Source organism: Pseudomonas sp. Irchel 3A5 (assembly GCF_900187575.1).
Classification (GTDB): domain Bacteria; phylum Pseudomonadota; class Gammaproteobacteria; order Pseudomonadales; family Pseudomonadaceae; genus Aquipseudomonas; species Aquipseudomonas folii.
On sequence record NZ_FYDU01000015.1, the window covers coordinates 115343 to 172828 of the forward strand.

The following is a 57486-nucleotide window of genomic DNA, read 5'->3' on the forward strand; positions in this document are numbered from 1 at the left end:
GAGCCTTGTCCAGCAGCACCGAATGCACTTCGCCAGTCTGAAACAGGTGCTGCTCTCCCCACTGCCGCATCGAGACGACGATGGGAAAGACCGCACGCCCGCGTTCAGTGAGAACGTATTCCTTGTAGGCGCTGCCATCTGAGGCGGGGTGGATTTCGAGGATTTGCAGTTCGACGAGGGTTTTCAGGCGGGCGGCCAGGATGTTTTTGGCCATGCCGAGGTTTTTCTGAAACTCGCCGAACCGTCGAACGTTGTCGAAAGCGTCGCGGATGATGAGCAGCGACCAGCGATCGCCGATGGCTTCCAGGGTTCTTGCCACTGGGCATTCGTCGCCGTAGCCAGATGAATGATTCGTCATTTTGGGTACCCGGTCAGGCATCAGAGGAGGTCTCGCCAGCACCAACGCAGCGAAAACTGGTTGCAGATTAAAACCGGACTTGGTAGAAATCAATCAAGTGGTTTTCAATTGAAACCAGAATCAATACCAAGGACGAACCAGTGGGCTTAGACATCAACGCAGCAAACGAGGTTGAATCTTCTGAAATCTCCTCCAGCGAAGCTCACCCGGAGACCACTCCCCACTTATCCCCAGCATTGACGTTACTGTTGTCGATCACCTGCGCACTGGCAGTTGCCAACGTCTATTTCGCCCAGCCGTTGCTCGACGCCATGGCTCAGAGCCTCGGTGTCGACCCAGGCATGATCGGTATCGTGGTCACCGCCACTCAAGTTGGCTACGGCGTGGGTTTGATTTTCATCGTGCCGCTGGGCGATCTGCTCAATCGCAAGACTTTGATCCTGACTCAAGTGCTGCTTTCGGCTGTTGCGTTGACGGTGGTCGGGGCTGCCCAGCAATGGTCGGCTTTACTAGGGGCGATGATTTTGGTTGGTGTGATGGCGGTGGTTGTTCAAGTGGTGGTGGCTTATGTCGCCGCGATGACAACGCCCTCCCGACGCGGACAGGCGGTTGGCACGGTAACGAGCGGCATTGTGTTGGGCATCCTGCTTGCGCGCTTTACCTCAGGGCTTATCGCTGATCTGGCCGGGTGGCGGGCGGTGTATTTTGTTTCGGCGGGGTTGATGCTGGTCCTGGCCGTTGTGCTGTGGAGGGCGATTCCTGGCAAAAGCTTGCCGCGTGTTGAAAGCTCGTATCTGAAGCTTCTGCTGTCGACGCTCACACTTTTCGTCACCGAGCCTCTGCTACGCGTCAGGGGTATTTTTGCGCTGCTGATCTTTGCTGCTTTCAGTGTGTTATGGACGGCGATGGTGTTGCCTCTGAGTGCCCCGCCTTTGAGTCTTTCCCGTACGCAGATTGGCTTATTCGGTCTCGCGGGGATAGCGGGCGCATTGGCGGCATCAAGGGCCGGGCGCTGGGCTGACCGAGGCTTGGGGCAGCGAACTACGGGGATTGCTTTGGCGTTGCTGGCGCTGTCCTGGGTGCCTATTGCGTTCGCGGAAACATCGTTGCTCGCGCTGATCATCGGAGTGATCGTTCTGGATTTCGCGGTGCAGGCCGTGCATGTCACGAATCAAAGTCTGATTTTTGCGGCAAGGCCCGATGCGCAAAGTCGGCTGGTCGGCGCTTACATGTGTTTTTATTCGCTTGGTAGTGCGCTGGGGGCAGTCGCGGCCACCCAGGTTTATGCATGTTGGGGCTGGGTGGCAGTGTGTTTCTTAGGGGCCTCGACTAGTCTTGTGGCGTTGGGGTTCTGGATGTGGACGCTCATCGCGGGCAAGCCTCGCTCCAACAGAGACCGAGCGGCCCAGTAGGACCGGCTTTAGCCGGGAGGGCTTCGGGACACGTGATAAATATCTTTCGCCTGAAATGCCGTCTTCCCGGCTAAAGCCGGTCCCACGTCAGACGCCCTCCATCTCCGCCGAAGCCTCAATCTCTGCCGCCTGATACTGAAGCAGCGGGATATCCACCAACGCTACTTGCGACGGCGAGAAGTGGTTTTCTTCTTCCGAGTCTCGTGTGCTCAAGCTGATACCCAACGGCATGCCCGCGTAGGCGTCCAGCACGAGGTTGTAGATGTCGGCGTTGGCGGCGCGAATACTGGCGGTTGAGCCGCTTGCGAGATGGACGTGGGTATTGCTGATCAAGTGCATGACTTTCGCGCTGGTCAGGTCATGTTGGGCAATCATCGTATGGATCACCTGTTGGGCTACGGGTGAGTTGTTGGTGTCGAATGCCAGTTCGTCGGTGAAGTATTCGCCAAGCGCACGATAGAGCTCCGGCGTCAGGCCTTCTTCGCTGTCCCAGCCGAGTTGCCAGGCGTCGTCTTCGGGGCGGTCTGCGGCGTCATCGAGCAGGCGGATGCGTCGGATCAAAGCGGGATTGATCAGCAGTTTTCGGTTGTTCAGGGTGCTGACCACCAGCCACTGGGGCTCTGCGTGCTCGATGCTCAGCGAATCCGCCACCTGGGAATATTCCGTGAAGGTGATGGGATACCAACTGCAGCTGGTTTCACCGGGAAGCAGCAACCCCATACGCCCCCAGAAGCCGTCAAAGATGGCATCGTCGCCTGGCACCCAATGTTGAGAGGTGATTCTTCGGCCGCTGGTGGCGAAGTCCATCATGTCATCAACGTTGGTGCCCAACAGCGTGGCGATGTCTCTCAAGGCCGGAACACCGGGCTCTGCCTCGCCGCTTTCCCACTGCCCGACAACCTGTTCAGACACGCCAAGTGCCTTGGCAAAATCGGCCATCGGCACGCCTAAGGTGGTGCGTAATTCTTGTATGCGCTGCATGGCTTACTCCAACCGTTAGTTCCAGAAGCAGATGCCGAGCCAGCAGGTGACCGGTACGTCAGCATCTATCGGAGGGAGAAATTAGCTGGAGTGAGCAGGCGCGTTCGGGGAGAGGGTTTATGGGAGGCGTAGTGGATTACGTAAAGGGCTGACGGATGTTTCTTACAGGATGGAGCGGCAGCTTGAATATCGCCTGTCAAAACGACACCTGTCTGCCTGAATGGTGAAGTTTTTCTGTGGGAGCGGTGCTTGCCCGCGATAAGGCTGGATGCGATCTCAGGTGAATCGTGTCCAGCCTTATCGCGGGCAAGCACCGCTCCCACAAGAGGTTTTAGTGTTCACCTTGAGATTGCGGTATCAGCTCAGGCTAAATCCCCGCCTTCCCCTCTTTCACCGCCTCGCCATTCATCACCACCGTCAACCACGGCAGTTGATAGATCCGCACGGGTTGGGTGCGCGACAGCACGTTGAGCATGCCGGGTACGTCGTCGAGGTTGAATACGCCGCTGACGGCGGTGTCGGGCAGGTTGCTGGCGACGACCAGTGAGCCGGGCATGTAGCGTTCGATGTCGGCGAAGACTTCAGTGAGTGGGCGACTGTTGAAGATGAGTTTGCCGCGCTGCCAGGCAGCCGCGGTATTGATGTCCAGCGGGCTGGAGGTGGACGGTGGGGAACCGTTTTCGAACTCGAGCTGCTGAGCTACTTTCAGAGGAACATCATGGCCGCCTGAAGAGACTTTGACTTCGCCTTCAGTGACGCCAACGCGGACTCGCTGGCTCTGGCGGTCGACGTCGAAGCGGGTGCCGACAGCTTGCACGCTGCCGCCAGACGCTTGGACGACGAAGGGCCGACTGGCGTCTTTGCTGACTTGAAACAGCGCTTCGCCTTTGAGCAGGCTGATGTCGCGACGGTTGGCCGAGTAATGCACTGACAACGCTGTGGCACTGTTCATCCAGACCTGGCTGCCATCTTCGAGGGTGAGCATTTTGCGCTCACCGATCGCTGTCGTGTGGTCGGCGAAGTACACCTGAACGGGCTCTGTAAAACTGGTCAGCGCCAACGCGCCCAACCCGGCAGCCAACGCGACCCAGCGCAAGAGTCGGCGCTGTGGCGGGGCTGGGGGCACGAAGACTTCAGCGGTCCGGGTCTTCGGGATGGCCTGCCACATCTGTTCGGCCAGCCTGGCTGCGGCTTCATGCGCAGGGCTTTGCTGACGCCAGCGGGCGAACGCGGCGTGCTCCGATTCGCTGGCGCCGCCTGAAGTCAGACGCACCCATTGTTCAATGGCCTGATCTTCCAGCTCAACGTTGGGCATTGCGTGGTTCATAGGCTCGGTCATGGTGATGGGCTCGAAGAAGCCGCCAGTTGAGAGTGCATCGCGCTCATTCTAAATGCACTCCGACTGGCGTAGCCAATCCCGACAATGGCGCATGGCCTGGACAATGTATTTGCCCACCGAGCTTTCCGATACCCCCAGACGCGTAGCGATCTGCGCGTGGGTCATGCCTTCGAGGCGATTAAGCAGCAACGCCAGCCGCGCATTGCTCGGCAAGAGATGCAGCGCCTTGTCGAGCTGCTCGACGGCTTCGGTCGCCAGAAACAAGCGTTCCGGCGATGCCATCGGGTCGCAGTAATCTTCATCCAGCTCATCGGCCTGCAATGCGGAGCGCCTTTGCTCCTGACGCAAACGGTCAATGGCCAGATTGCCCGCCACCCGAAATACAAAGGCCCGCGGCTCCAGAATCTGCGCCGTGTCGGACAGCCCTGCCAGCCGCAAGTAAGTGTCCTGGGCCACATCGGCGGCCTTTTCCACATTCCCCAGACGACGTGCGAGAAAGGCCAACAGGTCGCCGTAATGCTCCTGAAAGACTGTCAGCAAGTGATTTGAGTTGGGTGAAACAGACATTCGGACTGCCCCGGCTGGTAAGGCATGCATCCTATCTCAACTGAGAACAGTTATCATCAATATCTCCCCGCCAAGCCGGTTTTGATCTATCGGCGTCACGCGAATAAAAATTATTTCAATTATCGACGGCAAGGTTGGTGGAGATGATTCGTCGTTGGGGTGGGCGCGAATAATTCTCATGTCGTGTCACCACCTATATTCAAAACGGACGATTGAAATGCAGGCACCTTCCAAGTTCTTTGCTCCGGTCAGCGGTCGCACGTTGACCCTGACGCTGATGTTGACCATGGCCGGCAGCCTGCCGATAGCGCCGCTCACTGCGCTGGCCGCTGACACATCGACCAGTATTGATCTGAAGTTGCCGGAACAATCCCTGGATCAAGCGTTGACCCAGCTTGCGGATCAGGCCAACGTCCGTCTTATTTTCAACTCCAGCGATGTAGGCACGCTGCGCACCAAGGCGTTGCAAGGCAAGTACACACTGGGCCAGGCCATGGACACGCTGCTCAAGGGCAGCGGTTTCACCTGGCGCTTGCTGGACGAACGCACCGTGGTGCTGGAGAAGCTGCCGGTTTCGGGTGATTCCGCCATGGTGCTGGGTGCCACCAATGTGAACGCTGCGGGCCAACTCGGGACGACCACCGATGGAACAGGTTCCTACACCACCGGTGGCAACAGCACCGCCTCGAAGCTGAACCTGAGTCTGCGGGAAACGCCCCAGACCGTCAGCGTCGTGACTCGGCAGTTGATGGATGACAAGAAACTCACCAGCCTCGACAAGGTGCTGGAGCAGACGCCCGGCATTACTTTTCAGTACCGCAACTTCGGCGGCCACGTTTACACCTCGCGGGGCTTCTCGCTACTGGCTGAAAGTTTTCTGATTGATGGCGTGCCAGGTCAGGGCTACCAGATCACCGGCTGGATGAAACCTGATACCGCCATTTACGACCGCGTCGAAGTGTTGCGCGGCGCTTCCGGCCTGCTGGTGGGTGCAGGCGAACCTGGCGGTGCGGTCAACCTGGTGCGCAAGCGTCCAACGGCGGAAAACAAGCTGACGGTACAGGCCAGCGCAGGCTCCTGGGACCGCTACCGCATGGACCTCGACGCCAGCGGCAAGCTTAATGATTCCGGCACTGTCCGCGGGCGCATGGTCACCGCCTATGAAGACAGCGGCTCGTACATTGACGAGCGCGACACCCGCACGCCGTTGATGTACGGGATTGTCGAAGCCGATGTGAATGACGACACCACGCTGACCCTGAGCCTGCGTCACCAGGAAAACGTCATCAACGGCTATTCGATTTACGGCCTGCCGCGCTACAGCAATGGCAACTCGCTGGATATCTCCCGCTCGACCTCGTTGGTGCAGAACTGGAACCGCCACGAGAGCGACATGAGCGAAGTGTTTGCCGAAGTTGAGCATCGTTTCAATGATCGTTGGAGCAGCACGACTTCGATGACGTATTCGGAGGGTGGGTTTGATCAGCAGATTGCTTATGCTCAGGGCGCTATCAGTCCGGTAACGAACGCTGGTTCGACTTTTCGCAGGGTGTTGTTCCGCCGGGATGAAGTGGCAAGTACAGGGCTGGACAGCCACGTGAATGGCAACTTCGATGCGTTCGGGCTGACTCATGAAGTGACCGTGGGTGCGACTTGGTCCAGGCAGGAAGCCAATACCAAGCAATCGACTGTCACCTTTAGGCCAACAATCCCCATCGATGTCTTCGATGTTGATCATCATGCATTCAACAAGCCCGCACGGCCTGCATGGATGACTGACATCGACATGACCGAAGAGCGTTCAGGTGTTTATGCCAATACGCGATTGCGCCTTACCCAAGAGCTGAGTCTGGTCCTGGGCGGGCGAGCCAGTTGGTATGACTACACCTACGACGTCGACAAAGGTGGTGCCCTCCCCTACAACTCCAAGGTCACCCGCGAAGTAACCCCCTACACGGGCTTGATCTACGATATCAACGACAATTGGTCCTGGTATGCGAGCTATGCGGAGATCTTCAACGCTCAGGGCAACTATGTCGATGCCAGCGGCACACCACTTTCACCATCGACAGGTGATAACTATGAGACAGGCATCAAGGGTGAGCTGTTTGATAAACGCCTGAACCTGTCGATGGCCCTGTTTTATATCAAACAGGAAAACGTCGCGATCGCCGACCCTTCAAACATCGGCTGCACCGAAACAGATGTCGACGGCGTCTGCTACATCAACGGAGCCATCAAACGCAGCAAAGGTATCGACATCGAAGCCAGCGGCGAGGTACTGCCGGGCTGGCAAGTATTCGGCGGTTACACCTATAACCTGCTGCGCAATACCGCAGAGGTTGAAGTCGCTTACGAAACCCCAAAACACATGCTCCGCCTGCAAACCAGCTACAACCTGCCTGGCGCGTGGAACCGTCTGACCATCGGTGGCGGCGTTTCAGCCCAATCCTATTACAAGGCGGCCTCTGCCGAGGGGCTGGATTTCGGCAGCCAGGGCTACGCCATCTGGGATGCCCGCGCCAGCTGGCAGCTGGACGAGCACTGGAAGATTTCGTTGAACGCCGAAAACCTGTTTGACCGTCGCTACTACACCACCGCCGTGGCCACCGACCGCTCGAACCTGTTCGGCGACCCACGCAGCTACATGTTCACGTTGCGGGGCGATTTCTGATCAGGAACAGCGCGCTATCGTCTGGAACATAGCACCTGTAGGAGCGCACGAGCACCGCGAGGCCGCGATTGCGGTGTATAAGACAAACCGCTATCGCTGGCCTCGTAACCTCGGTGAGCTCCTACGGGATTGGGTTCAATCTGGAAGATTGCATTTTTTTGATGGAAGCCTTGGCCGCATTGATAAACCCCGGCGAACCCATTCGTGAAAGGTAAATTTCGTCAGTCCATGTCGTGGCTCCACACGTGGTGCGGGCTGGTGTGTGGATGGTTGCTGTGTGCGATTTTCCTGACCGGTACGTTGAGCGTTTTTCGGGAACCCATCACGCGCTGGATGGAAGCGCAGCCACTGGCTGTAGCGGACTCTAGCGCCATCAGCGACGCTACGAGTGCAGCCCGCTACGCCGAGGATTACTTGCTGGAGCACGCGTCCGGAGCCCGATTCTGGCGGGTTGAGCTCCCCCACTATCCGGGCCAGGCCCTACAACTGGCCTGGCGTTCCGGATCAACCCTCCAACAGGTTTCGCTGTCGGCTGAAACCGGCGAAATACTCCCGAAGGGCATCGCGCGAAAAACCGAAGGCGGACGGCATTTCATGTCGTTTCACTACATGCTGCACTTGCCGGTGCTGGGTTTCTGGCTGGTGGGCTGGCTGACCGTGGGCATGCTGGTTGCGCTGGTGTCCGGGGTGGTCATCCACCGGCGAATCTTTCAGGACTTCTTCACCTTTCGGCCCAACAAGGGTTTGCGCTCCTGGCTGGACGCACACAACGCCACGGCGGTCATGACCCTGCCCTTTCTGATCATGATCGCCTACACCGGGCTGGCGATTTTCTATACCAGTTACATGCCATGGCCTCTGCAAGCGGCTTATGGTTCCAGCCCGGATGCCTACAGTCAGTTCCAGACGGAGCTGTCGGGCGAAGTGACCGCCATCGGCAAGACCGACAACGCCGCAACTGATTGGGCCTCGTTGCTGAGACAAGCGCAAACCTTGACCGGTCAGGCCCCTCGCATGCTGCTGGTGCAGAACCCCGGCTCGCAGAAAACAACCGTCAGGGTGATGGGCCGCTACGATGAAGCTCACCCTTCGCAGACACTGTTCACGCCGCAAGCCAGCGTGCTGTTTGATGGCATAACGGGCGCGACCTTGCAGGTCCAGAAGCCGCTGCCGGAAACCCTGTCATTGGGCGATCAGATCTACGGCGTACTGCGCTCACTGCACTTCGCCGAGTTGGGCGGCTGGGGCATGAAGTGGTTGTATTTCGTCAGCGGGTTGCTGGGCATGGGGATGATGGCGACTGGCACGCTGCTGTTCACCATCAAGCGACGCAACAAGAGTCAACGAGAATTCGGCACTGCGACCGCCGGGGTCTACCGCTGCATTGAGGCGTTTAACGTGGCGAGCATTGCGGGCATTAGTGTGGCTTGTATTGGTTATTTCTACGCCAACCGATTCATCCCGGTGGACATGCCGGACCGTGCCAGTTGGGAGATTCGCAGCTTTCTGCTGATCTGGCTGATGACACTGGGTCATGCCTTGTGTCGACCGGTCAGCAAGGCGTGGACCGAACAACTGACCGGCGCAGCCCTGCTGTGCTTTTGTTTGCCATTGATCAATTTTTGTACAACCGGGCAGCACATCGGCCGCTACTTGAGTGCTGGGGATTGGCAGCGCGGGAGTGTTGAAGGCGTAGCACTGGTTTTTGGAGTCACGCTGGTGATGGTGCTGTTTCACCGTGGCAGCACCGCCACGAAAAATCTGTAGGAGCTGCCGAAGGCTGCGAATCGCGGTGGGTCAGCATTAATCCTATCGCAGCCTTCGGCAGCTCCTACAGTAATGAAGTCGAATGCCAACGAACCAAGACGTTGATATGAAAAAAACCAACAATACCCACCTCTACCGCTGGATGATCCTCAGCCGGGTGCTGGCCGCCACTATCGGCGGTTATGTTTTGTCTGCGCTGGTGATGTCATTGCTCGCGCTGTGGCTGCCGCGCGTCTCGGGCAGCGACCCGGCAAGCGTCGTACAGATCACAACGCTGTTGAGTTTTGTGCTGTACACCGCTGTCGTCATCTGGGTATTCAGTACCGCCAGCGCCTGGCGGGCATGGCTCGGTCTTGGGCTGGCGGCACTGCTGACGGGCGCGGCAATCGTCGGGCTGACGATCACCGCATAGGCATTAAACCTTGAAGTGCCCAACCATCATCTGTAGCTGACCGCCCAATCGCGCCAACTCAACGCTGGACGCGGCGGTCTCTTCACTGGCTTCAGCGGTCTGTTCACACACATCACGCACATTAACGATGCTGCGGCTGATTTCGTCGGCCACCGAGCTTTGCTGCTCAGCCGCTGCGGCGATTTGCTGGTTCATGGCCTGAATACTGGAAACGGTCTGAGTGATGCTTTCCAGCGAGGTGCCCGCCTTGCGCGTCAGGGCAACGCTGTTGTCGGTCAAGGCGCGGCTACCGAGCATGATTTGCGAGACCTGACGAGTGCCGTTCTGCAGCCCGGCGATCAGGCTTTCGATCTCTTCGGTGGACTGCTGAGTGCGTTGCGCCAAACCCCGTACTTCATCGGCGACCACTGCAAAACCACGCCCTGCCTCGCCGGCACGAGCCGCTTCAATAGCAGCGTTGAGCGCCAGCAAGTTGGTCTGCTCAGCCACGGCCTTGATCACGTCCATGACTTTGCCGATCTTGTCGCTTTCCTGTTCCAGCAAAGTCATGGCATCGCTTGAACGCAGCACTTCACTGGCCAGTTTTTCGATCTGCGTGATGGCCTCGCCCACCACTTTGTCGCCGTCCCGGGCTTGAGTGTCGGCGTTCGCAGCGGCTACCGAAGCCTGCTCGGCGTTGCGCGCAACCTCGTGGACGGTGGCAGACATTTCCTGCATCGCGGTGGCAACCTGATCGGTTTCGATCTTCTGATTGTTGACCCCGGCGCTGGTCTGTTCGGTGACGGCGGACAGCTCTTCAGCCGCGCTGGCAATCTGCGTCACGCCATCACGAATCCCGCTGATCAGATCTCGCAGCGTGACACCCATGCGCTGAATACCTTGCTGCAGCACGCCCAACTCATCGCGACGGGTAATGGTGATGGTGTGAGTCAGATCGCCCGAGGCGATACGGTTCACTACTTCCAGAGTTTGCTGCAGCGGACGGGTGATCTGACGCGTGATGATGATCGCCGCAAAAATACCCAACAGCAGAGCCAACACAGCACCGCCGATCTGCATGCTGCGGGCCTTGGTGGTGTCTTGCGCTGCAAGGCTGCGCTGGATTTTGGAGAGTTCTTCGCCAATGTTAACGATCTCGTACCCCTGGGCAGTCATGTCTTTGCGCGCATTTACAATCGCATCGTTGGCAGTTTTGTAGGCTTGAACCAGGGCCAGGTAGTTACGCAGCGAGGCTTCCAGCTGTGCCACTTCTGTGCCATGGGTTGCATTGAACACAGCCTTCAGCTTATCCAGGTTTTTAATCGACGTTTCCAACTGGCTGAACGCGGCCTGTTCAGACTTTTCATTGGAGTTGCCGGTGTACCCGCGCACCTCATAACGGACCAGTTGAAAGTCCATATTGGCGTCGGCCAACAGTTGCAGCTGGTCTGAGCGCTCGGGGTCCGACGGCTCTTGTTTGAGCACCGAGTCATTGATGGCGGCGATCAACTGGGCGCCTTTGGTGGCCTCGACGCCCATGTCGGCGCGGACCTTGGTGCTGGTCTGATAACCACTGCGCATCTGGCCCAGCGACGTCTCGTAATTTTTGATGATGTCGGTGAGCTGCGAAAGGGCTTTGGCGTTCAGCGGGTTGGTGAAGGTCGACAGCAGCAATTGCTGTTGCTTCTTGAAGTCGTCCAGGGCGACCTGCACTTTTTGTGCGGCAGCATCGTCACCATTGGCGAGCATGTATTGCAGGCGCGTGACGCGTAATACCGTCAGGCGATCAGAAAGCTCAGCGATGTCACCGATTCTATCGGTGCGGTAGATCAGCTTGTCCAGACTGGTCCACCCCAGAAGTGAAAGCAGTGCAGTGAATATAAGCACCGCCCCGAACCCCAAGGCTAACTTCATGGTGACGCTGATATTGGCCAAGCTGCTGTTCATAAAATCTCCGTGATGTCCCAGTGTTTCCCCCAATGCACGCTGTCGTTATTTTTGTTCGAAGCAGCTTGTGCACAAGGCGTATCGGCCCGCCAACCGAATAACTTGACTGCCTGTCAGTTTTTTTGGGTAAACACACTGCTTCAGGACCTCGCCAAAAGCATTGATCCAGAGCCATTCGAACCGCCGCAATTCGCCGCCAGACAAGCGAGTTCAGCAGGTTGCACTGGCTGTAACACGCGCTCGATACCCTCATGCCCGTCACCACTCTGCGCAAAAAAACCAAGGGTAATGACTCATGAAGATCAGCGTTTTTGGATCAGGCTATGTCGGCCTGGTGGCCAGTGCATGCCTTGCCGATGTCGGGCATGACGTGCTGTGCATGGATATCGATGGGCAGCGGATAGAGCTACTCAAATCAGGCGAAACCCCGATTCACGAGCCAGGCCTGAACATGCTTATTCGCAGCAACGTGCATGCACAAAGGCTGTTCTTCTCGACCGATGCAGCACAAGCCGTTGCCTTTGCTGACCTGCTGTTCATCGCGGTAGGCACGCCCTCCGATGAGGACGGCAGCGCTGATCTGCAATACGTCCTCGCAGTCGCGCGAAGCATCGGCCAGCACATGCAGACCTCCAAGACCGTGGTCAACAAGTCCACCGTTCCAGTCGGCACCGGGGAAAAAGTGACCAAGACTATTCGTACGGCGCTGGAAAACCGCGATCTGCAGATCCCCTTCGATATCTGCTCCAACCCCGAGTTTCTCAAGGAGGGCGCGGCGATCGAGGACTTCACCCGTGGCGCACGGATCATCATCGGCACTGACTCCGAGCGGGTCAGAATGCTCATGCGCGAGTGCTATGCGCCGTACAACCGCAATCACGACAAGCTGATGTTCATGAGCCTGCGCGCCGCCGAACTGACCAAGTACGCCGCCAACGCAATGCTGGCGACAAAGATCAGTTTCATGAATGAAATGGCCAACCTGGCCGAGCGCCTGGACGTAGACATCGAGCAAGTCCGCCACGGCATTGGCAGCGATCCGCGCATTGGTTATGACTTCATCTATCCCGGTTGCGGCTATGGCGGTTCCTGCTTCCCCAAAGACATTCAGGCATTGAGCCGCACGGCCCATGAAGTCGGGTACAACCCGCAATTACTCAGGGCCGTGGAAGAGATCAACCAGCGACAGAAAACCGCGCTGTTCAAAAAGCTCGAACGGGCTTTTGAAGGACAATTGGCAGGCAAGACCATCGCCGTCTGGGGACTGGCATTCAAGCCCAACACGGATGACATGCGCGCCGCGCCAAGCAGAGACCTGATGGAATCACTGTGGAGCGCCGGAGCCAGAGTTCAGGCGTACGACCCGGAGGCGATGCAGGAATGTCGAAGGATCTACGGCGAACGCGACGATCTGGTTCTGGCCGGTGATCGTATCCAGGCAGTCAAAGGCGCGGATGCATTGGTGATCTGCACCGAATGGAAAGCCTTTCGCAGCGTCGATTTCACATGGCTCAGGCAACAACTCAAACACGCGATCGTAATTGACGGGCGCAACCTTTATGAGCCCAAAGCTCTGGCGGATGCCGGGTTGAGTTATTCGAGTATTGGTCGGGCTTGAGTTTCGGGGACGGAGTAAACGGTACTGCGATCTCACGTAAAACGACCGACCGTGTAGGAGCGCACGAGCACCGCGAGGCCGCGATAGCGGTGTGTATCAGACAGCCCGCTATCGCGGCCTCGCGGTGCTCGTGCGCTCCTACAGGGCAATAAATGCCTCAGGACAGGAAGCTGGCGCTGACTCACCCATCCAGCAAATGCTCCAACAATAGCCCCGCCGCGCTCGACAGCCCTGCACGCGACCGGACGCAAACCATCAGCTCCCGCTCTGCCCACGGCTCATTGAGCACAACCGTTCGCACACCTTCCAGCCTGTAGATCCCGACGCTGCCCTGCGGCAGGATGCCAATACCGACGCCCGCCTGAACCATCAGGCAGAGCGCGTCGTAGCTGGACACTTCCATGCGAATTTTCAGCGAGCGGCCTACATCGTTGGCGGCTTTGATCAACTGGAAATTCAGATGAGTACCGCTGCGCAGAGCTACGTAAGGATGATCGAGGGTTTCACTGAACGTGACGCTCTCCCGACTGGCCAGTGGATGGGTGTCGGGCACCAGCAATACCAGCCGATCCTTACGAAACGGGAAGACTTCAACATCGGTACCATGGGGCAAGCGGGTAAAAATACCGATATCCGCGCGATTCTCGGCCACGGCTTTGGTGATGGCCAGGCTTTCCTTTTCTTCAAGCTTGATATCGATCAGCGGATTCATATCCATGAACGACTTGATCAGCCCCGGCATGAACTGGCTGATGGCCGAAATGTTGGCCAGCACATGCACCGAGCCGCGTCGGCCATGGCCGTATTCGCGCATTTGCACGACGATTTCATTGAGATTGTTCAGGGCACTGCGGGCCATATACAGCAGGGAAATGCCCGCCGCTGTCGGCGTAACGCCCTTGTTGCTGCGCACCAGCAAGGGTGCGTCGAGCAACTCCTCCAGCTCACTGAGCCGCTTGCTGACCGCCGCCGCGGCAATATGCTCGCGCTCGGCGGCGGCAGCGATGGTGCCTTCTTCGATAACACTGACGAACAGGCGCAGCGAAACAGGATCGAGCTTCATGGGAAGTACCGGACGTGATGTCCGGTCATAGTACGCGCTCAATCAGACTCTCAGAACGTACCCGACAACAGATGACCGGCGTTTGGCACTTTGGCCTGCAGCCCCAGGGTTTTCAGTATCTGATAAACAGTAGCGACCGAAGCGGACAACACGGGTTTGTCGAGCCGATCCTGCACGACCTGAATCGCGGGCAATGACGGCATCTGCACGCAGCATGACAACACCACGCCATCCGCCTGACCGATATTCAAACGATCAGCATGCGCCACCAGGTTCATGGGATCGAGACGTCCCACCGCCAGATTGTCGGCCACCTCCAGGCTGATGGAGTCCGTCACTTCGATCCCTGCCGCTTCGATGTAATCGATCACTTGTTGCGTCAGTGGCTTCATATACGGCGTGATGATGGCGACTTTTTTGTAGCCGAGCACGTTCAGGCTGTCGATCAGCGCGCCTGCCGAACTCAGCACCGGGGTTGGCGCTTCGTTACCGGCAACCACGTTGCCAAGGCGTTCCTGAGAGACTTTGTGATAACCCGCGCCTTGGCACATGATCGCCACCAGACAGGCGTAAGCCATGACGTCTACGCGCGCATCGCTCAGTTCCAGCGCGCAGCGGTCACTGTCGACGTCCATCTTTTTCAGCTCTTCCGGACTGACCTTCATCATGCGCATACGCGCCGAATGAAAGGTGAAGTGCTCTTCGGGGAACAGCGAGTAACGCGAAGTCAACATTGCCGGAATTTCGGTTTCCATGGTGGTGTTGGAGCTGGGGACGATTTGCCCGATACGGAAATTTTTCATTGTTCTGCCCTCGACAAAGCAAACGATCCGAAGATCACAGACTTGCGATGCTAGAAGCGCTTTCCAGGCGCGTACATCAGGCATTGATGAGGTCGCCATCGCGGTTGGCGATGGCGACCTGACGGATGAACGGTGTGACAAACCGCTGTTTATCCGGTTCGAACAGCTATTTTGAGGGCCGCCCAATTTGCCCAGAAGCCCTCGCTCTGCTAGTGTCGCGCCGGTTTAACCTCTACCGGAATAGCCCCCATGGCCCGCAAGAAAGCTGCACTGGATTTCGAACAATCACTCGCTGATCTGCAAACGCTGGTAGAGCGTCTGGAGAACGGCGAGCTGTCGTTGGAAGACTCGCTGACTGCCTTCGAGCAAGGTATTCGCCTGACCCGCGACTGCCAGGGCGCGCTGGCGCAAGCCGAACAGAAGGTTCAGGTGCTGCTCGAACGCGACGGCGAACTGGCCGAAGAGCCATTCGACGCGGAACAGCCTGAATGATCGCGACTTATCAGGCACTGAGTCAGACCCGCGTCAACGCGGCGCTGGAAGGTCTGTTTGCAGCACCTGCTCCAGAATTGACCCGCCTGTACGCCGCCATGCGCTATAGCGTGATGAACGGCGGTAAACGCGTGCGCCCGCTGCTGGCCTACGCCGCCTGCGAAGCGCTGGGCGGTAACGCTGAAGACGCCAACGGCGCAGCCTGCGCAGTTGAACTGATCCACGCGTACTCGCTGGTTCATGACGATTTACCGGCAATGGACGATGACGATCTGCGTCGCGGCCAGCCGACGACTCACAAAGCGTTCGACGAAGCCTGCGCGATTCTGGCCGGTGATGGCCTGCAAAGCCTGGCCTTCACCGCCCTGCTCGACCCAAGCCTGACCTCGCGAGACGCCGAAGCCCGCCTGCAAATGGTCAGTGCCTTGGCATTGGCGGCTGGCCCTGCCGGTATGGTTGGCGGTCAGGCCATCGACCTGGGTTCGGTAGGCCTCAAGCTGGATCAGGCTGCACTGGAACTCATGCACCGGCACAAGACCGGCGCGCTGATCGAAGCCAGCGTAAAGCTCGGCGCACTGGCCAGCGGTAATGCCGATCAGGCCCGGCTCGCTGCGTTGCAAGTCTATGCCAGGGCCGTTGGTCTGGCATTCCAGGTGCAGGACGACATCCTCGACGTTGAAAGCGATACCGAAACCCTCGGTAAACGCCAAGGTGCAGACATCGCCCGCGACAAGCCAACTTACCCGGCGCTGCTGGGCCTGGAACCTGCCCGGCTGTATGCCTTACAACTGCGTGACCAGGCCATCGACGCCCTGCGACCTTTCGACGCGTCGGCTGATCCGTTGCGTGAACTGGCTCGTTTCATCGTCGAACGCCGCAACTGATCCCGATTACACGACTGCAAATATCCCGAACCGGCCGTGTCTGGCCGGGTCAGAGACTTGTGTTTGACAGGTTTGCCTGCGCATCAAAGGCTGCACTTCATGGGCAGCATGCGATGCATCAGGTAAACTGCCGCCTCTTTTACTTATAACGATTCGCCTGATGCCCACGACGTTTAAAGAGATTCCCCGCGTGCGCCCTACCACGCCGCTGCTCGACCGCGCTGAAACGCCGGACGGCTTGCGTCGCCTGGGCGAAGCCGAGCTGGAAGACCTGGCCGATGAACTGCGCCTGGAGCTCCTCTATTCCGTTGGCCAGACCGGCGGGCACTTCGGTGCCGGGCTCGGTGTTATCGAGCTGACCATCGCCCTCCATTATGTCTTCGATACCCCAGACGACCGTTTGGTCTGGGACGTGGGTCATCAAGCGTATCCGCACAAGATCCTTACCGGTCGTCGTCAGCGCATGAACACCCTGCGCCAGAAAGACGGAGTTGCCGCTTTCCCGCGTCGCAGCGAGAGCGAGTACGACACCTTTGGCGTTGGTCACTCCAGCACATCGATCAGTGCAGCGCTGGGCATGGCCATTGCCGCCCGCCTGCAAGGCAGCGACCGCAAGTCCATCGCCGTGATCGGTGATGGCGCGTTGACCGCTGGCATGGCGTTCGAAGCGCTGAACCACGCGCCTGAAGTCGCCGCCAACATGCTCGTCATCCTCAACGACAACGACATGTCGATCTCGCGCAACGTGGGCGGGTTGTCGAATTATCTGGCCAAGATCCTATCCAGCCGCACTTACAGCAGCATGCGTGAGGGCAGCAAAAAGGTTCTGTCGCGTTTGCCAGGTGCGTGGGAAATTGCCCGCCGCACCGAGGAATACGCGAAAGGCATGCTGGTTCCCGGCACCCTGTTCGAAGAACTGGGCTGGAACTACATCGGTCCTATCGACGGCCACGACCTGCCAACCCTGATTGCAACGCTGCGCAACATGCGTGACCTTAAAGGTCCGCAATTCCTGCACGTTGTGACCAAGAAAGGCAAAGGCTTCGCACCTGCTGAAGTCGACCCGATCGGCTACCACGCCATTACCAAACTGGAGCCACTCAATGCCCCAGCCGCTGCCCCGAAAAAGGCCAGCGGACCGAAGTATTCCGGTGTGTTTGGTCAGTGGATCTGCGACATGGCCGATGCTGATTCACGTCTGGTGGGTATTACCCCGGCGATGAAGGAAGGCTCGGACATGGTCGAGTTCAGCGAGCGCTTCCCTGAGCGCTACTTCGACGTGGCGATTGCCGAGCAGCACGCTGTGACGCTGGCTGCAGGCATGGCCTGTGAAGGCTCAAAGCCGGTTGTCGCGATCTACTCCACCTTCCTGCAACGCGGCTATGACCAGTTGGTGCATGACGTGGCGGTGCAGAACCTCGACGTTCTGTTCGCCATTGATCGCGCAGGTCTGGTGGGCGAAGACGGCCCGACCCACGCGGGCAGCTTCGATCTGTCGTACCTGCGTTGCATCCCCGGCATCGTGGTCATGACGCCAAGCGACGAAAACGAACTGCGCTCGATGCTCAGCACCGGTTATCTGCATAACGGCCCCGCCGCTGTGCGCTACCCGCGTGGCACCGGGCCGAATTCAGTCATTGAGAGCGGCCTCGCACCTATCGAGATTGGCAAAGGCATTGTTCGCCGTAATGGTCAGGGCGTTGCCATTCTGGTGTTTGGCGTGCAATTGGCTGACGCGCTGAAAGTGGCGGAAAAGATCGATGCGACCGTGATCGACATGCGCTTCGTCAAGCCGATTGATGAAGCGCTGATCCGCGATGCTGCCGCCAACCATGAGTTGCTGGTAACCGTCGAAGAAAACGCCATCATGGGCGGTGCCGGTGCTGCCGTCAGCGAGTTCCTGGCACGAGAAAATATCCTCAAATCCGTACTGCATCTCGGCTTGCCGGACGTCTACGTCGAACACGCCAAGCCTGCGCAAATGCTGGCCGAGTGTGGATTGGATGAGGCGGGTATCGAAGCGGCGATCAACGAGCGACTGGTGTTGATTGGTTGATCGTTGAAAGCTTCAAAAAGAAAGGCGCTCATTGAGCGCCTTTTTTGTGCAGTTTGGTTGATGACTGGCAGCGGATGGCACTGCGTCCTGACAATGCTCTGTCGCTAAGCAAGTACGGCCCTGTAGGAGTGAGCTTGCTCGCGATTCGATTTTTCTGGTTATGAATCATTGACTGGCCTGACGCTATCGCGAGCAAGCTCACTCCTACAGGGATATGCAGACTATGCGTCCCCTGACATTGCGCTGTCGCGCAGCAAACACGGATCTGTAGGAGCGCACGAGCAGCGCGAGGCCGCGATGGCGGCTTGTCTGATACACCGCCATCGCTGGCCTCGTAACCTCGGTGAGCCCCCACAGAAAATGTGCGCGTCTTTACGCTAAACCGCTGTCTGTAACGCCTCGATATCACCTGAAACAATCACCTGCAGATTCCGGGTAATTTTCTCTATTGGCCAGTCCCACCAGGCAATGGCCAAAAGTCGCTCGATGACTTCAGCGGGGAAGCGGTGTTTCAGGACTTTGGCCGGGTTGCCGCCGACGACGCTGTACGCCGGGACATCTGCGACCACAACCGAACGCGCAGAGATGATCGCCCCGTCGCCGATCTTCACACCGGGCATGACCAGCACGTCGTACCCCATCCAGACATCGTTACCCACCACGGTATCGCCTTTGTAGGGCAAGTCACCCGGCTCAGGCATTACCTTCTCCCAGCCGTTGCCGAAGATCTGAAACGGATACGTCGAGATGCCACTCAGCTTGTGATTGGCACCGTTCATGATGAATTTAGTGCCCCGCGCCAGTGCGCAGAATTTGCCGATGATCAGTTTGTCGCCAATGAACGGGAAGTGATAAAGGACGTTGCGCTCGAAGTTTTCCGAGTCTTCGGGATCATCGTAGTAGGTGTAGTCGCCAACGATGATGTTTGGATTGCTCACGGTGTTTTTAATGAAACACACCTGCGGAAAGCCATTCATTGGGTGGGGATTTTTCGGGTCGGGTCCGTTCATGGAAAGCTCCTTTATTATGCAGTGACTCCGTCCGTAGGACCGGCTTTAGCCGGGAGCGCATTGTTTCTGGCGAAAGAGATTTGAAGGATGTGCCGAAGCCCTCCCGGCTAAAGCCGGTCCTACGGATAGTGTTCAGTCAGGAATTACAGGATGCCTTTCAAACCAGTTGCCGCGGTATCCGATAGAGATACAGCAGCACCACACTGGAAGACGCCAAAAGCAACCCAACGACGAAAACAGGCATCGTCAACACGGGGGAATGGCGTCTTTGCCATCGAACGCGCCGCTGATCACAAACAGCGGCGCCAGGGTCAACACCCGTTGCCACCACCACGCGAGAGCGAAGCGGCGTCTGGTGTTTTACGCCTCAAGCGCGATCGGCTTCGCCCTGATGTTCGTTGCCCATCATGTGGCCGAGCTTGCCAGCCTTGGTGGCCAGATAGAGTTTGTTATGCGGGTTATGGCCGGTGTGCAGCGGCACGCGCTCGGCGACGTTGATGCCCATCTCGGTCAAGGCTTTGACCTTGCGCGGGTTATTGGTCATCAAGCGCAGCGCGTCGACACCCAAATGCTGCAGCATCGGCAGGCAAATGGCGTAGTCGCGTTGGTCAGCGGCAAAACCCAGACGCTCGTTGGCTTCAACGGTATCAGCGCCGCCATCCTGCAGTTCATAAGCGCGGACCTTGTTCAGCAGGCCAATGCCCCGGCCTTCCTGACGCAAGTACAGCAAAACACCACGACCTTCAGAAGCGATGGCACGCAACGCGGCTTCGAGCTGGGAGCCGCAATCGCAACGCTGACTGAACAGCGCGTCGCCGGTCAGGCATTCGGAATGGACGCGCCCCAGCACTGGAGCGCCATCGGATACGTCGCCCAGACTCAACACAAGATGTTCGCGACCGGTCGCATGCTCAAGAAAGCCATGCATGGTGAATTCGGCAAAAGGGGTAGGCAGCTTGGAAGCGGCTACAAATACGACGGGCACCGTGTGCTCCTGATCAGTATGGGACTGGAAATTCGCAAGGCACGCATTGTAGCAGCACGCCTCGGCAGACGCTTATGCCGAATTGTCGACCATACAGATCGGGAAGTTAGATTGATGCTTTATAGATCGCCGGTAGGAGCGAACTTGTTCGCGAGGTGGGGTTTTCTGAAAAAAATGCCTCGCGAACAAGTTCGCTCCTACCCAGAGAGGTGCATCTCAATCTAGATCCACGCCCAAACCCACACAATCCCCTGCATCGCCGCCCAGGCGAATACGCCCGCCAGCACGTCATCGAGCATGATCCCGACGCCGCCGTGCACCTTGCGGTCAATCCAGTGAATCGGCCATGGCTTGAGAATGTCGAAAAAGCGGAACACCAGGAAACCCACCAGCAGCCAGACCCAACCCTCGGGCACCAGCCACAAGGTGATCCACATGCCGACCATTTCGTCCCAGACGATGCCTTCGTGATCGTGTACGCCCAGATCATCCGCAACTTTGCCGCACAACCAGAAGCCGAACAGCATGGTGATACCGAGCATCAGCCAGTAGCCCCAGTCCGGAAGCATTTGCCACAGCGGGATGAACGGCACGGCAACCATGGAGCCCCAGGTGCCCGGTGCTTTGGGCAGCGTGCCGGAACCGAAACCGAATGCCAGGAAGTGCCACGGATTGGTCCAGACCGAAGGTGGAACGAATTCCGCCGGGACCTGCTTTGGATGATCTGTCACGGTGTCTCCCGAAAATGTTGGTAGCCGCGTGCCAGGACAGGAATGTCGTGACCCTTGGTGTCGATCAGCGCGACGCCTTCGCCCGCCTCGACTCGCCCGATGACATGGATGGGCAATCCTTCGTCGAGCAAATCCTGTAAGTGTTCAGGCGGCAACGTGAACGCCAGCAAATAATCATCACCACCACTCAACGCTGCCTCCGTTGCGCCTTGCTGACCGATGAAGGCCAGTAAATGCTCGGACATCGGCAGTTTTTCCTGCTCTACCAACAGCCGGACTTTAGATGCTAGCGCGATATGTCCGCAGTCGGCCAACAGGCCGTCGGAGATATCCAGAGCGGCGCTGGCCTTGCCGCGTAGCGCAAGCCCCAGTGCAAATTGCGGTTGTGGCGACCAGTACCGCGCCAGCAAAGCCTCTGCGGTAGACGCCTCAGTAGTACGCTGGTTCAACACAAGGGGCAATGCACCTGCCGCATCGCCCAACGGTCCCCCGACGCACAGCAGATCGCCCGGCCGGGCGCCGCTGCGAGTCAACGCCTGACCAGCTGGCACGCGGCCGAATACTGTAACCGTCAGGCTCAATGGCCCCCGGGTCGTATCGCCGCCCACCAGTTGCAAGCCGCAACCCTGCGCCATGAGGTTCAGGCCTTGGGCGAAAGCCTGTAGCCAAGTGGCAGACACTTCAGGAAGGGTTAACGCGAGGGTAAATGCAACGGGCGTGGCGCCCATGGCCGCCAGATCACTGGCAGACACGCCAAGCGCACGCTGGCCGAGCAGGAACGGATCGCAGACGTCAGGGAAATGCACGCCGATGACCAGCGTATCGGTAGAGATTGCCAACTGCTCACCTGGCGGTAGCGTCAACAAAGCGCAGTCATCACCAATCCCCAGCGCCACACCTTCACCCGCTTGGGCACAAGGCGCAGCGGCAAAGTAATTGCGGATCAGCTCAAACTCGCCCATCAGGATCTCGTTGTTGTGCTATTAGCCTGTGTAACGAAGATGGATCTGCATTGCTCTTATCGCGGGCAAGCACCGCTCCCACAGGATAAACGTATAACTCCTGTGGGAGCGGTCTTGCCCGCGATAAGAGCGACGAAAATCTAGCGCTTGTACGCCTTCACTTCAACTTCACGCAGGCGCGGGGCCAGTTTGTCCAGCACGCCATTGACGAACTTGTGGCCGTCAGTGGAGCCGTAGACCTTCGCCAGCTCAATGCCTTCGTTGATCACAACGCGATATGGCACGTCGACGCGCTTGAGCAGCTCGTAGGTGGACAGGCGCAGGATGGCCAGTTCAACCGGATCGAGTTCTTCAATGGTCAGGTCCAGGCATGGCGTCAGGGCCGTATCGATTTCGTCGATATTGGTCGGCACGCCGCGCAACAGCTCGCTGAAGTACGGGCCGTCGACGTCTTTGAAATCGTTATCGACGCGGAACTGTGCTTCGATTTCATTCAGCGAATGACCCGCCATGTGCCACTGGTAAAGCGCTTGAGTTGCCAACTGACGGGCTTCCCGGCGCTTTACACTCTTGGATGGCTTGCCAGCGTCCGCAGGTTTTGGATCGCGCGGATTGAACTGATCGCTATCGTCAGAAATCACTTGGCCTCCAACTGCGCCAGCAGGCTGACCATTTCAAGGGCGGACAACGCAGCTTCTGCGCCTTTGTTACCCGCTTTGGTGCCGGAACGCTCGATGGCTTGTTCGATGGTGTCAACCGTCAGTACGCCGAAAGCAACCGGCACGCCGAACTCCATGGAGACCTGAGACAGGCCTTTGACACATTCGCCAGCAACGTATTCAAAGTGCGGAGTACCACCACGAATCACCGCGCCGAGGGCGACGATGGCGGCGAACTCGCTGCGCTGGGCAACTTTCTGCACAACCAGCGGGATTTCGAAGGCACCCGGAGCGCGGATGATGGTGATGTCGCTTTCCTTGACGCCGTGGCGTACCAAAGCATCAACAGCGCCGCTCACCAGACTTTCCACGACGAAGCTGTTGAAACGGCCAACTACCAGAGCGTAGCGGCCTTGGGGAGCGACGAAGGTACCTTCGATGGTCTTCAGGGTCATTCGTGTAAGTCTCGTATTAAAGAGCAAGTCAGCCTTGGGGCCGACTATAGGGATGTTAGGCCACGAATCAGATTAGCCGGTGACACGCACAAAAGCGTACCACCCGACCGGTCTTTATTCGGAGGGCACGTATTCTACAACTTCCAGATCGAAACCGGATATCGCATTGAACTTCATTGGCGAACTCATCAGGCGCATTTTACGCACGCCGAGGTCACGCAGGATCTGCGAACCGGCCCCCACGGTGCTGTAAGTGGTCGGCGATTTGATCGGCAATTGCCCGGCGGTTTCACGAATATGCGCCAGCAGCACGTCGCCATCCAGCGGATGCCCCAGCAACAGGACAACACCGCTGCCCGCGTTAGAGACCGCGGTCATCGCGGCGCGCAGGCTCCAGCGCCCCGGTTGCTTGACCATCAACAGGTCACGCAGCGGGTCCATATTATGCACCCGCACCAGCGTCGGCTCTTCTGCGCAAATCTTGCCCAGAGTCAGCGCGAGGTGGACGTCACCTTCCACTGAATCGCGGTAGGTCACCAGGTTGAACTGGCCCAATTCGCTGTCCATCGGCTGCTCGGCAATCCGCTGAACGGTACGTTCGTGGATCATCCGGTAGTGAATCAGATCGGCAATCGTACCGATCTTGATGTCGTGTTCCAGCGCAAAAGCTTCCAGTTCAGCACGACGCGACATGGTGCCGTCGTCGTTCATCACTTCACAGATCACGCCAGTGGGCTCGAAACCGGCCATGCGCGCCAGGTCACAGGCCGCTTCGGTGTGACCGGCCCGGGACAGCGTACCGCCCGCCTGAGCCATCAACGGGAAAATATGGCCGGGGCTGACAATGTCTTCCGCTTTGGCGTCTTTGGCCGCTGCGGCCTGCACGGTGCGAGCACGGTCAGCAGCAGAAATGCCGGTGGTCACGCCTTCGGCCGCTTCGATGGACACGGTGAACTTGGTGCCGAAACCGGAACCGTTGCGCGGAGCCATGAGTGGCAGCTTGAGGGCCTCACAGCGCTCACGGGTCATCGGCATGCAAATCAGGCCACGCGCATAGCGGGCCATAAAGTTGATGTGTTCAGCCTTGACGCATTCGGAAGCCATGATCAGATCGCCTTCGTTCTCGCGATCTTCGTCATCCATGAGGATGACCATTTTGCCCTGGCGAATGTCTTCAACCAGTTCTTCGATACTATTGAGCGCCACGCGGCACCCCCTTCAATTCAGGATTTGAGGTAGCCGTTGGCGGCCAGAAAGCTTTCGGTGATGGTGCCAGCCTGCCCTTTCGAGGAGTCGGCGGCCTTGTCGCCCATCAGCAAACGCTCCAGATAACGCGCCAGCAAATCCACCTCAAGATTGACCTTACGGCCCGGACGGTAGTCGGCCATGATCGTTTCGGCCAAGGTATGCGGCACGATGGTCAGCTCGAACTCCGCACCGTCAACGGCGTTCACGGTCAGGCTGGTGCCATCAACCGTGATAGAACCTTTGTGCGATATGTACCTGGCCAGCTCGCGGGGTGCGCGCACCTTGAACTGAATGGCACGGGCGTTTTCCTCGCGGGATACGATCTCGCCAACGCCATCGACGTGGCCGCTGACCAGATGGCCGCCCAGACGGGTAGTCGGGGTCAGGGCCTTTTCCAGATTGACCGGGCTGCCGGTCTTGAGATCGATGAACGCCGTGACGTCGAGGGTTTCGCGGCTGACATCAGCCCAGAAGCCATCGCCGGGCAGCTCTACAGCAGTCAGGCAAACGCCGTTGACCGCGATGCTGTCGCCCAGTTTGACGTCGCTCAGATCAAGTTTGCCCGTCTCGACGTAAACGCGGACATCGCCGCCTTTAGGGGTGATGGCGCGGATGCTGCCGATGGATTCGATGATGCCAGTAAACATGGGTCCTCCAGGAGAACAAGCCCAGCGCGCTGAGCGAAAGGCCGAAATTATACGCCGGGTGCGAGCTTGGGGGTGGCAATGACTCTCCAGTCATCACCAACGGCGCGTATATCGGTAATTTTCAGCTCAAAAGCCTCGCTCATCTGCGCCAAAGGCAGATCAAGCAACGGGCGAGCTGAAGAGCCGAGGAACTTGCCTGCGATAAAAATCTGAAACTCATCCACCAGCCCCAGGCGAGTAAACGCCCCGGCCAGGCGTGGGCCCGCTTCGATCAGCACGTCGTTGACGCCACGGGCCACCAGCTCGACCAGCAACTTGCGCAGGTCTACATGACCGCCGCTTCCAGCCAGAGCCAACATGTCGTGGCCTTCGTCGTGATAACGCTCGCGGGCTGACGCGGCAGCGCAGGTCACAACCAACGCATGTCCGGCCTGAAAGAACGGCGCATCCAGCGGCACCCGCAGACGGCCATCGATCAACACCCGCAGCGGCGGGCGCGTCATGGCCAAGCCTGTGAGCTCGGCATTCAGGCCCAGTTCATCAGGACGTACAGTCAGGCGAGCCTTGTCGGCGAGCACGGTATCCGCGCCGGTCAATACGACACTTGATTGCGCACGCAGCCGCTGTACCGCCCCACGCGCAGCCGGGCCGGTGATCCACTGGCTTTCACCGCTGGCCATGGCGGTGCGACCGTCCAGGCTCATGGCGAGCTTGACCGTCACATACGGCAAGCCTTTGATCATGCGCTTGAGAAAGCCTTTATTCAGCGCCCGGGCTTCGTCTTCCAGCACCCCGCACTGCACCGAAATACCGGCATTCATCAGACGCAGCAAGCCACGTCCGGCAACATCGGGATTGGGGTCCTGCATGGCAGCGACCACTCGCGCCACGCCAGCATTGACCAGCGCATCAGCGCACGGCGGCGTGCGGCCATGGTGGCTGCAAGGCTCCAGAGTCACATAAGCCGTCGCGCCTTTGGCCTTGTCGCCCGCCTGACGCAATGCATGCACTTCGGCGTGAGGTTCGCCAGCCCGGGCGTGCCAGCCTTCGCCGACAATCTGCCCGTCGTGCACAATCACGCAGCCGACACGTGGGTTGGGATGGGTGGAGTAAATCCCGTGGCGCGCCAGTTCCAGCGCACGCGCCATGTAATGGGTGTCCAGCACGGTTAGCTCAGTCAACGAAGCACTCACTCTTTAGCTGGCTCGCGAGCCAGGCGATCGATTTCTTCGCGGAATTCGTTGAGGTCCTGAAAACGCCTGTAAACAGAAGCAAAGCGGATATACGCCACTTCGTCGAGCTTTTGCAGTTCGCCCATGACCAGGTTGCCCACCACCAACGACTTGACCTCACGTTCGCCCGTCGCACGCAGCTTGTGCTTGATGTGCACCAGCGCAGCTTCCAGACGTTCGACACTGACCGGGCGTTTCTCAAGAGCACGCTGCATACCGGCGCGCAGCTTCTCTTCATCGAAAGGCTGACGGCTGCCGTCCTGCTTGATCAGGCGCGGGAGAACCAGTTCGGCTGTTTCGAACGTCGTGAAACGCTCACCGCACGCCAGACATTCGCGACGACGACGAACTTGATCGCCTTCGGCAACCAGGCGGGAATCGATGACTTTGGTGTCATTGGCACCGCAAAAGGGACAGTGCATGGTGGCAGGCAACAAAAATAGGAAGGGCCGCCATGGTAGCGCATCCCGCTGGCAAGACAAGTCTTGGACTTTGCGCTATATAGGCGCGCATCTGGCGCGGTGTTCAGCGATACTGCTCGCTATTGGGCTATTTATCGGCGTTTGCGGGTAATTTAGCGTTACCGTCATTGAGCGGTTTAGTGCTGTCCTTCGTATTGAATTTTTGTTGGAGCTGTTCATGACGCTACGATCGCTGATGTTGCTCAGCCTGATTGGCTTGCTTGCCGCCTGCAGCAGCAATGAAACACCAGAAACTGTTCCGGCCAAACCTGCCACGGTGCCCGTCGTAAAAGTACCGGCCGGCCCCGGCCCATTGCAGCCCTTCCAGCGAGAGCTGAGCGGGCAGTTGCTGGGCGTACCCGCTGGTGCCGAGGTTGAATTGGCGCTGTTAGTGATCGACGAGCGCGGTCGTCCGCAGAAACTGCTGACCAGCACCAAACTGCAAGGCAACAATCAGTCGCTGCCATTCCAGCTGCGTTTCAACCCGGAAGCCTTTCCGGTGGGTCAGCGCGTCGAACTGCGCGGCCGTGCCAGCAAGTCCGGGCAATTGATCCTGCATCTGCCGTCGATGCGTATTGAACAACCCGTCACACAAGCGCTGGGGCCTTTGCAGTTCGAAACTGCGCCATGATTGCACCGCAACACCTGCAACAGGCACTCAGCGAATTGCTTGGCGATGCGCAACTGGTCGCCACCGCCCTGCCGGACACCGACTTGCGGCTGTGGCTGATCGACGCCGAGAACATGGATCGTGCCTTCAGCCCCGAAGAAACCCGACGCATTCTTGAAGAGCCGCAGTACTGGAGTTTCTGCTGGGCCAGCGGCCTGGCGCTGGCGCGGTTTCTGGCAGAGCAACCGCAGTGGGTCGCCGGTAAGCGAGTACTGGATTTTGGCGCAGGTTCAGGTGTGGCGGGGATTGCGGCGGTTAAAGCGGGTGCACTTGAAGTGGTCGCCTGTGATCTTGATCCGCTGGCCCTAGAAGCCTGCCGCGCGAATGCTGAACTGAACGGCGTGCAATTGAGCTACTCGGCTGACTTCTTTGCCGAAGCGGATCGTTTCGATTTGATTATCGTCGCGGACGTGCTCTACGACCGGGCCAACTTGCCGCTGCTGGACCAGTTTCTCAGTCGCGGGCAGCAGGCGTTGGTGGCTGATTCGAGAGTGCGGGATTTTCAGCACCCGCTGTACGAGCGCCTGGGGATATTCGAGGCGCACACCTTGCCGGATCTGGCTGAGCCCCATGAGTTTCGCAAAGTGAGCCTCTACCACGCTGAGCGAGTTGAAATGCAATCCCCTGTGGGAGCGGTGCTTGCCCGCGATAAGGCTGGACGCGGTTCACTTTAGATCGCGTCGCTCCTATCGCGGGCAAGCACCGCTCCCACATGATCACCGCTCCCACAAGGAAGTGCTTCGCCTGCAACGCCGCTTTGCGCAAACCCGAGCGCCCTTTATAGTTGACCCCATTCAGATCCCCCCCCGAGATTCGCAATGAACCAGGACACTACCTACATCTTCGACGCTACGGCGGCGACCTTTCAGCAGCTGGTCATCGACAAGTCTTTCGACCAGCCCGTGCTGGTGGACTTCTGGGCCGAATGGTGTGCGCCCTGCAAAGTGCTGATGCCGCTGCTGGCGCAGATCACCGAGAGCTATCAGGGCGAGTTGCTGCTGGTGAAGGTCGATTGCGACGCCGAGCAAGACATCGTCGCCCGCTTCGGCATCCGTAGCCTGCCGACAGTTGTGCTGTTCAAGGACGGCCAGCCCATCGACGGCTTCACCGGCGCACAGCCTGAATCAGAGATCCGCAAGATTCTCGAACAGCACGTGGTCATGCCTGCGCCGGTCGCCGCTGATCCGCTGAAACTGGCTCAGGAAATGTTCGCTGAAAGCCACTTCGCCGAAGCCGAAGCAGCGCTGCAGCAAATCCTGACCGAAGACAATACCAATGCGGCAGCGCTGATTCTTTACGCACGCTGCCTGGCGGAGCGCGGTGAGCTGGGCGAAGCACGACAAGTCCTGGACGCGGTGAAAACCGACGATCACAAAGCTGATTTGGCCGGTGCTCGTGCGCAGCTGACCTTTCTGGCTGAAGCCAAGGCATTCCCGGATGCGGCAGACCTCAAGGCTCGCCTGGCGCAAAACCCGCAGGATGACGAAGCCGTGCATCAACTGGCGATTCAGCAACTGGCCCGCCAGCAATACGAAGCGGCGCTGGAGGGCTTGTTGAAGCTGTTCATCCGCAACCGCAACTACGCCGACGGCCTGCCACACAAAACCCTGCTGCAAGTCTTCGACCTGTTGGGCAACGACCATCCGCTGGTCACCGCGTATCGTCGCAAGTTGTTTGCTGCGCTGTACTAAGCCCCTGTCATCAGGCGTCTGTATTGACCCAGCTGTAGAGCGGCGCGTCCTGCCCGCTCTCGACCTTGACTTGCGAACTGTGGCGCAAGCGCACTAACAGGCGCTTGCCTGCCGCCGTACTGCCAGTCAGACCTTCCAGTTGATCCAGTAACTCTGGGCCATTGATCTGCCCGGCCTTGCGCAACAGGTCCAAGGCAATCTGCCAAATCTTGTCGTCCTGGCTTGCCGGATTGCTGACCACGGCTGCGGCGGTGGCTTCAGGTTTGGCGGCTTTGAGTTGAGCGCCGAGCTGCGCCCAGTCGCCCTCATCCAGCTCCAGCGTCAAATCCACCGGCCAATCGCCAACGGTTCCACGAATACGCAACATGGGTGCTTCCTCTTTTTTTGCAGGGGGACATGCTCGCATAGGGATACCGCGATTGTCCTGCTGGGCATTTTCGGTGACTGTACTGGCCCTCTCCCGGCTGAAGTCGGTTCCACGGAATAGCGCAGAACCTGTGGGAGCGGTGCTTGCCCGCGATTCAGGCGATGCGGTGTATCAGGTGAACTGAGTTGTCCCTATCGCGGGCAAGCACCGCTCCCACAAGGTCGGCGGCGATCCGCAGACTTTTCCTACATCTCAGATCGCTATCGTTACCTCCCTGTCCTCGCACCGCACCGGTAATGTGCGCTGGTCGTTGCAACAGCAGCGAACGGGTTTCGCAGCCTGATTGTCGTAAGTTTCCACTAGCAGCTAGCCTGTAAGTTACATGGCCGCTGTGCGCGGGACATCTTCGGATGTGCCGGGACCCTTACGACTCGGTCTGCGAACCTGCGCACAGTTGCCGCCCATTCGAATCGCAGCGTTTGAAGGCAACTCCAGGAAATCGTAAGGAGCTTCAAATGAAACCAAAAAGAAAATCTCATCAGCCACTCGACTGCCTCCACGAAGCCAAAACCCAAGGCTTCGCCTACCTCACGCCCGATGAACATCGTCTTATAGAAACCCTGCGCTGGACCACTCATGCCGGGCGAACAATCATTTATACATTGGCCCAGGACCTGCGCCGGGCGCGGCCTTGGGCTCAGCGCGCTTAATAACTGGAATGAATCCCCGGTAGGAGCCAACTTGTTGGCGAGGCATAGGACCTTCGTAATGAGAACTATCGTCTCACCAACAAGTTGGCTCCTACCTGGGAAGTGCTCGCTACTCAATCCAAATTCCGGCTCACGCTCCCGACAATAATTGTTATAAGATCACATAACGATCTTTATCCAGTCATGTCCGGAGTCTGTTTTATGCGCCGTCTGCTGCTCGCTTTGCCCTTGGCCCTGCTTCCCCTCGCGATGGTTAATGCAGCCCCCGAGCATGATCACGACCACGAGCACGGTAGCCTCGGCGCACATGAGCACGGTGTGGGTCGGCTGGACGTTGCGCTGGTCGGCGGCACGCTGGAGTTCGAACTGGACAGCCCGGCCATGAACCTCGTCGGTTTCGAGCATCTGGCCACCAGCGCTGAAGACAAAGCCAAAGTCGCCGCGGCCAAAGATGTGCTGCTCAAGCCTCACGCGCTGTTCAGCATTCCGGAAGCCGCCGAGTGCAACGTGGTTTCCCAGAAGCTGGAAAGCCCATTGTTCGGTGACAAGCCTGACGCTGACGCAGGCCACGATCATGACGCCAAAGACGCCCACGATGAGCACGAACACAGCGAAATCCATGGCACTTACAAATTCACCTGTAAGGTTCCGGCCGTACTGAAGACCCTCGACCTGTCGACCATCTTCAAGTCGTTCCCGGGCACCGAAAAACTTCAGGTCCAGTTGATCTCGCCAAAAGGCCAGTCGGGTGCCGAAGTTCGCCCGAGCAATCCAAGCCTGAAATTCTGATTCAGCTATTGTTGAAAACCGACCGGGCTTGCCCGGTCGTTTGATTTCCATTCTGGCGGATTCACACTGGCCATGACTCAAGCACTGATCGAACTGTCCAACCTTGGCTTCACCTGGCCAGGCCACGCGCAATTGCTGGATATCCCGGCATTTCGGCTGGAGCCGGGCGAAACGCTGTTTCTCAAAGGCCCCAGCGGTAGCGGCAAGACGACGCTACTGGGCTTGCTGGGCGGCGTGCAGAAACCCAATCGTGGCAGCATTCGCTTGCTGGGCCAGGAACTGAATGAACTCTCATCCGGTGAGCGTGACCGGTTTCGGGTCAATCACACCGGCTACATCTTCCAGCAGTTCAACCTGCTGCCGTTTCTTTCGGTACGGGAGAACGTCGAACTGCCATGCCACTTCTCCAAGGTCCGCGCCGAACGTGCGAAACAGCGCCACGGCAGCGTGGAAAGTGCCGCCATCACGCTATTGGCTCATCTGGGTTTGAACGACCCGCAAATGCTTGCACGCCGCGCCGACTCGTTGTCCATAGGTCAACAGCAGCGAGTGGCAGCCGCCCGCGCCTTGATCGGCCAGCCAGAGCTGGTGATCGCTGACGAACCGACTTCGGCACTCGACACCGACGCACGGGAAGCCTTCATCAAATTGTTGTTCGCCGAGTGCCGCGAAGCAGGCAGCAGCCTGTTGTTCGTCAGCCATGACCAGAGCCTGGCACCGCTATTCGACCGCAGCCTGTCGCTGTCCGAACTCAATCGCGCCGCCGTCGCCGCAGAGGTTTGAGATGTATTTGTTTCGCCTAGCCATGGCCAGTCTGGCTAATCGTCGTTTCACTGCCTTCCTTACCGCCTTCGCCATTGCCTTGTCGGTGTGCCTGTTGCTGGCCGTGGAGCGCGTGCGCACCGAAGCCCGCGCCAGTTTCGCCAGCACCATCAGCGGGACGGACTTGATCGTCGGTGCGCGCTCCGGCTCGATCAATCTGCTGCTGTATTCGGTGTTCCGTATCGGTAACGCCACCAACAATATTCGCTGGGACAGCTTTGAGGAGATCGCACAGAGCAAGCAGGTGAAATGGGCGATCCCGATTTCCCTGGGCGACTCCCATCGCGGCTATCGGGTGATGGGCACCAACGAAAACTACTTCGAGCATTACCAGTTTGGGCGCCAGCAACATCTGGAGCTCGCCCAAGGTCGGGCCTTTGCGACGGACCCATTTGAAGTGGTACTCGGCGCAGAAGTGGCCGATGCCTTGAAGTACAAGCTCGGTGACAAGCTGGTGCTGGCCCATGGCGTCGCGGCGGTCAGTCTGGTCAAGCACGACGATAAACCGTTTACCGTAGTCGGTATTCTCAAGCGTACCGGCACGCCGGTGGATCGTACGTTGCACATCAGCCTCGGCGGCATGGAAGCGATTCATATCGACTGGCAAAACGGCGTGCCTGCCCACGGCAACGGACGTATATCTGCCGATCAAGCGCGCAACATGGACCTGACGCCCAAGGCGATTACGGCGTTCATGTTAGGTTTGAACAGCAAGATCGCCACCTTCTCAATGCAACGTCAGATCAATGAATTCCGGGGCGAGCCGTTGCTGGCGATCCTGCCCGGCGTGGCCCTTCAGGAACTGTGGAGCCTGATGGGCACGGCCGAAAAAGCCTTGTTTGTGATTTCGCTGTTCGTAGTCCTGACGGGGTTGATCGGCATGCTCACGGCCATCCTCACCAGCCTCAACGAGCGACGCAGAGAGATGGCAATTCTGCGTTCAGTGGGCGCCCGTCCCTGGCACATCGCAACGCTGCTGATCATGGAGGCCTTTGCCCTTGCACTCGCGGGCGTAGCCAGCGGCATGGTCCTGCTGTACGTCGGCATCGCTGCTGCCCAAGGCTATGTACAAAGCAATTACGGGCTGTTCCTGCCGCTTTCGCTGCCCAGTGAATATGAATGGACGCTGCTCGGTGGCATTCTGGCTGCCGCGTTGTTGATGGGTGTTGTGCCTGCGTGGCGTGCCTATCGGCAGTCGTTGGCCGACGGTTTGTCGATTCGTTTGTGAGAACGTTGAACATGCGACGCCTTTTGTTGCTTTTGCTGTTATCGGTCAGCTCACCGTTGTGGGCGGCCGAACCGAAGGTGCTGACCTGGGAAGAAATGATCCCCCCGGATGCGCCAAAGATCGCGCCGATCACGGCACCCATTCATGACATGTCGAAGCTGTCCGACGCGTTGTCCGTGGAGTCGGCACCCGCCGCCCATCAACAATCGCCCCACGCGCCAGTGGTCAAGGCATTGGACGGCCAGAATGTGCGCTTGCCGGGTTATATCGTGCCACTGGAAGTCAGCGAAGAAGGCCGCGTCACGGAGTTCCTGCTGGTGCCGTATTTCGGCGCGTGCATCCACGTGCCGCCACCGCCTTCGAATCAGATCGTGCATGTCACCAGCGGGCTGGGCGTGAAGGTTGAAGAGCTTTATCAGCCGTACTGGATTGAAGGGCCAATGCAGGTCAAAGCCTCGACCAGTGAGTTGGCCGACGCGGGCTACAGCATGGAGGCCGACAAGATCCTGGTTTATGAGTTGCCCGATACGTAGGCCCACCCGCGGGGCCGAATTCATCCGGGAAAGCAGGACTCCTGACGAAGCAGATGCAGCGGATGTTCCGGCCCTTTTGCGAACAAGTTCGCTCCTACCGGTTTGGCGCAAAAAAAAGATCGTTTCAGGGGGGCTTCATTGCGATTTCATTGAGCTGTGTCAAAGCCATGATTCAGAGGCTCCGTACCATTGGCGACAGACAACTTGAATCGCCTTTTTGGAGCCCTCATGAACAAGACCCTGCTCAGCGCGTCCCTCTTTGCGCTGGCGCTCAGCGCCCCTTTCGCCGCTCAGGCTTATGAGGCCGGTGACTTCATCGTTCGCGCCGGTGTCGCGCACGTTGAGCCGAATGAAGACAGCGGCGAGGTGAAGCTCGACGGCACCAAAGTCTCCGGCACCAAGGCGACGGTTGATGGCGAAAATCAGCTTGGTCTGACGTTCGGCTACATGATCACACCGCACGTGGGTCTTGAATTGCTGGCGGCAACACCTTTCAGCCACACCGTTTCGGTCAAAGGGCTGGGCCCTGGCCTGGATGGCAAACTGGCGGACGTTAAACAACTGCCGCCGACTCTGTCGCTGCAGTACTACCCGATGGAAGCCTCGTCGAAGTTTCAGCCCTACGCGGGTGTAGGCATCAACTACACCACGTTCTTCGACACCGACCTGACCGGCAATCGCAAGAGCCAGGGCTTCAGCAACCTGAAGATGAAAGACTCCGTCGGCCTGGCTGCACAAGTCGGTATGGACTACATGCTGACCGACAACATTCTGGTTAACGCCTCAGTCTGGTATGTGGACATCGACACCGAAGCGACTGTCGACGGCCCGTCAGCGCTGAGCGTCGGCAAGACCAAAGTGAGCGTGGACATTGACCCATGGGTTTACATGGTGGGTGTGGGTTATAAGTTTTGAAGGCATGAATGCGATTTGAACTGCAGGGAATTCCATGTGTGCCGCACTGACGTGGGACCGGCTTTAGCCGGGAAGGCTATATTCCTGGCAAGGAAAATGTATTGAATGTTCGGGCCTCTTCCCGGCTAAAGCCGGTCCCACGACATAGCGCCAATATTTGGGACCCCGCCTACATTGAGTCACAGCCTGCGCCCACAAAAAAAGCACCTTCGCGGTGCTTTTTTTGTGAGTCTCGATCAGCTATCAACGACCGAGCAATTTCGCCAAACCGACTTTTAGCGGCGTTGGCTCACCCAGAGTAAACCGCTCCAGCAGGCGCTGGTTATTCGCTCGTGAGTGGCGGATGTCACCGGAGCGAGCCGTTTGATAGGTAACTTGCGGCTGTTTGCCCACCACGTCTGCCAACGCTGCCAGCAACTGGTTCAACGAAGTGGTCTTGTTCAGACCGACGTTGACCGCACCCGACTCGACCTGCGGCAGATCCAGTGCTTGAGTCAGCAACTTGACCACGTCGCCCACGTAGAAGAAATCCCGTGTTTGCTCGCCATCACCAAACACAGCGATGGGCAGGCCTTTTACTGCGCGCTCGGCAAAGATACTGATCACACCGGAATAAGGCGACGATGGATCCTGGCGCGGACCAAAGATATTGAAGAAACGAAAGACTACCGGCTCCAGACCATGCTGGCGGCCGTAGAAATCGAGGTAGTGCTCGCTGGACAGCTTGTCTGAGGCATAAGGCGTCAACGGCGCTTTAGGTGTGTCTTCGCTGATGGCTTCGCCTTCGCCGTTGTTGCCGTACACCGCAGCACTGGAGGCAAAGACTACACGTTTGATGCCTGCTTCACGCATGGCCTCACACACGTTCAACGTGCCGATGAAATTGCTCTGGTGCGTACGCACCGGGTCATCCACCGAAGCCTGAACCGAGGCAACAGCCGCCAGATGCGCAACAGCTTTGCAGCCCAGTGCAGCGCGCGTCACCAGATCGGCATCGGCAACGTCACCTTCGATCAGCTCGATACGCGGGTTATCCAGCGGCAGGTTGCTGCGCTTGCCAGTGGAAAGGTCATCAAGGATACGCACCGCATGCCCTTGGGCCAGCAGTGCATCGGCCAGATGCGAGCCAATGAAACCGGCACCGCCGGTAATCAGGACGGGAAGATCAGACATGACGGTAATAACGATCCAGAAGGCTCGGCAACCCGGCACGCCATGCGCGAGGTTTGACGCCGAAGGTATGGAGAATTTTCTTGCAGGCCAGCACGCCATGTTGCGGCTCGTCTGCCGCGTCGGGACGTGCAGCATGAGCCTGCGCAGTCGGTGACTCTATCGCCAGCGAATGCAACAAACGGGCTTCTGTAAGAATCGCCTGCCCAAGCGCCAGCGGCGTAGTCGCCTCATGACCGGCGTAGTGGTAAGTGCCCCAGAGCGGCGCTTCACAATCGAGCTGTTTGAGGACAGCGATCATGACCCGTGCAGCATCGTCTACCGGCGTCGGATTGCCACGTCGGTCGTCAGCCATCAACAGCTCTTCTGTCGATTCGGCACGTTTCAGAAACCGCCCCAACACACCCTCGGCGCTGTCATCGAGCAGCCAGCCGAAACGCAGCAGCAGGTGTTGCGGGCAAGTAGCACGCACACTTTGCTCAATGCGCAACAAAGCCTGGCCACGTGCGCCCAAGGGCACCGGCTCGTCTTTTTCACTGTAGGCAGTCGCCCGCGAACCATCGAAGACCCGATAGCTGGAAGGCTGCAGCAGAACAATGTTGTGGTGCTGGCACAGCTCGGCAAGGCGCTCAACAGAGCGTTCCTGACTGGACAGACGCGCGTCGCTTACGGATTCCGCCTGAAACCAGTCGAAATAGTAGGCAAGATTGATCAAGGCATCCGGACGGGTGTCATCAAGCAGTTGCGTCAGACTCGCTGCATCCCAGCCGTCTTGCGGTGGACGCGGTGCCAGGAAGCCAATGTCTTCCTCTGCACCCAGACGAATCAGCGCCTGCCCGAGGGCATTCCCGCCGCCCAACAGCATAAGGCGCATTCGCATAGAGTCAGCAGGCTCGGTATCAAATTCAGTTGAAATATTATGTGTAAAACGCCTGCAAACATATCACGTCGGCGCTTAACCCCCAACCGTTGAGGGCTGTGGGATTTTTCTGCCCTGCATGCAGGCACAGGATTAACACCTAATCCAATAGGGCGAGGACTGCGATCTATGTGGAGACTCCATGTGTGTCCGAAACGACGTGGGACCGGCTTTAGCCGGGAAAGCGGTATTTCTACCGATGAATATTCAGCGTCTGTCCCGGCCTCTTCCCGGCTAAAGCCGGTCCCACGCCATCAGTGATCCTGTGGGAGCCGAGCTTGCTCGCGATAAACGATAACGCGGCGCCTAATAAGCTAGCCTTATCGAGGGAAAGTCGGAATGCCACCGATCAAAGGCGCTTGCATCTTCCCCTTGCCACCCTCATTAATTTGCCCATGAACTTCCTGCTTATTCCCGACCCGGCGCTCGACGGTTTTCATCCGGCGGTCAGTGCCTGGTTTCGCAGTACCTTCCCTGCGGTGACGCCCGCTCAGGCGCAGGCGTGGCCGTTGATCAAGGCCCGGCGCTCGACGCTGATTGCCGCGCCCACCGGCTCAGGGAAGACCCTGACGGCGTTTCTGGCTGTGCTCGATGATCTCGTGCATAAAGGCCTTGAACACGGCGGCGAATTACCCGACCAGACTTTCGTGGTTTACGTCTCGCCGCTCAAGGCGCTGTCCAACGACATTCAGATCAATCTGCAAAACCCGCTGGCAGGCATTACTGAACAATTGCAGCGCATGAATCTGCCGCCGCTGCGTATCAGCACTGCGGTACGAACCGGCGATACGCCGCAGAAAGAACGCGCCGCCATGCGCAAGACTGCGCCGCACATTCTGGTGACCACGCCCGAATCGCTTTACGTATTGCTCGGCTCCGACTCTGGCAGACGCATGCTCGCCAGCACACGGACGGTAATTGTCGACGAGATCCACGCTATCGCCGCCAGCAAGCGCGGCAGCCACCTGGCGCTGACACTGGAACGACTGCAAGCGCTGTGCAGCGAGCCGTTACTGCGCATCGGTTTATCGGCGACGCAAAAACCTATCGAATCAGTGTCGCGCTTTCTGGTGGGTGCTGACCCGGTCAGGCGTCCGTGCGCCATTGTCGATATCGGCCATGCACGGCCGCGGGATCTGGGGATCGAGGTGCCGCCTGTGCCCTTGGGGCCGGTCATGTCCAATGATGTGTGGGAGCTGGTCTACGACCGCCTTGCCGAGTTGGCGCGGGAGCACCGGACCACGCTGATCTTCGTCAACACTCGGCGCATGGCTGAACGCATGGCGCGACACTTGAGTGATCGCCTGAGCAGAGAAGCTGTGGCGGCGCACCATGGTAGCCTCGCCAAGGAGCAACGGCTCGATGCCGAGCAGCGTCTCAAGCGCGGCGATTTGCAGGTGCTGATCGCGACCGCGTCTCTGGAGCTGGGCATCGATATCGGCGATGTGGATCTGGTCTGTCAGATCGCTTCGCCGCGCTCCATCTCCGCCTTTCTGCAGCGGGTCGGGCGCTCCGGGCACCACGTTGGTGGCACGCCCAAAGGTCGGTTGTTTGCGACGTCCCGCGACGACCTCATCGAATGCGCCGCGCTGCTGGACTGCGTGCGCCGTGGCGAGCTGGACATTTTGCAGATCCCCAAAGCGCCGCTGGACGTGCTCGCACAACAAATCGTCGCTGAAGTCAGCTTGCAGGAGTGGCACGAAGACGCGCTGCTGGACATGTTTCGTCAAGCTTCGCCCTACACCGGGCTGGACGCCGACCACTACCAGGCACTGCTGGGTATGTTGGCCGAAGGCTACAGCGGAAGTCAGGGTGTGCGCGGCGCCTACCTGCATCGCGATGCCATGACGCGCACCTTACGGGGTCGACGAGGCAGCAAACTGACCGCCGTCACAAGCGGCGGTACGATCCCGGACAACGCCGACTACAGTGTGATTCTTGAGCCGCAGGCGCTGAACATTGGCACCGTCAACGAAGACTTCGCGGTCGAGAGCATCGCCGGAGACATCTTCCAGTTGGGCAACACGTCGTACCGCATCCTGCGCATCGAGAGCGGCCGCGTACGCGTTGAAGACGCTCAGGGCCAGCCGCCCAATATCCCATTCTGGATGGGCGAAGCGCCCGGCAGAAGCGATGAGTTGTCGTTTGCTGTGGCACGCTTGCAAGGTCAGATTGACGAACTGTTAAGCGCCCACCCCGGTGATCTGCAGCCGTGTACTGACTGGCTGATCGACACTCTGGGGCTGAACCTGGCGAGTGCCGAACAATTGGTAGATTATCTGGCGCGAACTCGCTCGGTGTTGACTGCACTGCCGTCGCAAGACACGTTGATCATGGAGCGGTTTTTCGACGAGTCCGGCGGCACTCAGCTGATCATACACACGCCGTTCGGCAGCCGCCTGAATCGAGCCTGGGGCCTGGCGTTGCGCAAACGCTTCTGCCGCACGTTCAATTTCGAGCTGCAAGCCGCCGCCAGTGAAGATGCAATTGTGCTGTCGCTTTCCACCAGCCATAGCTTTGAGCTGGATGAAGTCTGGCGATATCTCAACGCCAACACAGCTGAACATCTGCTAATTCAGGCGGTGCTGGATGCGCCGCTGTTCGGCGTGCGCTGGCGCTGGAATGCCGGAACTGCGCTAGCGCTGCCCCGTTACACCGGTGGACGTAAAGTCGCGCCGCAGTTGCAGCGCATGAAAAGCGAAGACCTGATCGCGACGGTGTTCCCCGATCAGATCGCCTGCCTGGAAAATATCGTCGGCGAACGCGAAGTGCCGAATCATCCTTTGGTGGAGCAAACCCTCGACGATTGCCTGCACGAAGCGATGGACGCTGAAGGCTGGCTCAATCTTCTGCGGCGCATGGAAAAGGGTGAGGTCCGGCTGATTGCCCGCGACCTGCCTGCACCGTCACCGCTGGCCGCCGAAATTCTCAACGCGCGGCCTTACGCCTTTCTCGACGACGCCCCATTGGAGGAGCGTCGTACTCAAGCCGTGCTCAACCGGCGCTGGAGTGATCCGCAGTCGTCAGACGATCTCGGCGCGCTGGATGCCGACGCCATCGCGGCAGTCAACGAGGAAGCCTGGCCTCAACCGCAGAACATCGACGAAATGCATGAAGCGCTGATGAGTCTGAGTTGCGTAAGCAACACGGAGGCTGGGGCAAATGAAGAGTGGCTGAAATGGCTGGAATCACTGGCCCGCTCAGGACGCGCCACGCGTTTCGAGGTCGGTGCCGATCAGATGCTGTGGGTGCCTTTGGAGCGCCTGACTTGCATACAGGCGATTTATCCGCAGGCACACATGCATCCACCGCTTAGCGCCCTGCCCGGCTTCGATGATGTCTGGGAAACCGATGATGCAATCGTTGAAGTAGTGCGCGCCCGCTTGAGCGGCTTTGGCCCGATGCCAACGCGGGACATCGCCGAGCCGCTGGCGTTGAGCGCCAGCAGCGTGGCTCAGGCGCTGGCACGGCTGGAGAGCGAGGGTTATGTGCTGCGCGGGCGCTTCAGCCCCGGTGCCACTGAGGACCAGTGGTGCGAACGGCATTTGCTGGCGAGGATTCATCGCTACACCGTCAAGCGACTGCGCCGGGAAATCGAACCGGTGTCCTTGCAGGACTTCATGCGATTTCTCTTCGACTGGCAGCATTTATCCACAGCCACTCGCAGTCAGGGCCGAGCGGCGCTGCCGGAAATCATCAGTCAACTTGAGGGCTTCAGCGCCGCCGCCGGGGCTTGGGACAGCGACTTGCTGTCGGCCCGGATCAAGGATTACTCGTCAGTCTGGCTCGATGAAATCTGCCGCTCGGGCAAGGTGGTCTGGACCCGACTGGCCACCCGCAGTAAAACCGGCGCGGTGGCATTACGCAGCACACCGATAGTGCTGCTGCCCCGTGGCCAGGTCAGTTTATGGAGCGGTCTGACCGAACAACCGGAGCCCGACGAGTTATCGCCCAAGGCACAGAAAGTACATGCGGCGCTGACCCAACACGGCGCGATGTTTTTTGATGAACTGGTGACCGAAGCGCATTTGTTGCGCGCGGAGCTTGAAATCGCACTGCAAGAGCTGGTGGCTGCCGGGCTGGTGAATGCCGACAGCTTTGCCGGGCTCCGTGCCTTGATCACTCCCGCCAGTAAGCGCTCTGCTCACACCAACCGACGTAATCGCGGGGCGTTTATTGGCGGCATGGACGATGCCGGGCGTTGGGCGTTACTGAAACGTTCGACGCGCCCCGCCGCTGTCGCCAACAAGCGCCCGCAGCCTGTAGACCCGCAAGTCCTGGAGCACGTCGCGATGACACTGCTGCGCCGCTATGGTGTGGTGTTCTGGCGTCTACTTGAGCGCGAAGCCGACTGGCTGCCAAGCTGGCGGGAATTGCTGCGCACCTTTCATAGGCTCGAAGCTCGCGGTGAAATCCGCGGCGGGCGCTTCGTGAGTGGCCTGGCGGGCGAGCAATTCGCACTGCCTGAAGCGATTCCGGTGCTGCGGGAAATTCGCAAGCGACCACTGGATGGCAGCCTGATCAGCCTGAGCGCGGTTGATCCGCTGAATTTGCCAGGCACGCTGTTGCCGGGCAGCAAAGTCCCGGCGCTGGTGGGTAATCGGCTGGTGTATCGCGATGGTATTCCGGCTGCGGCAGTTATTGCGGGTAAACCCCAGTATTGGCTGGAGCTGGATCAGGAAGCGATGGCGCAGGTGCGGGACAGGCTGTTGCGCTGACTTTGAAAAGCACCGACGCCCTGTGGGAGATTCTATGTTGGCCTGCAAGCTTGCTCATGCGCTATTGACCTTGTAGGACCGGCTTTAGCCGGGAGAGCAGTATTTCTGGCGATGGATTTTTAGCGGATGTACTGACGTCCTTCCGGCTAAAGCCGGTCCTACGAGAGAGCGCGGAACTGTGGGAGCCGGGCTTGCCCGCGATGAAGGTTGACTCGTCAGACTGGTCCTCTGCGGGGCCCCAATCGCGAGCAAGCCCTCACAGAAATCACTGATCACGTGGGACCGGCTTCAGCCGGGAAGAGGCCGGGACAGGCGCTGAATCTTTATCTGCAGAAATACCGCCTTCCCGGCTAAAGCCGGTCCCGCGTCTGATTGCAGGCAAACATAGAATCTCCCACAAGTCAGAGCCTAGCCGGGTTTGACCGGCGGGCTCTCCGACCCGTCGACGTTCACCACGTTGCCTTTGCCCGACGCCGGTTGCGCATCTCTGTCGACAGAAAGCTGCTGTACATGCCCAGCACTCGGGCTGATGACCGTCTGTGGATAAGTTTGTGCGAAACGGACGTCATCGGATTTATCCACAAGCTTTTTCAATCGTTCGTTGAACGCCCGGCCCACGCTGTACTGCCCGCCTGAAGATGTCCGGAACTGAGCAGTGAGCACCACGCCGTTGAGGTCCATGCGATCCACACCGAAGACTTCCAGCGGCCCTTGCAGATTGCTCTTGAGCAGGATGTCTTCGCTAATCGACTGGCCAGCTTCACGAATCAGTGACAGCGCACTGTCGATGTCGGAATCGTAGGTGAACTGCACGGAGAAGAACGCGTAAGCAAATTGTCGGGACTGGTTCGTCACCGCCTTGATCTGGCCGAACGGCACCGAATGCACAAAGCCTTTGCCGTCACGAAGACGCACGGTGCGAATGGTCAGGCTTTCAACCGTGCCCGAGTGCCCCGTGCTGAGCACCACCCAATCGCCAATGGAAAAGGTGTCCTCAATGATGATGAACAGACCGGTAATAACGTCCTGCACCAATTGCTGAGAGCCAAAACCAATCGCCAGACCGACCACACCCGCACCCGCTAACAGCGGCGCAACGTTAATGCCCAGGTTGGCCATGGTGGTGATGGCGCAGATCACCACCAGAATGATTTTTATCGCGTTACGCAACAGCGGCAGAATCGTCTTGATTCGCGTACTCGGCTGACGAGACGACCGATGATTGATCGGAGTTTTCAGTGCTTCCTGAATAGCTGTGTCGAGCACCACCCACAGCATCCAGGTGACCATGAAGATCAGACCAATGCTGCTCAGCGACTCACCGATGGCTCGTCCCAGGCTGTTGCTCTGGGCAAACTCGAACAGCGAAAAGCCCCAGATCTGGCCGAGGATTTCAATGAACGCGACCGCCAGAACAATTCGGGCCAGCCCATGGGCCAGATTCAGCAACCGAGCTTTATAGATATGCCCACCACGCCCTTCAACGGTCGTGGGCTTGAACAGATGCTGAAAAACCGTACTCAAGAATACTGTGGCAATCAGCAATACCGTCGTGAACAACGCGCAACGTAAAGCCTTCTGACTGTCTTCGCCTGCACCGATGAGATTCACTGCGGACACCAGAATCATCAGCAGAATCGGCAGATACCACAGGTTCGAGAACACCTTCAGGGATTCTTGTAGCGCCGGTCGGGCCAAGCGGCTGCTTAGCGAGCGGTTGCGTATCAGATGCGCGATAGGACGACGCACCTTGATCACCAACATGCAGAACACGACTGATGCAAACAGCCCGGTAAACACCGCAACGCTGGTAGTGACGTTGTTGCCAATCTGGCGAGCGATCTGCGGACTGGTCAAGGCGTCACTGAGGGCCGCCATGAAACCGATGACGAACAGCGGCTTGGGGCTGAAGCGGCGAATCATTCGTACTGCGGCACGCTTGTGCCCGTAGTTGAACATGACGATCACGCACAACAGCACTGACGTGGAGACGATGCCGCTACTGGTGGAGTAAGCCAGACACAGCGCCAGCGCCCGCCCCACGGAGGCCGTCAGGAAGTGGCTGGCATATAGCGTCAGCGGCAAGCTGATCAACGCGGGCAAGGTGTAGGGCAATACATAGCCAAGCAACGCCTGACTGCGTTCACGCACCTGGAAAAACGGGCGGCGGCTGAGACGCATGGCAACGAAACTGCCGAGGGTGGTCAACGCGGCGAAAGCGCCGATCCACACCACCGAGAGCATCAGGAAGTCGCCCACAACGCCCCATTTGGAACGCGAGGTCGGCTTGTTGACCAGCTTGTCCAGTTCATCGGCTGCACGGTCAGCACGAAGACGCCAGCTGTCGAGCAGGCGGCCGTCCAGTGAAAGGGTTTCCTGTACATCATCGATGCTGGAACTGATCACACCAAGCAGGCCGCCCTGCACGAGGATTTCAGGCGCAGCAGGCGTTTCGGGCGTATCCGGTGCTGCGTCTGCCGAAGCAGCGGGAGCGGCAGCCGCTTGCTCGGCAGCCTGCAAATTGAAGCTGCCGGCAACGAGCAGCATGCAGAGCAGGACGATGGACTTGAAATTCAACAAAACGCGGGGCACTCCTTGATGATCAGGGCTCTCTTTATCAGGCAATAGGAACTGATTCATATACGGCGGACAAGTTCGGTTTTCGCCCGTCAATCCCATGACAACCACTGGAGAAAGCACAGCGAACCTTCCACAGGCCCCCACGTCAGAGTTGCATAAGACGTTCAGCGCGGCTGTTCGGCAAGAGGAATACCCTGATGCTCATCCATCCCCGGACACGCTACAAACCCTACAAAATGGCAGCTGGAGGTTGGGGCTCCGCCATATCGGTCATGCGTATTCTCTGGCGTGAACAGACACTACTCAAGGCGGCGGGTGCGCTGACCCGGCAAAACAAGCCAGGCGGCTTTGCCTGTGTCAGCTGTGCGTGGGCCAAACCCGGCAAACCCCACGCACTGGAGTTCTGCGAAAACGGAGCGAAAGCCACAGCCTGGGAATTAACCTCGCTGAAAACCGGCCCTGATTTCTTTGCCCGCCACTCAGTCACAGAGCTTCTGCAACTGCCCGACTACGACCTCGAGCAGCATGGCCGCCTGACCCACCCGATGCGCTATGACCCCGAAACTGACCGTTACCGTGAAACCACCTGGGAGCAGGCTTACCGCGAGATAGGCGCTCAACTGAAACAACTGGAACCGGACAGCGTCGCGTTTTATGCCTCAGGGCGTGCCTCCCTTGAGACCTCCTTCATCTACCAGATATTCGCCAGAGCTTACGGGACAAACAACCTGCCAGACAGCTCCAACATGTGCCACGAAAGCACATCGGTGGGCTTGCAGGAAAGCATTGGCGTCCCCGTAGGCACTGTTACGCTTGAGGACTTCAAGCAGACAGATTGCATCTTTTTCTTTGGGCAGAATGTAGGCAGCAACAGCCCGCGCATGCTCCATGATCTGCAAGAAGCACGCAGTCGAAATGTGCCAATCATCACGTTCAATCCCATCCGGGAAAGAGGACTGGAACGCTTCGTCAATCCTCAATCACCACTCCAGATGCTCGGTCCGGATTCGACAGTCATCAGCACCCAATACCATCAGGTAGCGATAGGCGGTGACATTGCAGCCGTCATGGGCATAGCGAAGGCATTGCTGGAAATCGACAAGGCCGCACTCATCAAAGGCAAGCCGCCAGTGATTGATCAAGCGTTCATCGGCCAACATACCGAAGGCTTCGCCGACTTTGTTAATGCGGTACGTAATTGCGAATGGGACACCCTGACGGAACGCTCGGGGCTCACTCGTGGAGCCATGGAGGCGGCGGCGACAGTCTATGCCGCCAGCGAACGGGCAATAATTGTTTACGGCATGGGGATCACGCAACACCGTAAAGGGGTTGAAGCCGTACAGATGCTGGTCAATCTGCTGATGCTGCGCGGTAACATCGGCAAGCCCGGTGCGGGTATCTGCCCGGTGCGGGGTCATTCCAACGTGCAAGGTCAGCGTACCGTCGGCATCACTGAAGACCCTGGCAAGGTGCCTGTGGATAAAATTGAGACGTTGTTCGGGTTTCAGGTTCCGAAAAACAAAGGGCGTGCGACCGTGGAAACCTGTGAAGGCATCCTTGATGGCACCGTGAGCGGCTTCATTGGTCTGGGCGGTAATTTTCTTCGGGCGATTCCCGATACCTCACGCATGGAACCTGCCTGGAAAAATCTGCAACTGAGCGTACAAATTGCCACCAAGCTCAACCGCACCCATCTGGTTACGGCGAAAAACAGCTGGCTGCTGCCGTGCCTGGGCAAGATTGAAATCGACCGCCAGAACGGTCACGAACAAAGCTATAGCACCGAAGACAGTACCGGTTGCATTCATGGATGGAAAGGCACCAACGAACCGGTCGGAGAACAATTGCGCGCCGAAACCTCGATCATTGCTGGCCTGGCGGAAGCGACACTGACAGGAACCGAGCACATAGACTGGAATGCCTGGCGCAGTGACTACAGGCAGATTCGCCAAGCCATCGCGACGGTGTACCCGGAAATTTTCCATGATATGGAAACCCGGATGTGGCAAACCGGTGGTTTTCACAAACCGATCCCGGCCATTCAGCGTGAATGGAAAACCGAGAGCGGGCGTGCCCATTTCATCACTCCACAGTCCCTTGATGAAGACAGTGACGTCAGCCCGGGATCTGATAGCCGTGATGTTCTGCAACTGATGACGCTACGCAGCAACGACCAATTCAACACCACGATCTACGGCTATGAAGATCGCTTTCGGGGGGTCAGCGGTACACGCTCGGTGATCTTCATGAATCGTAACGACATCGTGCGGCTCGGCTTCACCGCAGGTGACTGGGTGTTGCTAAAAACAGCGGTGGAACCGGAAACACCGCGAGAAGCCGGGCCAATGCAAATCATCGCTTACGACATTCCCGAAGGCTGCAGCGCGGCGTATTACCCGGAATGTAATCCGTTAGTGCCGCTTTGGCACTACGCGGAACGTAGCAAGGTGCCCGCCGCCAAATCTATTCCAATCACCCTTAGCCGCGCAGAGCCAGACTCTGCACAACGCAAACGGGCGATCCCGAAAACGGATCAGGTGGTTTAAGCAATACGATTGACAGGGTAGAACGATCGTTCTACCCTCTAATCATGAACAAGACATCGACTACAGCTGTGCAGGACAAAATCCTGCAAACCGCCGAGCAACTGATCTACACCAACGGAATTCATGCCATGGGCATGGACTTGCTCGTGCGTACTTCCGGCGTGGCACGCAAAAGCATCTACCGATATTACGCCACCAAAGAAGACGTAGCCGTGAACGCATTGAGCGCACGCGACGTTCGCTGGATGAACTGGTTTCGTACTGAGACCGATAAGGCCACGAGCCCTGAAGCGCGCATTCTCGAAATGTTCACCGTGCTCAAAGGCTGGTTTGAATCGGAAGGCTTTCGTGGCTGTGCATTTATCAATACGGCAGGTGAGATCGGCGATGCTGAAGATCCGATCCGACAGTTAGCAAAAGCTCACAAGCAGAAGCTTTTTGACTACGCGCTGGAGCTGGCCCAGCAATTGAACATCGAGCAGCCCGAAGCGCTGGCCAAACAACTGCTGATCCTGATCGACGGCGCCATCACCCTCGCCCTGGTGATGGGCGACCACAGTGCTGCCGACAGCGCCCGCGACATGGCGCAAGTACTCCTCAAGTCTGCCCTGAAAAATTCTGCTCCCCCTGCAAACTGATCATCCACTGCTCGCCCAGAGGTTTTGCCATGTCATCCAGCACTGAAACCCGCCCGCCTTTGCCGCCCTTTACTCGGGAGTCTGCAATCCAGAAAGTTCGTCTGGCCGAGGATGGCTGGAATGGCCGCGATCCAGAGAAAGTCGCATTGGCCTACACACTGGACACCAAATGGCGCAACCGCACCGAATTCGCGACTAACCGTGACGAGGCCAAAGCCTTCCTGACTCGCAAATGGAAAAAGGAACTGGACTACCGGTTGATCAAAGAATTGTGGGCCTTCACCGACAATCGTATCGCCGTGCGCTACGCCTACGAATGGCACGATGACTCGGGCAACTGGTTCCGCTCATATGGCAACGAAAACTGGGAGTTCGACGCAAACGGCCTGATGGCCAACCGCTTTGCCTGCATCAACGACATGCCGATCAAAGAGTCGGAGCGCAAGTTCCACTGGCCGCTGGGTCGCCGTCCGGATGATCATCCGGGGTTGTCTGAATTGGGGTTGTAACAGAAAGCTCCGTTGCCCATGGCACCGCGCTGACTCTCCGCAAACATTGGACGTGTAGGAGGTGCCGAAGGCTGCGAAGCCGTCATGCTGAGACACCGCAATCGCAGCCTTCGGCAGCTCCTACAAGGTGCAATCTGTCATACGCACGCCCAACAAAAGCCCGCAGCGAATGAACGCTGCGGGCTTTTTCGTTTAGCCGGATGAAGCGAGTTGGCTAGAAAGGAATATCGTCATCGAAGCTGTCGAAATCGGCGGCCGGCTGTGGCGCTTGTTGCTGTGGAGCCGGACGGGATTCGCGTTGCGGCTGCTGCTGTGGCGCGGACTGTTGCGGACGCGACTGCTGAGGACGTGGAGCGGAGTTCTGATAATTGCCGCCACCTTGCCCCTGAGGAGCGCCGTCGTTTTGTGGACGGCCGCCCAGCAGTTGCATGGTGCCCTGCATGTCGACGACGATTTCAGTCGTGTAACGCTTGATACCGTCTTTTTCCCACTCGCGGGTCTGCAGCTTGCCTTCGATGTAGACCTGGGAACCCTTGCGCAGGTATTCGCCAGCGATTTCGGCGACTTTGCCGAACATCGACACACGGTGCCATTCGGTCTTTTCGACTTTCTGGCCGGTCTGTTTGTCAGTCCACTGTTCGCTGGTTGCCAGACTCAGGTTGGTCACGGCATTACCGTTAGGCAGGTAGCGAACTTCGGGATCCTGGCCGCATGTGCCGACCAATATAACTTTGTTAACCCCACGGGCCATAACGTTCTCCTAGGCTTCGCACGCTTGGGTCGATGGGTTGACCATCCGTTCCAGAGACGCGCGATCCAATAGTTTTGTATCCAATTTGATATAGATGGCTGCCTCTTCGGCAACCACCACTGCATCCGTTACGCCTTCCACGGCCTTGAGTCTGTCTACCAGGCCCGCATCACGCAGGGCTTCAGGCGACAAGGGCAGACGCAGGCTCGTCACGTAAGGCGGTTCACGCATGGTCACTGCAACCGCTAGCCAGATGGCGGCCATCGCAGCACCACCAAGGAACACCACGTCGAGCCCGCCATGCTGGAACAACCAGCCGCCGAGTATCCCACCTGCGGCCGAGCCAAGGAACTGGCTGGTGGAATAAACCCCCATCGCCGTACCTTTTCCGCCAGCCGGTGAGACTTTGCTGATCAATGACGGCAAAGACGCTTCCAGCAGGTTGAACGCGATGAAGAATACCACTGTCCCGATGACCAGTGCTCGTAACGTGTTCCCAAACTCCCAGAAGAATAGTTCAGTGAGCATCAATACGGCGACCGCGCCGATGAGCACACGCTTCATCTGACGCTTTTTCTCACCATAAATAATGAATGGGATCATTGCGAAAAATGAAATCAACAGCGCCGTGAGATAGACCCACCAGTGCTCTTCCTTGGGCAAACCGGCTTTTGTCACCAGCGCCAGCGGCAAGGCCACAAAGCTTGACATGAGCATCGCGTGCAACACGAAGATACCCAAATCCAGTCGAAGAAGATCAGGATGACGCAAGGTCGGCCCTAACGCCTGACGTGCTACTCCCGATTCCCGGTGCTGCAAGGTGACGGTATTTTTCGGCACCACGAACGCGACAATGAAAATCCCCACCAAGGCCATCGCACCGGTCGCGAGGAACAGGCCGGACAAGCCAAAGGCGCTGGTCAGGATCGGCCCTACGACCATCGCAATCGCAAAGGACAGGCCAATGGTCATGCCAATCATGGCCATTGCCTTGGTGCGATGCTGCTCCCGGGTCAGGTCCGAGAGCAAAGCCATGACCGCGGCGGAGATAGCACCGGCCCCCTGCAGGATGCGTCCGGCGATGATGCCCCAGATCGAATCCGCGCTGGCTGCCAGGACGCTGCCCAAGGCAAAAATGATCAAACCAAAATAGATAACAGGACGCCGTCCGATACGGTCGGAAATAATCCCGAAAGGAATTTGCAGGAACGCCTGGGTCAGGCCATAGGCACCGATTGCCAGCCCGATCAACGCCGGGCTCGCTCCCGCCAGGTCCATGCCATAGGTCGCAAGCACGGGCAGCACCATGAACATGCCGAGCATGCGAAACGCAAATACCAGCGCAAGACCGCCTGCTGCGCGGGTCTCGCCGCCGCTCATTCTCTCGCTGTGGGGATCGTGCATGGAAAAACCTCGTGTGAACCGGCGGCGATTCTACCAGTCCCATCGATTGACGGGGTATATCGCGACGCTATGACACGCCTAGATGACACAGTCTTCATTTACGGCTAAGACAGCTATCCAGATAGTGTGCATCCATCCAGTGTTTTTCCGTATACTCCTACGTTTTCGACGCCCGCCGTGCGAGGCCATTTTGGACAAGATCCTGATTCGTGGGGCTCGAACCCACAACCTGAAGAACATTGACCTGACCCTGCCACGCGACAAGCTGATCGTCATTACCGGGCTTTCCGGTTCTGGCAAATCATCGCTGGCATTCGACACCCTGTACGCCGAAGGGCAACGGCGCTATGTCGAATCCCTGTCCGCATATGCCCGGCAGTTCCTTTCCATGATGGAAAAGCCGGACGTCGACACCATCGAAGGTTTGTCGCCAGCAATTTCCATCGAGCAAAAATCGACATCCCACAACCCGCGCTCAACCGTGGGCACTATCACCGAGATCTACGACTACCTGCGTCTGCTTTATGCACGCGTTGGTCAGCCTCGTTGCCCGGATCACGACATTCCGCTGGAAGCGCAAACCGTCAGCCAGATGGTTGACCTGGTGATGGCGCAACCTGAGGGCAGCAAATTGATGCTGCTGGCCCCGGTGATTCGTGAGCGCAAGGGCGAGCACTTGTCAGTGTTCGAAGAGCTGCGCGCACAAGGCTTCGTCCGCGCTCGGGTAGATGGCCGTTTGTGCGAACTCGATGAGCTGCCAAAGCTGGATAAACAGAAGAAGCATTCCATTGATGTGGTTGTCGACCGCTTCAAGGTGCGTGCCGATCTGCAACAGCGTTTGGCGGAATCTTTTGAGACCGCACTGAAACTGGCTGACGGTATAGCTTGGGTTGCGCCAATGGATGACGAACCCGGCGAAGAGATGATTTTTTCTGCCCGCTTCGCCTGTCCAGTCTGCGGCCACGCCATCAGCGAGCTGGAACCCAAACTGTTTTCCTTCAACAACCCGGCTGGTGCATGTCCGACGTGCGACGGCCTGGGCGTTAAGCAGTTTTTCGATATCAAGCGTCTGGTAAACGCAGAGCTAACCCTGGCTGAAGGCGCCATACGCGGCTGGGACAGGCGAAACGTGTATTACTTCCAGATGCTTGGCTCGCTGGCCAAGCACTACGATTTCAGTCTGGAAGTACCGTTCAAGGAACTGCCAGGTGACATTCAGAAAACCCTGCTTAATGGCAGCGGCTCGCAGAATGTCGACTTTCGCTATTTGAACGATCGCGGTGACATCGTCAAACGTGCCCATCCATTCGAAGGCATCGTACCCAACCTAGAACGTCGCTATCGGGAGACCGAATCAGCGACTGTGCGCGAAGAACTAGCCAAGTTTCTGGGCACGCAGCCTTGCCCGGATTGCCGCGGTACACGCCTGCGTCGCGAGGCGCGTCACGTATGGGTTGGCGAAAAGACGCTGCCTGCCGTTACGAACATGCCAATCGGCGATGCAACCGACTATTTCGGTGAGCTGAAGCTGACAGGACGTCGTGGTGAAATCGCTGACAAGATCCTTAAGGAGATTCGCGAGCGTCTCGAGTTCCTCGTCAACGTTGGTCTTGATTACCTGACGCTGGATCGCAGCGCTGACACGCTCTCGGGCGGTGAAGCGCAGCGTATCCGGTTAGCCAGCCAGATTGGTGCGGGGCTCGTCGGTGTCATGTACATCCTCGACGAACCCTCGATTGGCCTGCACCAGCGAGACAATGACCGGTTGCTAGGCACCCTCAAGCACCTGCGTGACATCGGCAACACGGTGATCGTGGTCGAGCACGACGAAGACGCGATTCGCCTCGCAGACTACGTGGTCGATATCGGCCCGGGCGCTGGCGTGCACGGCGGGCACATCGTTGCCGAGGGGACGCCGGATGAGGTCATGTCGCACCCCGACTCACTCACCGGCAAGTATCTTTCCGGCCGGGTGAAGATCGCAGTGCCGGCCAAACGTACGCCGCGTAACAAGAAGCTGTCACTGACCCTCAAGGGTGCCCGCGGCAACAACTTGCGTAACGTCGATCTGGAAATCCCCATTGGCTTGCTGACCTGCGTGACCGGTGTTTCAGGCTCGGGAAAATCGACGCTGATCAACAACACGCTGTTCCCGCTCAGCGCGACCGCCCTGAACGGCGCGACGACGCTGGAAGCTGCGACCCACGACAGCATCAAAGGTCTGGAACACCTGGACAAGGTTGTCGACATCGATCAAAGCCCGATTGGCCGTACGCCTCGCTCCAACCCGGCAACTTACACCGGTCTGTTCACGCCGATCCGCGAGCTGTTCTCCGGGGTGCCTGAATCGCGCTCCCGTGGATACGGTCCAGGGCGCTTCTCTTTCAACGTCAAAGGCGGTCGCTGCGAGGCATGTCAAGGCGATGGCCTGATCAAGGTTGAGATGCACTTCCTGCCGGATATCTACGTGCCGTGCGATGTGTGCAAGAGCAAGCGCTACAACCGCGAAACCCTTGAGATCAAATACAAGGGCAAGAGCATCCACGAAGTGCTGGAAATGACCATCGAAGAAGCACGCGAGTTCTTCGACGCGGTTCCAGCCCTGGCGCGTAAGCTCCAGACTTTGATGGATGTAGGCCTTTCATATATCAAGCTGGGTCAGTCTGCGACTACGTTGTCTGGCGGCGAAGCTCAACGGGTGAAGCTGTCCCGCGAGCTGTCCAAGCGCGATACCGGCAAAACGCTGTATATCCTCGATGAGCCGACCACAGGCCTGCACTTCGCAGATATCCAACAACTGCTGGACGTCCTGCATCGTCTGCGTGACCACGGTAATACCGTTGTGGTCATTGAGCACAACCTTGACGTGATCAAGACTGCCGACTGGCTTGTGGACCTTGGTCCGGAAGGCGGTTCCAAAGGCGGACAGATCATTGCCGTGGGTACGCCGGAGCAAGTGTCTGAAATGGAGCAATCCTACACAGGCCACTACCTCAAGCCTCTGCTGCTCAGAGACAAAGCCTGACATTGTCCAACCGCTAGAATCAAAAAGCCCCTGTCACGTAAAGTGCAGGGGCTTTTTTATGCGGCTTGTATTGTCTACAGAATCAGAATTGCGATTGCAGGTAGTTTTCCAGGCCGATGGTCTTGATCAGACCCAGCTGCTTTTCGAGCCAGTAGGTGTGATCTTCTTCGGTATCGTTCAACTGAACACGGAGGATTTCGCGCGTTACGTAATCCTTGTGCAGCTCGCAGAGCTCAATTCCCTTGCACAGCGCAGCACGGACTTTGTATTCGAGACGCAGGTCCGCAGCGAACATCTCAGGCACTGTAGTACCGACATCGAGATCGTCCGGGCGCATGCGCGGAGTACCTTCGAGCATCAAGATACGACGCATCAGGGCATCGGCGTGCTGTGCCTCTTCTTCCATCTCGTGATTGATACGCTCATAGAGCTTGGTGAAGCCCCAGTCTTCGTACATACGCGAATGAACGAAATATTGGTCACGCGCTGCCAATTCGCCCACCAGCAGCGTATTGAGATAATCGATTACTTCCGGGTGGCCTAGCATCGCCCACGTCTCCTGCCTGAAAGTGCATAGTCTGAACCAACCGCTCGCTCAGGTCACTGTCCCAAGTGATAAAAATCGACAAAAAGCAGTGAAAAATCGGTGATCAGATACGAAAAACCGCCCAAATGAGGGCGGTTCCGTTTATCACTTAGACTTACATAAGCGATACGCCCAATGCTTTCGCAATGCCCTCGCCGTAAGCGGCATCAGCCTTGTAGAAATGCTGCAACTGGCGCTGCACTACATCGTTGGAAACATCCGCCATCGTGCCTGCAATATTGTTAATCAGCAGTGCCTTCTGATCGGCACTCATCAGGTTGAACAACTTGCCCGCCTGACTGTAATAATCGCCATCTTCACGATGATCATAACGGTCAGCTGCGCCGCTCAGGGCCAGAGATGGCTCAGCATAGTGCGGAGCCTGCTTCGGTGCGTCTGAGTAGCTGTTAGGCTCGTAGTTAGGCCCTGAGCCACCGTTGGTGCCGAAAGCCATCGCACCATCACGCTGGTAGCTGTGAACCGGATTTCTGGGCGCGTTGATTGGCAAGTGCTGGTGATTGGTACCTACTCGGTAGCGATGCGCATCAGCGTACGCGAAAACGCGACCCTGCAGCATGCGATCCGGAGACAGGCCTACACCAGGGACCATGTTGCTCGGCCCGAAAGCCGCCTGTTCAACTTCGGCAAAATAGTTGAGCGGGTTGCGATTGAGCTCAATCTCTCCGACCTCGATCAACGGATACTCTTTCTGCGACCACGTTTTGGTCACGTCGAAAGGGTTTTCGTGATGAGCTGCAGCCTGAGCTTCGGTCATCAACTGAATGCAAACGGTCCACTTCGGGAAATCGCCTTTTTCAATGGCGGTGAACAAGTCGCGCTGAGCGTAATCCGGATCGGCTCCGGCGATACGTGCAGCATCCGCAGGGGTCAGGTTCTTGATGCCTTGCTGGGTCTTATAGTGCCATTTGACCCAGTGACGCTCACCAGCAGCGCTGATCAGGCTGTAGGTGTGGCTACCGAAGCCGTGCATGTGACGATAACCATCCGGAATACCGCGATCCGAAAACAGGATCGTGACCTGGTGCAACGCCTCAGGCGAATGAGACCAGAAGTCCCACATCATCTGGGCATTTTTCAGGTTGGTCTGCGGCTGGCGTTTCTGAGTGTGAATGAAGTCCGGGAACTTCAGTGGGTCACGGATGAAAAACACCGGCGTGTTATTACCCACGATGTCCCAGTTGCCTTCCTCTGTGTAGAACTTAAGCGCGAAACCGCGTGGATCGCGCTCAGTGTCTGCCGAACCACGTTCGCCACCGACAGTGGAGAAGCGCAGGAAAATTGGAGTTTGCTTACCCACTGTATTGAACAGGTTAGCGCTGGTGTATTGAGTGATGTCGCGGCTGACAGTGAAAGTACCGTGAGCGCCCGAACCTTTCGCATGTACTCGACGCTCAGGGATGTTTTCACGGTTGAAATGGGCAAGCTTCTCGATCAGATGAAAATCATCAAGCAGCAACGGTCCACGAGGACCGGCAGAGCGGGAATTCTGGTTATCAGCTACAGGTGCGCCGCTGGCGGTGGTGAGAGTCTTGGGCTGGCTCATTAACAATTTCCTCTGGCATAAACGACCGGCTAATCGGCATGGGAGGGATTATTGTCCAATCCTCTAACACAACAAAGCTTATTAAATCTTTGCAACCAATAGCGAAAGCTAATAATAGGTTGTCCATTTCTGAAAACAAAAAACCGGGCACTAGGCCCGGTTTTTTGTTTCAGACTGACGTCTTACTCAGCGGATACAGCTTCGCCGCCAGCAGGACGATCAACCAGCTCGACATACGCCATTGGCGCGTTGTCGCCAGTGCGGAAACCGCACTTCAGGATGCGCAGATAGCCACCCTCGCGGGTTGCATAACGCTTGCCCAGATCGTTGAACAGCTTACCAACGATTGCTTTCGAACGAGTACGGTCGAAAGCCAGACGGCGGTTAGCCAGACTGTCTGTTTTAGCCAAAGTGATCAGCGGCTCAGCAACGCGACGCAGTTCTTTAGCTTTCGGCAATGTAGTTTTGATCAGCTCGTGCTCGAACAGCGACACCGCCATGTTTTGGAACATGGCCTTACGGTGGGAGCTAGTCCGGCTCAGGTGACGACCACTTTTACGATGACGCATGGTTCATTCCTTACCAAACACAACGTTCGGTGATTACGACGATCAGGCAGTCGCCTTGTCGTCCTTCTTAAGACTTGCCGGCGGCCAGTTGTCGAGGCGCATGCCGAGGGACAGACCACGGGAGGCCAGGACGTCTTTGATCTCAGTCAAGGACTTCTTGCCAAGGTTTGGAGTCTTCAACAGTTCTACTTCGGTGCGCTGAATCAGGTCGCCGATGTAGTAAATGTTCTCCGCCTTGAGGCAGTTGGCCGAACGTACAGTCAGTTCCAAATCGTCAACCGGACGGAGCAGGATCGGATCGATCTCGTCTTCCTGTTCGATTACCACTGGCTCACTGTCACCTTTGAGGTCGACGAACGCAGCCAACTGCTGTTGCAGAATGGTTGCAGCGCGGCGGATAGCCTCTTCAGGATCCAGAGTACCGTTGGTTTCCAGATCAATAACCAGCTTGTCCAGGTTAGTACGCTGCTCGACACGGGCGTTTTCCACCACGTATGCGATACGGCGAACCGGGCTGAACGAAGAATCAAGCTGCAAGCGACCAATGCTGCGGCTTTCATCTTCATCGCTCTGACGCGAGTCTGCCGGTTCATAACCACGACCACGAGCTACGGTGAGCTTCATGTTCAAGGCGCCGTTAGACGCCAGGTTAGCGATTACGTGATCGGGGTTAACGATCTCGACATCATGATCCAGCTGAATATCGGCAGCGGTAACCACCCCCGAACCCTTCTTCGACAAGGTCAGCGTAACTTCGTCTCGACCGTGCAGCTTGATAGCCAGACCTTTAAGGTTCAACAGGATTTCAATGACATCTTCCTGTACACCTTCGATGGCGCTGTACTCATGGAGTACACCGTCAATCTCGGCCTCGACTACTGCACAGCCGGGCATGGAGGACAACAGGATGCGGCGCAGCGCGTTGCCCAGGGTATGGCCAAAACCACGCTCGAGAGGCTCGAGAGTAATCTTGGCGCGGGTTGGACTGACAACCTGCACATCAATGTGGCGGGGTGTCAGGAACTCATTTACCGAAATCTGCATGGATGCACCTATTTTCTAGCCCTTACTTGGAGTAGAGCTCGACAATCAGGCTTTCGTTGATGTCGGCGGACAGATCACTGCGAGCTGGAACGTTCTTGAAAACGCCCGATTTCTTCTCAGTGTCTACTTCTACCCATTCTACGCGGCCACGTTGGGCACACAGATCGAGAGCCTGGACGATGCGCAGTTGGTTCTTGGCTTTCTCGCGGATAGCAACCACGTCACCGGCACGAACCTGATACGACGGAACGTTAACGGTTTTGCCGTTCACGCTGATCGACTTGTGCGAAACCAATTGACGGGATTCAGCACGAGTCGAGCCGAAGCCCATACGGTATACAACGTTATCCAGACGGCATTCGAGCAGTTGCAGCAGGTTCTCACCAGTAGCGCCTTTCTTGCCGGCAGCTTCTTTGTAGTAACCGCTGAATTGACGCTCGAGTACGCCATAGATACGACGAACTTTTTGTTTCTCACGCAGCTGGGTGCCGTAGTCGGACTGACGGCCACGGCGCTGGCCGTGGATACCTGGAGCTGCTTCGATGTTGCACTTGGATTCGATCGCGCGAACGCCGCTCTTCAGAAAGAGATCGGTGCCTTCACGACGAGCAAGCTTGCATTTTGGACCAATGTAACGAGCCATTTTCTACAGTCTCCTGGATTACACGCGGCGCTTCTTCGGCGGACGGCACCCGTTGTGCGGGATTGGCGTCACGTCGGTGATGCTGGCGATCTTATAGCCACAGCCGTTCAATGCACGGACAGCAGACTCACGACCTGGACCTGGACCTTTGACGTTAACGTCGAGGTTCTTCAGACCATATTCCAGCGCAGCTTGACCAGCACGTTCAGCAGCTACTTGAGCAGCGAACGGCGTGGACTTGCGAGAACCGCGGAAACCCGAACCGCCGGAGGTAGCCCAGGACAGCGCGTTACCTTGACGATCGGTGATGGTGACGATTGTGTTGTTAAAAGAAGCGTGGATGTGGGCGA

51 protein-coding genes and 2 pseudogenes (2 of these 53 only partly in view) are annotated in these 57486 nt (G+C 58.0%); 22 read left to right on the top strand and 31 right to left on the bottom strand.

Annotation, left to right across the window (positions count from 1 at the left end; all coding sequences use genetic code 11):
• Window positions 1–358: the 5' portion of a helix-turn-helix domain-containing protein gene (locus CKW31_RS23005; RefSeq protein ID WP_095100587.1), read on the bottom strand. Its footprint begins 98 nt before the window's first position; only the first 358 of its 456 coding nucleotides appear in the window; its start codon is at window positions 356–358; the stop codon falls past the left edge of the window.
• Window positions 359–543: 185 nt separating this feature from the next.
• On the opposite strand from CKW31_RS23005, the gene CKW31_RS23010 reads away from it, so the two are divergent.
• Window positions 544–1770: an MFS transporter gene (locus CKW31_RS23010; protein ID WP_256582709.1), complete on the top strand. Its 1227-nt coding sequence runs from the start codon at window positions 544–546 to the stop codon at window positions 1768–1770.
• Between the two features lie 87 nt (window positions 1771–1857).
• On the opposite strand, the gene CKW31_RS23015 is transcribed toward CKW31_RS23010, so the two are convergent.
• The 3 genes from CKW31_RS23015 to CKW31_RS23025 form a co-directional block, all read right to left on the bottom strand.
• Window positions 1858–2751 (bottom strand): helix-turn-helix transcriptional regulator, encoded by an 894-nt coding sequence (locus tag CKW31_RS23015; protein ID WP_095100499.1) that lies wholly within the window; start codon window positions 2749–2751, stop codon window positions 1858–1860.
• A gap of 367 nt (window positions 2752–3118) precedes the next feature.
• Entirely contained in the window at window positions 3119–4090 is a 972-nt protein-coding gene (locus tag CKW31_RS23020) for a FecR family protein (protein ID WP_256582704.1), read from the bottom strand.
• A gap of 48 nt (window positions 4091–4138) precedes the next feature.
• Complete coding sequence (locus tag CKW31_RS23025; RefSeq protein ID WP_095100500.1) at window positions 4139–4657, bottom strand: sigma-70 family RNA polymerase sigma factor; 519 nt, start codon at window positions 4655–4657, stop codon at window positions 4139–4141.
• A 217-nt stretch (window positions 4658–4874) separates the two neighbouring features.
• On the opposite strand from CKW31_RS23025, the gene CKW31_RS23030 reads away from it, so the two are divergent.
• The 3 genes from CKW31_RS23030 (at window position 4875) to CKW31_RS23040 (ending at window position 9510) form a co-directional block, all read left to right on the top strand.
• Complete coding sequence (locus tag CKW31_RS23030) at window positions 4875–7331, top strand: TonB-dependent receptor (protein WP_256582705.1); 2457 nt, start codon at window positions 4875–4877, stop codon at window positions 7329–7331.
• A 228-nt stretch (window positions 7332–7559) separates the two neighbouring features.
• A complete protein-coding gene (locus CKW31_RS23035) occupies window positions 7560–9098 on the top strand; it encodes a PepSY domain-containing protein (protein WP_176469954.1) in 1539 nt (512 codons plus the stop codon).
• Between the two features lie 82 nt (window positions 9099–9180).
• Window positions 9181–9510, top strand: a complete 330-nt coding sequence (locus tag CKW31_RS23040) for a DUF3649 domain-containing protein (RefSeq protein ID WP_256582706.1) — start codon at window positions 9181–9183, stop codon at window positions 9508–9510.
• A 3-nt stretch (window positions 9511–9513) separates the two neighbouring features.
• On the opposite strand, the gene CKW31_RS30490 is transcribed toward CKW31_RS23040, so the two are convergent.
• Window positions 9514–10377: a methyl-accepting chemotaxis protein gene (locus CKW31_RS30490; RefSeq protein WP_371856810.1), complete on the bottom strand. Its 864-nt coding sequence runs from the start codon at window positions 10375–10377 to the stop codon at window positions 9514–9516.
• A pseudogene (locus CKW31_RS30495) lies at window positions 10372–11436 on the bottom strand (methyl-accepting chemotaxis protein); the annotation flags it as partial. The pseudogene CKW31_RS30495 and the gene CKW31_RS30490, both read right to left, overlap by 6 nt.
• Window positions 11437–11731: 295 nt before the next feature.
• Between CKW31_RS30495 and CKW31_RS23050 the strand changes: the two are divergent.
• On the top strand, window positions 11732–13054 hold the full coding sequence (locus tag CKW31_RS23050) for a UDP-glucose/GDP-mannose dehydrogenase family protein (protein WP_095100508.1): 1323 nt from the start codon (window positions 11732–11734) through the stop codon (window positions 13052–13054).
• Between the two features lie 181 nt (window positions 13055–13235).
• Here the strand turns inward: CKW31_RS23050 and CKW31_RS23055 are convergent, their stop codons facing one another.
• Both CKW31_RS23055 and CKW31_RS23060 read right to left on the bottom strand, forming a co-directional pair.
• On the bottom strand, window positions 13236–14117 hold the full coding sequence (locus tag CKW31_RS23055; protein WP_095100510.1) for a LysR family transcriptional regulator: 882 nt from the start codon (window positions 14115–14117) through the stop codon (window positions 13236–13238).
• Between the two features lie 50 nt (window positions 14118–14167).
• Complete coding sequence (locus CKW31_RS23060; RefSeq protein WP_095100512.1) at window positions 14168–14920, bottom strand: Asp/Glu racemase; 753 nt, start codon at window positions 14918–14920, stop codon at window positions 14168–14170.
• 249 nt (window positions 14921–15169) lie between these two features.
• On the opposite strand from CKW31_RS23060, the gene CKW31_RS23065 reads away from it, so the two are divergent.
• From CKW31_RS23065 to dxs, 3 genes are all read left to right on the top strand, one after another.
• Window positions 15170–15412, top strand: a complete 243-nt coding sequence (locus tag CKW31_RS23065) for an exodeoxyribonuclease VII small subunit (protein WP_020289635.1) — start codon at window positions 15170–15172, stop codon at window positions 15410–15412.
• Window positions 15409–16296, top strand: a complete 888-nt coding sequence (locus CKW31_RS23070; protein ID WP_095100514.1) for a polyprenyl synthetase family protein — start codon at window positions 15409–15411, stop codon at window positions 16294–16296. Before CKW31_RS23065 ends, CKW31_RS23070 begins: the two co-directional genes overlap by 4 nt.
• Before the next feature lie 160 nt (window positions 16297–16456).
• Entirely contained in the window at window positions 16457–18352 is a 1896-nt protein-coding gene (dxs, locus tag CKW31_RS23075; RefSeq protein WP_095100516.1) for a 1-deoxy-D-xylulose-5-phosphate synthase, read from the top strand.
• 377 nt (window positions 18353–18729) lie between these two features.
• On the opposite strand, the gene CKW31_RS23080 is transcribed toward dxs, so the two are convergent.
• The 11 genes and pseudogenes from CKW31_RS23080 to nrdR all read right to left on the bottom strand — a co-directional run bounded on the left by CKW31_RS23080 (window position 18730) and on the right by nrdR (window position 26703).
• Window positions 18730–19362 (bottom strand): Vat family streptogramin A O-acetyltransferase, encoded by a 633-nt coding sequence (locus CKW31_RS23080; RefSeq protein WP_371856805.1) that lies wholly within the window; start codon window positions 19360–19362, stop codon window positions 18730–18732.
• A 157-nt stretch (window positions 19363–19519) separates the two neighbouring features.
• Window positions 19520–19716, bottom strand: a pseudogene (locus CKW31_RS30500) (MFS transporter); the annotation flags it as partial.
• Window positions 19717–19729: 13 nt separating this feature from the next.
• Entirely contained in the window at window positions 19730–20347 is a 618-nt protein-coding gene (ribA, locus tag CKW31_RS23085; protein ID WP_087267523.1) for a GTP cyclohydrolase II, read from the bottom strand.
• A gap of 221 nt (window positions 20348–20568) precedes the next feature.
• Entirely contained in the window at window positions 20569–21078 is a 510-nt protein-coding gene (locus CKW31_RS23090) for a phosphatidylglycerophosphatase A (protein ID WP_027901910.1), read from the bottom strand.
• The gene (gene thiL, locus CKW31_RS23095) at window positions 21075–22040 is read right to left on the bottom strand and encodes a thiamine-phosphate kinase (RefSeq protein ID WP_095100520.1); all 966 of its coding nucleotides are present in this window, start codon (window positions 22038–22040) and stop codon (window positions 21075–21077) included. The genes CKW31_RS23090 and thiL overlap by 4 nt, the downstream gene beginning before the upstream one ends.
• A 140-nt stretch (window positions 22041–22180) precedes the next feature.
• Complete coding sequence (gene nusB, locus CKW31_RS23100; protein WP_095100522.1) at window positions 22181–22681, bottom strand: transcription antitermination factor NusB; 501 nt, start codon at window positions 22679–22681, stop codon at window positions 22181–22183.
• Window positions 22678–23154, bottom strand: a complete 477-nt coding sequence (ribE, locus tag CKW31_RS23105; RefSeq protein ID WP_027901702.1) for a 6,7-dimethyl-8-ribityllumazine synthase — start codon at window positions 23152–23154, stop codon at window positions 22678–22680. The genes nusB and ribE overlap by 4 nt, the downstream gene beginning before the upstream one ends.
• A gap of 114 nt (window positions 23155–23268) precedes the next feature.
• Window positions 23269–24360, bottom strand: coding sequence for a bifunctional 3,4-dihydroxy-2-butanone-4-phosphate synthase/GTP cyclohydrolase II (gene ribBA / locus CKW31_RS23110; RefSeq protein WP_095100524.1), 1092 nt, complete (start codon window positions 24358–24360; stop codon window positions 23269–23271).
• A 17-nt stretch (window positions 24361–24377) separates the two neighbouring features.
• Complete coding sequence (locus CKW31_RS23115; RefSeq protein WP_095100526.1) at window positions 24378–25049, bottom strand: riboflavin synthase; 672 nt, start codon at window positions 25047–25049, stop codon at window positions 24378–24380.
• 47 nt (window positions 25050–25096) lie between these two features.
• Window positions 25097–26197, bottom strand: coding sequence for a bifunctional diaminohydroxyphosphoribosylaminopyrimidine deaminase/5-amino-6-(5-phosphoribosylamino)uracil reductase RibD (gene ribD / locus CKW31_RS23120; RefSeq protein WP_176469963.1), 1101 nt, complete (start codon window positions 26195–26197; stop codon window positions 25097–25099).
• A 41-nt stretch (window positions 26198–26238) separates the two neighbouring features.
• Entirely contained in the window at window positions 26239–26703 is a 465-nt protein-coding gene (nrdR, locus tag CKW31_RS23125) for a transcriptional regulator NrdR (RefSeq protein ID WP_027901698.1), read from the bottom strand.
• A gap of 217 nt (window positions 26704–26920) precedes the next feature.
• Between nrdR and CKW31_RS23135 the strand changes: the two genes are divergently transcribed.
• The 3 genes from CKW31_RS23135 to trxA all read left to right on the top strand — a co-directional run bounded on the left by CKW31_RS23135 (window position 26921) and on the right by trxA (window position 29103).
• The gene (locus CKW31_RS23135) at window positions 26921–27373 is read left to right on the top strand and encodes a hypothetical protein (RefSeq protein ID WP_095100593.1); all 453 of its coding nucleotides are present in this window, start codon (window positions 26921–26923) and stop codon (window positions 27371–27373) included.
• The gene (locus CKW31_RS23140) at window positions 27370–28086 is read left to right on the top strand and encodes a methyltransferase (protein ID WP_095100530.1); all 717 of its coding nucleotides are present in this window, start codon (window positions 27370–27372) and stop codon (window positions 28084–28086) included. Before CKW31_RS23135 ends, CKW31_RS23140 begins: the two co-directional genes overlap by 4 nt.
• A gap of 144 nt (window positions 28087–28230) precedes the next feature.
• Window positions 28231–29103 carry a thioredoxin gene (gene trxA / locus CKW31_RS23145; RefSeq protein WP_095100532.1) on the top strand — a complete coding sequence of 291 codons (873 nt, stop codon included), beginning with the start codon at window positions 28231–28233 and terminating at the stop codon, window positions 29101–29103.
• 10 nt (window positions 29104–29113) lie between these two features.
• Here the strand turns inward: trxA and CKW31_RS23150 are convergent, their stop codons facing one another.
• Entirely contained in the window at window positions 29114–29470 is a 357-nt protein-coding gene (locus CKW31_RS23150) for a hypothetical protein (protein WP_095100533.1), read from the bottom strand.
• Window positions 29471–29985: 515 nt separating this feature from the next.
• Here CKW31_RS23150 and CKW31_RS29665 point away from each other — a divergent pair.
• From CKW31_RS29665 to CKW31_RS23180, 6 genes are all read left to right on the top strand, one after another.
• A complete protein-coding gene (locus CKW31_RS29665) occupies window positions 29986–30180 on the top strand; it encodes a hypothetical protein (protein ID WP_141230178.1) in 195 nt (64 codons plus the stop codon).
• 201 nt (window positions 30181–30381) lie between these two features.
• Window positions 30382–30969 carry a DUF2796 domain-containing protein gene (locus CKW31_RS23160; protein ID WP_095100537.1) on the top strand — a complete coding sequence of 196 codons (588 nt, stop codon included), beginning with the start codon at window positions 30382–30384 and terminating at the stop codon, window positions 30967–30969.
• 72 nt (window positions 30970–31041) lie between these two features.
• Window positions 31042–31752 (top strand): ABC transporter ATP-binding protein, encoded by a 711-nt coding sequence (locus CKW31_RS23165; protein ID WP_095100539.1) that lies wholly within the window; start codon window positions 31042–31044, stop codon window positions 31750–31752.
• A gap of 1 nt (window position 31753) precedes the next feature.
• Entirely contained in the window at window positions 31754–33019 is a 1266-nt protein-coding gene (locus CKW31_RS23170; RefSeq protein WP_095100541.1) for an ABC transporter permease, read from the top strand.
• Window positions 33020–33030: 11 nt separating this feature from the next.
• Window positions 33031–33552, top strand: coding sequence for a DUF3299 domain-containing protein (locus tag CKW31_RS23175; protein ID WP_095100543.1), 522 nt, complete (start codon window positions 33031–33033; stop codon window positions 33550–33552).
• Window positions 33553–33780: 228 nt separating this feature from the next.
• Window positions 33781–34467, top strand: coding sequence for an OmpW family protein (locus CKW31_RS23180; RefSeq protein WP_095100545.1), 687 nt, complete (start codon window positions 33781–33783; stop codon window positions 34465–34467).
• A 243-nt stretch (window positions 34468–34710) separates the two neighbouring features.
• Here CKW31_RS23180 and CKW31_RS23185 read toward each other — a convergent pair whose 3' ends face one another.
• Both CKW31_RS23185 and CKW31_RS23190 read right to left on the bottom strand, forming a co-directional pair.
• The gene (locus tag CKW31_RS23185; protein ID WP_095100547.1) at window positions 34711–35640 is read right to left on the bottom strand and encodes an NAD-dependent epimerase/dehydratase family protein; all 930 of its coding nucleotides are present in this window, start codon (window positions 35638–35640) and stop codon (window positions 34711–34713) included.
• On the bottom strand, window positions 35633–36517 hold the full coding sequence (locus CKW31_RS23190) for a sugar nucleotide-binding protein (RefSeq protein WP_095100549.1): 885 nt from the start codon (window positions 36515–36517) through the stop codon (window positions 35633–35635). The genes CKW31_RS23185 and CKW31_RS23190 overlap by 8 nt, the downstream gene beginning before the upstream one ends.
• Window positions 36518–36951: 434 nt before the next feature.
• On the opposite strand from CKW31_RS23190, the gene CKW31_RS23195 reads away from it, so the two are divergent.
• Window positions 36952–41274 (top strand): DEAD/DEAH box helicase, encoded by a 4323-nt coding sequence (locus CKW31_RS23195; RefSeq protein ID WP_095100551.1) that lies wholly within the window; start codon window positions 36952–36954, stop codon window positions 41272–41274.
• 408 nt (window positions 41275–41682) lie between these two features.
• Here CKW31_RS23195 and CKW31_RS23200 read toward each other — a convergent pair whose 3' ends face one another.
• Window positions 41683–43821, bottom strand: a complete 2139-nt coding sequence (locus CKW31_RS23200; RefSeq protein ID WP_371856811.1) for a mechanosensitive ion channel family protein — start codon at window positions 43819–43821, stop codon at window positions 41683–41685.
• A 230-nt stretch (window positions 43822–44051) separates the two neighbouring features.
• Between CKW31_RS23200 and CKW31_RS23205 the strand changes: the two genes are divergently transcribed.
• From CKW31_RS23205 to CKW31_RS23215, 3 genes are read left to right on the top strand one after another with little or no spacing between them, the layout of a single operon-like run.
• Window positions 44052–46403 carry an FdhF/YdeP family oxidoreductase gene (locus CKW31_RS23205; protein WP_095100555.1) on the top strand — a complete coding sequence of 784 codons (2352 nt, stop codon included), beginning with the start codon at window positions 44052–44054 and terminating at the stop codon, window positions 46401–46403.
• A 44-nt stretch (window positions 46404–46447) separates the two neighbouring features.
• Window positions 46448–47041 (top strand): TetR/AcrR family transcriptional regulator, encoded by a 594-nt coding sequence (locus CKW31_RS23210; protein ID WP_095100557.1) that lies wholly within the window; start codon window positions 46448–46450, stop codon window positions 47039–47041.
• Window positions 47042–47070: 29 nt separating this feature from the next.
• The gene (locus CKW31_RS23215; RefSeq protein ID WP_095100559.1) at window positions 47071–47550 is read left to right on the top strand and encodes a nuclear transport factor 2 family protein; all 480 of its coding nucleotides are present in this window, start codon (window positions 47071–47073) and stop codon (window positions 47548–47550) included.
• 214 nt (window positions 47551–47764) lie between these two features.
• Here CKW31_RS23215 and CKW31_RS23220 read toward each other — a convergent pair whose 3' ends face one another.
• Window positions 47765–48301 (bottom strand): single-stranded DNA-binding protein, encoded by a 537-nt coding sequence (locus CKW31_RS23220; RefSeq protein WP_027898315.1) that lies wholly within the window; start codon window positions 48299–48301, stop codon window positions 47765–47767.
• Window positions 48302–48310: 9 nt separating this feature from the next.
• Window positions 48311–49705, bottom strand: a complete 1395-nt coding sequence (locus CKW31_RS23225) for an MFS transporter (protein ID WP_095100561.1) — start codon at window positions 49703–49705, stop codon at window positions 48311–48313.
• A gap of 190 nt (window positions 49706–49895) precedes the next feature.
• Between CKW31_RS23225 and uvrA the strand changes: the two genes are divergently transcribed.
• Complete coding sequence (gene uvrA, locus CKW31_RS23230) at window positions 49896–52730, top strand: excinuclease ABC subunit UvrA (RefSeq protein ID WP_095100563.1); 2835 nt, start codon at window positions 49896–49898, stop codon at window positions 52728–52730.
• An 82-nt stretch (window positions 52731–52812) separates the two neighbouring features.
• Here the strand turns inward: uvrA and bfr are convergent, their stop codons facing one another.
• The 6 genes from bfr to rpsK form a co-directional block, all read right to left on the bottom strand.
• On the bottom strand, window positions 52813–53277 hold the full coding sequence (gene bfr / locus CKW31_RS23235) for a bacterioferritin (protein ID WP_027898312.1): 465 nt from the start codon (window positions 53275–53277) through the stop codon (window positions 52813–52815).
• A 154-nt stretch (window positions 53278–53431) separates the two neighbouring features.
• Complete coding sequence (locus tag CKW31_RS23240; protein ID WP_095100565.1) at window positions 53432–54880, bottom strand: catalase; 1449 nt, start codon at window positions 54878–54880, stop codon at window positions 53432–53434.
• A 182-nt stretch (window positions 54881–55062) separates the two neighbouring features.
• On the bottom strand, window positions 55063–55449 hold the full coding sequence (rplQ, locus tag CKW31_RS23245) for a 50S ribosomal protein L17 (RefSeq protein ID WP_008145500.1): 387 nt from the start codon (window positions 55447–55449) through the stop codon (window positions 55063–55065).
• A gap of 42 nt (window positions 55450–55491) precedes the next feature.
• Window positions 55492–56493, bottom strand: coding sequence for a DNA-directed RNA polymerase subunit alpha (rpoA, locus tag CKW31_RS23250; protein WP_003176403.1), 1002 nt, complete (start codon window positions 56491–56493; stop codon window positions 55492–55494).
• A 22-nt stretch (window positions 56494–56515) separates the two neighbouring features.
• On the bottom strand, window positions 56516–57136 hold the full coding sequence (rpsD, locus tag CKW31_RS23255) for a 30S ribosomal protein S4 (RefSeq protein WP_025262045.1): 621 nt from the start codon (window positions 57134–57136) through the stop codon (window positions 56516–56518).
• An 18-nt stretch (window positions 57137–57154) separates the two neighbouring features.
• Window positions 57155–57486 carry the 3' portion of a 30S ribosomal protein S11 gene (rpsK, locus tag CKW31_RS23260; RefSeq protein ID WP_002555466.1) on the bottom strand. 58 nt of this gene lie beyond the right edge of the window, so the window shows 332 of its 390 coding nt (coding positions 59–390); its start codon lies beyond the right edge, outside the window — the gene reads right to left on this strand; the stop codon is at window positions 57155–57157.

What these genes read in the sequence shown, in the direction of transcription:
- CKW31_RS23015 (WP_095100499.1), bottom strand. Translation starts at nt 2,751, where the DNA reads ATGCAGCGCATACAAGAATTACGCACCACCTTAGGCGTGCCGATGGCC.
- CKW31_RS23020 (WP_256582704.1), bottom strand. Translation starts at nt 4,090, where the DNA reads ATGACCGAGCCTATGAACCACGCAATGCCCAACGTTGAGCTGGAAGAT.
- CKW31_RS23025 (WP_095100500.1), bottom strand. Translation starts at nt 4,657, where the DNA reads ATGTCTGTTTCACCCAACTCAAATCACTTGCTGACAGTCTTTCAGGAG.
- CKW31_RS23030 (WP_256582705.1), top strand. Translation starts at nt 4,875, where the DNA reads ATGCAGGCACCTTCCAAGTTCTTTGCTCCGGTCAGCGGTCGCACGTTG.
- CKW31_RS23035 (WP_176469954.1), top strand. Translation starts at nt 7,560, where the DNA reads ATGTCGTGGCTCCACACGTGGTGCGGGCTGGTGTGTGGATGGTTGCTG.
- CKW31_RS23040 (WP_256582706.1), top strand. Translation starts at nt 9,181, where the DNA reads ATGCCAACGAACCAAGACGTTGATATGAAAAAAACCAACAATACCCAC.
- CKW31_RS30490 (WP_371856810.1), bottom strand. Translation starts at nt 10,377, where the DNA reads ATGGGTGTCACGCTGCGAGATCTGATCAGCGGGATTCGTGATGGCGTG.
- CKW31_RS23050 (WP_095100508.1), top strand. Translation starts at nt 11,732, where the DNA reads ATGAAGATCAGCGTTTTTGGATCAGGCTATGTCGGCCTGGTGGCCAGT.
- CKW31_RS23055 (WP_095100510.1), bottom strand. Translation starts at nt 14,117, where the DNA reads ATGAAGCTCGATCCTGTTTCGCTGCGCCTGTTCGTCAGTGTTATCGAA.
- CKW31_RS23060 (WP_095100512.1), bottom strand. Translation starts at nt 14,920, where the DNA reads ATGAAAAATTTCCGTATCGGGCAAATCGTCCCCAGCTCCAACACCACC.
- CKW31_RS23065 (WP_020289635.1), top strand. Translation starts at nt 15,170, where the DNA reads ATGGCCCGCAAGAAAGCTGCACTGGATTTCGAACAATCACTCGCTGAT.
- CKW31_RS23070 (WP_095100514.1), top strand. Translation starts at nt 15,409, where the DNA reads ATGATCGCGACTTATCAGGCACTGAGTCAGACCCGCGTCAACGCGGCG.
- dxs (WP_095100516.1), top strand. Translation starts at nt 16,457, where the DNA reads ATGCCCACGACGTTTAAAGAGATTCCCCGCGTGCGCCCTACCACGCCG.
- CKW31_RS23080 (WP_371856805.1), bottom strand. Translation starts at nt 19,362, where the DNA reads ATGAACGGACCCGACCCGAAAAATCCCCACCCAATGAATGGCTTTCCG.
- thiL (WP_095100520.1), bottom strand. Translation starts at nt 22,040, where the DNA reads ATGGGCGAGTTTGAGCTGATCCGCAATTACTTTGCCGCTGCGCCTTGT.
- ribE (WP_027901702.1), bottom strand. Translation starts at nt 23,154, where the DNA reads ATGACCCTGAAGACCATCGAAGGTACCTTCGTCGCTCCCCAAGGCCGC.
- CKW31_RS23115 (WP_095100526.1), bottom strand. Translation starts at nt 25,049, where the DNA reads ATGTTTACTGGCATCATCGAATCCATCGGCAGCATCCGCGCCATCACC.
- ribD (WP_176469963.1), bottom strand. Translation starts at nt 26,197, where the DNA reads ATGGCGCGTGCGCTGGAACTGGCGCGCCACGGGATTTACTCCACCCAT.
- nrdR (WP_027901698.1), bottom strand. Translation starts at nt 26,703, where the DNA reads ATGCACTGTCCCTTTTGCGGTGCCAATGACACCAAAGTCATCGATTCC.
- CKW31_RS23135 (WP_095100593.1), top strand. Translation starts at nt 26,921, where the DNA reads ATGACGCTACGATCGCTGATGTTGCTCAGCCTGATTGGCTTGCTTGCC.
- CKW31_RS23140 (WP_095100530.1), top strand. Translation starts at nt 27,370, where the DNA reads ATGATTGCACCGCAACACCTGCAACAGGCACTCAGCGAATTGCTTGGC.
- trxA (WP_095100532.1), top strand. Translation starts at nt 28,231, where the DNA reads ATGAACCAGGACACTACCTACATCTTCGACGCTACGGCGGCGACCTTT.
- CKW31_RS23150 (WP_095100533.1), bottom strand. Translation starts at nt 29,470, where the DNA reads ATGTTGCGTATTCGTGGAACCGTTGGCGATTGGCCGGTGGATTTGACG.
- CKW31_RS29665 (WP_141230178.1), top strand. Translation starts at nt 29,986, where the DNA reads ATGAAACCAAAAAGAAAATCTCATCAGCCACTCGACTGCCTCCACGAA.
- CKW31_RS23160 (WP_095100537.1), top strand. Translation starts at nt 30,382, where the DNA reads ATGCGCCGTCTGCTGCTCGCTTTGCCCTTGGCCCTGCTTCCCCTCGCG.
- CKW31_RS23165 (WP_095100539.1), top strand. Translation starts at nt 31,042, where the DNA reads ATGACTCAAGCACTGATCGAACTGTCCAACCTTGGCTTCACCTGGCCA.
- CKW31_RS23170 (WP_095100541.1), top strand. Translation starts at nt 31,754, where the DNA reads ATGTATTTGTTTCGCCTAGCCATGGCCAGTCTGGCTAATCGTCGTTTC.
- CKW31_RS23175 (WP_095100543.1), top strand. Translation starts at nt 33,031, where the DNA reads ATGCGACGCCTTTTGTTGCTTTTGCTGTTATCGGTCAGCTCACCGTTG.
- CKW31_RS23180 (WP_095100545.1), top strand. Translation starts at nt 33,781, where the DNA reads ATGAACAAGACCCTGCTCAGCGCGTCCCTCTTTGCGCTGGCGCTCAGC.
- CKW31_RS23185 (WP_095100547.1), bottom strand. Translation starts at nt 35,640, where the DNA reads ATGTCTGATCTTCCCGTCCTGATTACCGGCGGTGCCGGTTTCATTGGC.
- CKW31_RS23190 (WP_095100549.1), bottom strand. Translation starts at nt 36,517, where the DNA reads ATGCGAATGCGCCTTATGCTGTTGGGCGGCGGGAATGCCCTCGGGCAG.
- CKW31_RS23195 (WP_095100551.1), top strand. Translation starts at nt 36,952, where the DNA reads ATGAACTTCCTGCTTATTCCCGACCCGGCGCTCGACGGTTTTCATCCG.
- CKW31_RS23200 (WP_371856811.1), bottom strand. Translation starts at nt 43,821, where the DNA reads ATGCTGCTCGTTGCCGGCAGCTTCAATTTGCAGGCTGCCGAGCAAGCG.
- CKW31_RS23205 (WP_095100555.1), top strand. Translation starts at nt 44,052, where the DNA reads ATGCTCATCCATCCCCGGACACGCTACAAACCCTACAAAATGGCAGCT.
- CKW31_RS23210 (WP_095100557.1), top strand. Translation starts at nt 46,448, where the DNA reads ATGAACAAGACATCGACTACAGCTGTGCAGGACAAAATCCTGCAAACC.
- CKW31_RS23215 (WP_095100559.1), top strand. Translation starts at nt 47,071, where the DNA reads ATGTCATCCAGCACTGAAACCCGCCCGCCTTTGCCGCCCTTTACTCGG.
- CKW31_RS23220 (WP_027898315.1), bottom strand. Translation starts at nt 48,301, where the DNA reads ATGGCCCGTGGGGTTAACAAAGTTATATTGGTCGGCACATGCGGCCAG.
- CKW31_RS23225 (WP_095100561.1), bottom strand. Translation starts at nt 49,705, where the DNA reads ATGCACGATCCCCACAGCGAGAGAATGAGCGGCGGCGAGACCCGCGCA.
- bfr (WP_027898312.1), bottom strand. Translation starts at nt 53,277, where the DNA reads ATGCTAGGCCACCCGGAAGTAATCGATTATCTCAATACGCTGCTGGTG.
- CKW31_RS23240 (WP_095100565.1), bottom strand. Translation starts at nt 54,880, where the DNA reads ATGAGCCAGCCCAAGACTCTCACCACCGCCAGCGGCGCACCTGTAGCT.
- rplQ (WP_008145500.1), bottom strand. Translation starts at nt 55,449, where the DNA reads ATGCGTCATCGTAAAAGTGGTCGTCACCTGAGCCGGACTAGCTCCCAC.
- rpoA (WP_003176403.1), bottom strand. Translation starts at nt 56,493, where the DNA reads ATGCAGATTTCGGTAAATGAGTTCCTGACACCCCGCCACATTGATGTG.
- rpsD (WP_025262045.1), bottom strand. Translation starts at nt 57,136, where the DNA reads ATGGCTCGTTACATTGGTCCAAAATGCAAGCTTGCTCGTCGTGAAGGC.